53 protein-coding genes and 1 tRNA gene (2 of these 54 running past the window's edge) are annotated in these 55,931 nt (G+C 70.7%); 30 read left to right on the forward strand and 24 right to left on the reverse strand.

Annotated elements, in window-relative coordinates:
* The 4 genes from ABZS61_RS26755 to ABZS61_RS26770 form a co-directional block, all read left to right on the forward strand.
* On the forward strand, positions 1-1,176 hold the 3' portion of the coding sequence (locus ABZS61_RS26755) for an ATP-grasp domain-containing protein (protein ID WP_356426343.1). It extends 141 nt beyond the left edge of the window; only the last 1,176 of its 1,317 coding nucleotides appear in the window; its start codon lies beyond the left edge, outside the window; the stop codon is at positions 1,174-1,176.
* Between the two features lie 39 nt (positions 1,177-1,215).
* On the forward strand, positions 1,216-3,246 hold the full coding sequence (locus ABZS61_RS26760) for a CocE/NonD family hydrolase (RefSeq protein ID WP_356426346.1): 2,031 nt from the start codon (positions 1,216-1,218) through the stop codon (positions 3,244-3,246).
* Positions 3,247-3,423: 177 nt separating this feature from the next.
* Positions 3,424-3,888 (forward strand): GNAT family N-acetyltransferase, encoded by a 465-nt coding sequence (locus ABZS61_RS26765; RefSeq protein WP_356426349.1) that lies wholly within the window; start codon positions 3,424-3,426, stop codon positions 3,886-3,888.
* Positions 3,889-3,991: 103 nt separating this feature from the next.
* Entirely contained in the window at positions 3,992-4,483 is a 492-nt protein-coding gene (locus ABZS61_RS26770) for a DUF5959 family protein (RefSeq protein WP_356426352.1), read from the forward strand.
* Between the two features lie 99 nt (positions 4,484-4,582).
* Here the strand turns inward: ABZS61_RS26770 and ABZS61_RS26775 are convergent, their stop codons facing one another.
* Positions 4,583-5,344, reverse strand: a complete 762-nt coding sequence (locus tag ABZS61_RS26775) for a phosphoglyceromutase (RefSeq protein ID WP_356426355.1) — start codon at positions 5,342-5,344, stop codon at positions 4,583-4,585.
* 201 nt (positions 5,345-5,545) lie between these two features.
* Here ABZS61_RS26775 and ABZS61_RS26780 point away from each other — a divergent pair, with 201 nt between their 5' ends.
* Positions 5,546-6,808 (forward strand): MFS transporter, encoded by a 1,263-nt coding sequence (locus ABZS61_RS26780; RefSeq protein WP_356426359.1) that lies wholly within the window; start codon positions 5,546-5,548, stop codon positions 6,806-6,808.
* 144 nt (positions 6,809-6,952) lie between these two features.
* On the opposite strand, the gene ABZS61_RS26785 is transcribed toward ABZS61_RS26780, so the two are convergent.
* Both ABZS61_RS26785 and phoU read right to left on the reverse strand, forming a co-directional pair.
* On the reverse strand, positions 6,953-7,102 hold the full coding sequence (locus ABZS61_RS26785) for a hypothetical protein (RefSeq protein WP_356426363.1): 150 nt from the start codon (positions 7,100-7,102) through the stop codon (positions 6,953-6,955).
* 188 nt (positions 7,103-7,290) lie between these two features.
* Complete coding sequence (gene phoU, locus ABZS61_RS26790) at positions 7,291-7,968, reverse strand: phosphate signaling complex protein PhoU (RefSeq protein WP_329208674.1); 678 nt, start codon at positions 7,966-7,968, stop codon at positions 7,291-7,293.
* Positions 7,969-8,215: 247 nt separating this feature from the next.
* Between phoU and ABZS61_RS26795 the strand changes: the two genes are divergently transcribed.
* A complete protein-coding gene (locus tag ABZS61_RS26795; RefSeq protein WP_356426367.1) occupies positions 8,216-9,487 on the forward strand; it encodes an ATP-binding protein in 1,272 nt (423 codons plus the stop codon).
* Positions 9,484-10,164 (forward strand): response regulator transcription factor, encoded by a 681-nt coding sequence (locus ABZS61_RS26800; protein ID WP_006377546.1) that lies wholly within the window; start codon positions 9,484-9,486, stop codon positions 10,162-10,164. Before ABZS61_RS26795 ends, ABZS61_RS26800 begins: the two co-directional genes overlap by 4 nt.
* Before the next feature lie 194 nt (positions 10,165-10,358).
* Here ABZS61_RS26800 and ABZS61_RS26805 read toward each other — a convergent pair whose 3' ends face one another.
* The gene (locus tag ABZS61_RS26805) at positions 10,359-11,033 is read right to left on the reverse strand and encodes a DUF461 domain-containing protein (RefSeq protein ID WP_356426371.1); all 675 of its coding nucleotides are present in this window, start codon (positions 11,031-11,033) and stop codon (positions 10,359-10,361) included.
* 624 nt (positions 11,034-11,657) lie between these two features.
* On the opposite strand from ABZS61_RS26805, the gene ABZS61_RS26810 reads away from it, so the two are divergent.
* The 9 genes from ABZS61_RS26810 (at position 11,658) to rlmB (ending at position 21,571) form a co-directional block, all read left to right on the forward strand.
* A complete protein-coding gene (locus ABZS61_RS26810) occupies positions 11,658-12,140 on the forward strand; it encodes a CarD family transcriptional regulator (RefSeq protein ID WP_006380568.1) in 483 nt (160 codons plus the stop codon).
* Positions 12,141-12,455: 315 nt separating this feature from the next.
* Complete coding sequence (ispD, locus tag ABZS61_RS26815; RefSeq protein ID WP_356426374.1) at positions 12,456-13,202, forward strand: 2-C-methyl-D-erythritol 4-phosphate cytidylyltransferase; 747 nt, start codon at positions 12,456-12,458, stop codon at positions 13,200-13,202.
* The gene (gene ispF, locus ABZS61_RS26820) at positions 13,192-13,701 is read left to right on the forward strand and encodes a 2-C-methyl-D-erythritol 2,4-cyclodiphosphate synthase (RefSeq protein ID WP_356426377.1); all 510 of its coding nucleotides are present in this window, start codon (positions 13,192-13,194) and stop codon (positions 13,699-13,701) included. The genes ispD and ispF overlap by 11 nt, the downstream gene beginning before the upstream one ends.
* Before the next feature lie 196 nt (positions 13,702-13,897).
* A complete protein-coding gene (locus ABZS61_RS26825; RefSeq protein ID WP_356426380.1) occupies positions 13,898-14,500 on the forward strand; it encodes a GNAT family N-acetyltransferase in 603 nt (200 codons plus the stop codon).
* A gap of 50 nt (positions 14,501-14,550) precedes the next feature.
* On the forward strand, positions 14,551-16,062 hold the full coding sequence (locus ABZS61_RS26830) for an ABC transporter substrate-binding protein (RefSeq protein ID WP_356426383.1): 1,512 nt from the start codon (positions 14,551-14,553) through the stop codon (positions 16,060-16,062).
* Between the two features lie 4 nt (positions 16,063-16,066).
* A complete protein-coding gene (locus ABZS61_RS26835) occupies positions 16,067-17,779 on the forward strand; it encodes an ABC transporter permease subunit (RefSeq protein WP_356426386.1) in 1,713 nt (570 codons plus the stop codon).
* Positions 17,776-19,044: an MFS transporter gene (locus ABZS61_RS26840; RefSeq protein WP_356426390.1), complete on the forward strand. Its 1,269-nt coding sequence runs from the start codon at positions 17,776-17,778 to the stop codon at positions 19,042-19,044. The genes ABZS61_RS26835 and ABZS61_RS26840 overlap by 4 nt, the downstream gene beginning before the upstream one ends.
* Before the next feature lie 60 nt (positions 19,045-19,104).
* The gene (gene cysS / locus ABZS61_RS26845; RefSeq protein ID WP_356426393.1) at positions 19,105-20,505 is read left to right on the forward strand and encodes a cysteine--tRNA ligase; all 1,401 of its coding nucleotides are present in this window, start codon (positions 19,105-19,107) and stop codon (positions 20,503-20,505) included.
* 109 nt (positions 20,506-20,614) lie between these two features.
* Complete coding sequence (gene rlmB / locus ABZS61_RS26850) at positions 20,615-21,571, forward strand: 23S rRNA (guanosine(2251)-2'-O)-methyltransferase RlmB (RefSeq protein ID WP_356426396.1); 957 nt, start codon at positions 20,615-20,617, stop codon at positions 21,569-21,571.
* Between the two features lie 28 nt (positions 21,572-21,599).
* Here rlmB and ABZS61_RS26855 read toward each other — a convergent pair whose 3' ends face one another.
* Both ABZS61_RS26855 and ABZS61_RS26860 read right to left on the reverse strand, forming a co-directional pair.
* Positions 21,600-22,223 (reverse strand): NUDIX hydrolase, encoded by a 624-nt coding sequence (locus ABZS61_RS26855; RefSeq protein ID WP_356426399.1) that lies wholly within the window; start codon positions 22,221-22,223, stop codon positions 21,600-21,602.
* Positions 22,224-22,253: 30 nt separating this feature from the next.
* Positions 22,254-23,735 (reverse strand): hypothetical protein, encoded by a 1,482-nt coding sequence (locus tag ABZS61_RS26860; protein WP_356426401.1) that lies wholly within the window; start codon positions 23,733-23,735, stop codon positions 22,254-22,256.
* A 162-nt stretch (positions 23,736-23,897) separates the two neighbouring features.
* Between ABZS61_RS26860 and ABZS61_RS26865 the strand changes: the two genes are divergently transcribed.
* Positions 23,898-25,502 (forward strand): DoxX family protein, encoded by a 1,605-nt coding sequence (locus tag ABZS61_RS26865; protein WP_356426404.1) that lies wholly within the window; start codon positions 23,898-23,900, stop codon positions 25,500-25,502.
* A gap of 82 nt (positions 25,503-25,584) precedes the next feature.
* Here ABZS61_RS26865 and ABZS61_RS26870 read toward each other — a convergent pair whose 3' ends face one another.
* The 3 genes from ABZS61_RS26870 to ugpC all read right to left on the reverse strand — a co-directional run bounded on the left by ABZS61_RS26870 (position 25,585) and on the right by ugpC (position 28,126).
* Positions 25,585-26,304, reverse strand: a complete 720-nt coding sequence (locus ABZS61_RS26870; RefSeq protein ID WP_356426407.1) for a nucleotidyltransferase family protein — start codon at positions 26,302-26,304, stop codon at positions 25,585-25,587.
* Between the two features lie 36 nt (positions 26,305-26,340).
* On the reverse strand, positions 26,341-26,754 hold the full coding sequence (locus ABZS61_RS26875) for a hypothetical protein (RefSeq protein WP_356426410.1): 414 nt from the start codon (positions 26,752-26,754) through the stop codon (positions 26,341-26,343).
* A 235-nt stretch (positions 26,755-26,989) separates the two neighbouring features.
* A complete protein-coding gene (gene ugpC / locus ABZS61_RS26880) occupies positions 26,990-28,126 on the reverse strand; it encodes a sn-glycerol-3-phosphate ABC transporter ATP-binding protein UgpC (protein ID WP_356426413.1) in 1,137 nt (378 codons plus the stop codon).
* Positions 28,127-28,302: 176 nt separating this feature from the next.
* Here ugpC and ABZS61_RS26885 point away from each other — a divergent pair.
* Positions 28,303-28,380: transfer RNA gene (locus ABZS61_RS26885), tRNA-Thr, on the forward strand.
* A 67-nt stretch (positions 28,381-28,447) separates the two neighbouring features.
* Here the strand turns inward: ABZS61_RS26885 and ABZS61_RS26890 are convergent.
* Entirely contained in the window at positions 28,448-29,848 is a 1,401-nt protein-coding gene (locus ABZS61_RS26890; RefSeq protein ID WP_356426416.1) for an FAD-dependent oxidoreductase, read from the reverse strand.
* Positions 29,849-29,999: 151 nt separating this feature from the next.
* Between ABZS61_RS26890 and ABZS61_RS26895 the strand changes: the two genes are divergently transcribed.
* Positions 30,000-30,476 carry a GNAT family N-acetyltransferase gene (locus ABZS61_RS26895; RefSeq protein ID WP_356426418.1) on the forward strand — a complete coding sequence of 159 codons (477 nt, stop codon included), beginning with the start codon at positions 30,000-30,002 and terminating at the stop codon, positions 30,474-30,476.
* A 27-nt stretch (positions 30,477-30,503) separates the two neighbouring features.
* Here the strand turns inward: ABZS61_RS26895 and ABZS61_RS26900 are convergent, their stop codons facing one another.
* Together ABZS61_RS26900 and ABZS61_RS26905 are read right to left on the reverse strand one after the other, a co-directional pair.
* Complete coding sequence (locus ABZS61_RS26900; protein ID WP_356426421.1) at positions 30,504-31,505, reverse strand: zinc-binding dehydrogenase; 1,002 nt, start codon at positions 31,503-31,505, stop codon at positions 30,504-30,506.
* Between the two features lie 50 nt (positions 31,506-31,555).
* On the reverse strand, positions 31,556-32,749 hold the full coding sequence (locus ABZS61_RS26905) for an NAD(P)-binding protein (protein ID WP_356426424.1): 1,194 nt from the start codon (positions 32,747-32,749) through the stop codon (positions 31,556-31,558).
* Positions 32,750-32,847: 98 nt separating this feature from the next.
* Between ABZS61_RS26905 and ABZS61_RS26910 the strand changes: the two genes are divergently transcribed.
* Positions 32,848-33,555: a pentapeptide repeat-containing protein gene (locus ABZS61_RS26910; RefSeq protein WP_356426427.1), complete on the forward strand. Its 708-nt coding sequence runs from the start codon at positions 32,848-32,850 to the stop codon at positions 33,553-33,555.
* Between the two features lie 4 nt (positions 33,556-33,559).
* Here ABZS61_RS26910 and ABZS61_RS26915 read toward each other — a convergent pair whose 3' ends face one another.
* The 3 genes from ABZS61_RS26915 to ABZS61_RS26925 form a co-directional block, all read right to left on the reverse strand.
* Positions 33,560-34,057, reverse strand: a complete 498-nt coding sequence (locus ABZS61_RS26915) for a hypothetical protein (protein WP_031093423.1) — start codon at positions 34,055-34,057, stop codon at positions 33,560-33,562.
* A 94-nt stretch (positions 34,058-34,151) separates the two neighbouring features.
* Positions 34,152-34,790: a response regulator transcription factor gene (locus ABZS61_RS26920; RefSeq protein ID WP_356426431.1), complete on the reverse strand. Its 639-nt coding sequence runs from the start codon at positions 34,788-34,790 to the stop codon at positions 34,152-34,154.
* Entirely contained in the window at positions 34,787-36,169 is a 1,383-nt protein-coding gene (locus ABZS61_RS26925) for a sensor histidine kinase (protein ID WP_356426434.1), read from the reverse strand. Before ABZS61_RS26925 ends, ABZS61_RS26920 begins: the two co-directional genes overlap by 4 nt.
* A gap of 388 nt (positions 36,170-36,557) precedes the next feature.
* Here ABZS61_RS26925 and ABZS61_RS26930 point away from each other — a divergent pair, with 388 nt between their 5' ends.
* From ABZS61_RS26930 to ABZS61_RS26945, 4 genes are all read left to right on the forward strand, one after another.
* Positions 36,558-37,115, forward strand: a complete 558-nt coding sequence (locus ABZS61_RS26930) for a heme-binding protein (RefSeq protein WP_356426437.1) — start codon at positions 36,558-36,560, stop codon at positions 37,113-37,115.
* 41 nt (positions 37,116-37,156) lie between these two features.
* A complete protein-coding gene (locus ABZS61_RS26935; protein ID WP_356426440.1) occupies positions 37,157-37,771 on the forward strand; it encodes an ankyrin repeat domain-containing protein in 615 nt (204 codons plus the stop codon).
* Positions 37,768-38,913, forward strand: coding sequence for a YncE family protein (locus tag ABZS61_RS26940; protein WP_356426443.1), 1,146 nt, complete (start codon positions 37,768-37,770; stop codon positions 38,911-38,913). The genes ABZS61_RS26935 and ABZS61_RS26940 overlap by 4 nt, the downstream gene beginning before the upstream one ends.
* A gap of 91 nt (positions 38,914-39,004) precedes the next feature.
* On the forward strand, positions 39,005-40,417 hold the full coding sequence (locus tag ABZS61_RS26945) for a M1 family metallopeptidase (protein ID WP_356426446.1): 1,413 nt from the start codon (positions 39,005-39,007) through the stop codon (positions 40,415-40,417).
* Between the two features lie 25 nt (positions 40,418-40,442).
* Here the strand turns inward: ABZS61_RS26945 and ABZS61_RS26950 are convergent, their stop codons facing one another.
* Both ABZS61_RS26950 and ABZS61_RS26955 read right to left on the reverse strand, forming a co-directional pair.
* A complete protein-coding gene (locus tag ABZS61_RS26950) occupies positions 40,443-42,029 on the reverse strand; it encodes a M4 family metallopeptidase (protein WP_356426449.1) in 1,587 nt (528 codons plus the stop codon).
* A 233-nt stretch (positions 42,030-42,262) separates the two neighbouring features.
* The gene (locus tag ABZS61_RS26955; RefSeq protein WP_356426452.1) at positions 42,263-42,838 is read right to left on the reverse strand and encodes a TerD family protein; all 576 of its coding nucleotides are present in this window, start codon (positions 42,836-42,838) and stop codon (positions 42,263-42,265) included.
* Positions 42,839-43,012: 174 nt separating this feature from the next.
* Between ABZS61_RS26955 and arfB the strand changes: the two genes are divergently transcribed.
* Complete coding sequence (arfB, locus tag ABZS61_RS26960) at positions 43,013-43,447, forward strand: alternative ribosome rescue aminoacyl-tRNA hydrolase ArfB (protein WP_356426455.1); 435 nt, start codon at positions 43,013-43,015, stop codon at positions 43,445-43,447.
* A gap of 163 nt (positions 43,448-43,610) precedes the next feature.
* On the opposite strand, the gene ABZS61_RS26965 is transcribed toward arfB, so the two are convergent.
* On the reverse strand, positions 43,611-44,117 hold the full coding sequence (locus ABZS61_RS26965) for a flavin reductase family protein (RefSeq protein ID WP_356426458.1): 507 nt from the start codon (positions 44,115-44,117) through the stop codon (positions 43,611-43,613).
* A 382-nt stretch (positions 44,118-44,499) separates the two neighbouring features.
* Here ABZS61_RS26965 and cdgB point away from each other — a divergent pair, with 382 nt between their 5' ends.
* Positions 44,500-46,155 (forward strand): diguanylate cyclase CdgB, encoded by a 1,656-nt coding sequence (gene cdgB, locus ABZS61_RS26970; protein WP_356426461.1) that lies wholly within the window; start codon positions 44,500-44,502, stop codon positions 46,153-46,155.
* A gap of 133 nt (positions 46,156-46,288) precedes the next feature.
* The gene (locus ABZS61_RS26975; protein ID WP_356426464.1) at positions 46,289-47,266 is read left to right on the forward strand and encodes a CBM35 domain-containing protein; all 978 of its coding nucleotides are present in this window, start codon (positions 46,289-46,291) and stop codon (positions 47,264-47,266) included.
* Between the two features lie 82 nt (positions 47,267-47,348).
* Here ABZS61_RS26975 and ABZS61_RS26980 read toward each other — a convergent pair whose 3' ends face one another.
* From ABZS61_RS26980 to ABZS61_RS26995, 4 genes are all read right to left on the reverse strand, one after another.
* Positions 47,349-47,768 (reverse strand): hypothetical protein, encoded by a 420-nt coding sequence (locus ABZS61_RS26980; protein ID WP_356426468.1) that lies wholly within the window; start codon positions 47,766-47,768, stop codon positions 47,349-47,351.
* A 433-nt stretch (positions 47,769-48,201) separates the two neighbouring features.
* The gene (locus ABZS61_RS26985) at positions 48,202-49,143 is read right to left on the reverse strand and encodes a 1-phosphofructokinase family hexose kinase (protein WP_356426471.1); all 942 of its coding nucleotides are present in this window, start codon (positions 49,141-49,143) and stop codon (positions 48,202-48,204) included.
* A 220-nt stretch (positions 49,144-49,363) separates the two neighbouring features.
* Positions 49,364-50,518 carry an N-acetylglucosamine-6-phosphate deacetylase gene (gene nagA / locus ABZS61_RS26990; RefSeq protein WP_356426474.1) on the reverse strand — a complete coding sequence of 385 codons (1,155 nt, stop codon included), beginning with the start codon at positions 50,516-50,518 and terminating at the stop codon, positions 49,364-49,366.
* Positions 50,518-51,450 (reverse strand): ROK family protein, encoded by a 933-nt coding sequence (locus ABZS61_RS26995; protein ID WP_356426477.1) that lies wholly within the window; start codon positions 51,448-51,450, stop codon positions 50,518-50,520. The genes nagA and ABZS61_RS26995 overlap by 1 nt, the downstream gene beginning before the upstream one ends.
* 229 nt (positions 51,451-51,679) lie before the next feature.
* Here ABZS61_RS26995 and ABZS61_RS27000 point away from each other — a divergent pair, with 229 nt between their 5' ends.
* The 3 genes from ABZS61_RS27000 to otsB all read left to right on the forward strand — a co-directional run bounded on the left by ABZS61_RS27000 (position 51,680) and on the right by otsB (position 54,168).
* Positions 51,680-52,957, forward strand: coding sequence for an extracellular solute-binding protein (locus ABZS61_RS27000; RefSeq protein WP_356426480.1), 1,278 nt, complete (start codon positions 51,680-51,682; stop codon positions 52,955-52,957).
* 10 nt (positions 52,958-52,967) lie between these two features.
* The gene (locus ABZS61_RS27005) at positions 52,968-53,207 is read left to right on the forward strand and encodes a DUF3263 domain-containing protein (RefSeq protein WP_356426483.1); all 240 of its coding nucleotides are present in this window, start codon (positions 52,968-52,970) and stop codon (positions 53,205-53,207) included.
* A 91-nt stretch (positions 53,208-53,298) separates the two neighbouring features.
* A complete protein-coding gene (otsB, locus tag ABZS61_RS27010; RefSeq protein ID WP_356426487.1) occupies positions 53,299-54,168 on the forward strand; it encodes a trehalose-phosphatase in 870 nt (289 codons plus the stop codon).
* Between the two features lie 13 nt (positions 54,169-54,181).
* Here otsB and ABZS61_RS27015 read toward each other — a convergent pair whose 3' ends face one another.
* The gene (locus tag ABZS61_RS27015) at positions 54,182-55,558 is read right to left on the reverse strand and encodes a trehalose-6-phosphate synthase (protein WP_356426490.1); all 1,377 of its coding nucleotides are present in this window, start codon (positions 55,556-55,558) and stop codon (positions 54,182-54,184) included.
* Positions 55,559-55,614: 56 nt separating this feature from the next.
* Positions 55,615-55,931, reverse strand: the 3' portion of a protein-coding gene (locus tag ABZS61_RS27020) for a glucosyl-3-phosphoglycerate synthase (RefSeq protein WP_356426572.1). The gene runs 634 nt beyond the window's last position; the window shows 317 of its 951 coding nt (coding positions 635-951); its start codon lies off the right edge, out of view — the gene reads right to left on this strand; the stop codon is at positions 55,615-55,617.

Consider the following 55,931-nt stretch of genomic DNA (forward strand, 5'->3'; position numbering starts at 1 on the left):
TCCGTGCCGGATCTGATGGATCGCGCCCGGGCGGTTCTCGACGCCCACGACGGCAGCATCGACGCCATCGTCGGTTACTGGGACTTCCCGGTGAGCACGCTCGTCCCGATGCTCGGCAAGGAGTACGGGGTGCGTACGACCAGCCTCGAATCCGTGGTCAAGTGCGAGCACAAGTACTGGAGCCGGCTCGAACAGCGGAAGGTCATCGAGGAGTACCCGCGCTTCGGCCGGGTGGACCTGGACACCGACGACCCCGAGCCGCCCGCGGGCGTGAACTTCCCCATGTGGCTCAAGCCGGCGCTCGCCTACTCGTCCGAGCTGGCGTTCGGCGTCTCGGACATGACGGAGTTCCGGACCGCCGTCGACGAGATCCGGGCGGGCATCGGCCGCGTCGGCAGGCCCTTCGAATCCGTACTCGACCTCCTGGAACTCCCCCCGGAGATGGAGGGCGTGGGAGGCCAGGTCTGCCTGGCCGAGGAGGCGATGACCGGAATCCAGGTGGCCGTCGAGGGGTACGTGTACCGCGGCAAGGCGCATGTGTACGGAGTGCTGGACTCGATCAACTACCCGGCCTCCCCGTGCTTCCTGCGCCACCAGTACCCGAGCAGCCTCCCCGGCCCGATCATCCGCAAGCTGCACGAGGTCAGCGAGCGGACCATGCGGCAGATCGGCATGGAGTCGGCCACCTTCAGCATCGAGTACTTCTACGACCCGAAGACGCAGGACATCAGCCTCCTGGAGATCAACCCCCGGCACTCGCAGTCCCATGCCGAACTCTTCGACTACGTCGACGGCGCGCCCAACCACCACCGCATGATCAGCCTCGCGCTGGGCCGCGACCCGGCACTGCCCGGAGGGCTCGGGCCGTACGCCGTGGCCGCCAAGTGGTACTTCCGCTGGTTCGGCGACGGGAAGGTGCACGAGGTGCCCACCCCGGAGCGGATCGCCGCCATCGAGCGTGAGATACCCGGCGTGCGCATCGACGTCGTCCCCGAGGAGGGACAGAAGCTCTCCACGGTCTCCCAGCAGGACAGCTACAGCTACGAGGTGGCACACATCTTCACCGGAGGCGACGACGAGGAGGACCTGCGCCGCAAGTTCGACCGGTGCGTGGCCGCCCTCGGGCTCACCTTCGACGAGACGGAGCCGGGAGGCCGCGGCACGAAGACCCGGTGACCCGTCAGGCCCAGTACGACGAAAGGAGGTCGCACAGGCATGCGCTACGTCGACCGGCTGCCCTGCGCGATCCAGGAAGAGAAGCACGTCACGATCCCCATGGAGGACGGAGTCAAGCTCTCCGCGCGGATCTGGCGCCCCACGGCCTCCGACGCGGAGTCCGTGCCGGCCGTCCTCGAGTACATCCCGTACCGGAAGAACGACCTCACCTCGACCCGCGACGCCATCAACCACCCCTACATCGCCGGACACGGCTACGCGTGCGTGCGCGTCGACCTGCGGGGGACCGGCGAGTCGGAGGGCGTGCTGCTGGACGAATACCTCGAACAGGAGCAGAGCGACGCCGAGGCCGTGCTGGCCTGGATCGCCGAGCAGCCCTGGTGCGACGGGAACACCGGAATGATGGGCATCTCCTGGGGCGCCTTCGCCGCCCTCCAGACGGCCGCCCGCAGGCCGCCGAGCCTGCGCGCCATCTGCATCGCGTCGTTCACCGACGACAGGTACGCCGACGACATGCACTACCTCGGCGGCGCGATGCTGTCCGACAACCTGGCCGAGGCCGGGACCATGTTCGCCTACGCCACCTGCCCGCCCGATCCGGCCGTGGTCGGTGAACGCTGGCGCGAGATGTGGCGGGAACGGCTCGACGCCGCACGCCCCTGGGTCCTGGAGTGGCTGCGCCACCAGCAGCGGGACGGCTACTGGCGCCATGCCAGCCTGAGCGAGGACTACTCCGCCCTGCGCTGCCCGGTCCTCGCCTCCAGCGGGTGGGCGGACGGCTACTCCAACGCCGTGACCCGGCTGCTGAGCCACGTCGACGTACCCCGGAAGGGCTTGATCGGCCCCTGGTCGCACAAACTTCCGCACCTCGGCGAGCCGGGACCGGCCATCGGATACCTCCAGGAAGTGGTGCGCTGGTGGGACCACTGGCTCAAGGGCATCGACAACGACGTCATGGACGGCCCCATGCTCCGGGCCTGGATGCAGGAGAGCGTCCCGCCCTCCACCTCCTACGAGGAACGGCCCGGCCGATGGGTCGGCGAGCCGTCCTGGCCCTCGCCCAACGTCAGTGAGTCCGTCCTCCCGCTGCGCGACGGCGCCCTGGGGAATCCGGAGGACCGGGACAACCGGGAGGACCGTGTCCACACGGTCCAGTCGCCGCTCTCCGTCGGCCAGTTCGCCGGCAAATGGGCCTCGTACAACGCCCCGCCGGACCTGCCCTACGACCAGCGCGAGGAGGACGGCGGCTCACTCGTGTTCCAGACCGAGCCGCTGGCCGAACGCATGGAGATCCTCGGCGCTCCCGTCCTCGACGTGGAGGTGGCCGCGGACGCACCGGTGGCCCAGCTGAACGTCAGGCTGTCCGACGTCGCACCGGACGGGCGCTCGACGCGAGTGACCTACGGCGTACTCAATCTGACCCACCGCGACAGCAAGGAAGCCCCCGAGGAACTGGAACCGGGCAGGCGCTACCGGGTGCGCGTACCGCTCCACAGCGTCGCGCAGGCGTTCCCGCCCGGACACCGCATCCGGCTGTCGCTGTCCACCTCGTACTGGCCCCTGGTCTGGCCGGCCCCCGAACCGGCGCTGCTCAGCGTGTACGAGAGCGGCAGCACCCTGACCCTGCCGGTCCGCCCCGACGACGTACCGGAGGACAAGGCCCTGCGCCCCTTCGGCGAACCCGAGGGCTGCGCGCCGCCCCCCGTCACCCGGCTGAGCGAGCCGGAGCAGGCATGGACCGTGACGAGGAACCTGGTGGACTACCGGTCGGTGCTCGACATCGTGAAGGACCGTGGACTCCAGCGGTACGAGGACACCGGCATCGAGACCGGGCTGAGGGCCTGCGAGAAGTACAGCTGGATCGGCGAGGACTTCGGGTCGGTGCGCGGCGAGTCGGCCTGGGAGATGCGCTTCGGCCGCCCCGACTGGGACGTCCGGGTCGAGACCCGCACCGTACTGACCTCGGACAGCGACACCTTCCACGTCGACGCCACGCTCGACGGATACGAGGACGGGCGCCGGGTCTTCTCCCGCACCTGGAACGAACACATCCCGAGAGAGAACGTCTGACCCGTCGGCCGGAGAGAGCGGCCGGAGCGGACGAAGGCCCCTGATCCGCGTCCCCCTCGCGGCTCAGGGGCCTTCGCCCGCCGGTCCTGCTTCTCTCCTGGCCCAGGGTCGTCGCGGAGCTCGTCCGGTCCATCGGCCCCCAGTGGGTGTCAGTGGCTGGTGACAGACTCCGTCGGCATGAGTGATCAGGTGCGTTTGCGAGACGTCGAACCGGCCGATCTGGAGGAGTTCTTCGCACAGGAGCATGATCCTGAGGCCATGGAACGGTCGAAGTTCCGGCCCCGGGAACGGGAAGCCTTCATGACCCACTGGACGACGAAGGTTCTCGGGGATCCCACCAACTTCGTGCAGGCCATCACCGTCGACGGAGAACTGGCGGGCAACGTGGTGGCGTGGTGGGACGAGGGGCGCCGCTTCACCGGGTACTGGCTCGGCAGGCAGTACTGGGGCCGGGGGATCGGCACGCGAGCCCTGGCGCTGTTCCTCGAGCGGGAGAAGGCCCGTCCCCTGCACGCCGATCCCTTCGCCGGGAACACCGGCTCGGTGCGGCTGCTGGAGAAGCTCGGCTTCCGGCGTACCGAGACGGTCCGCTACGGCGAGCACGAGCACATCATGTTGGTGCTCGACGAGAACCCGACCTGAGCCCCGCTGTCCGACGTCTACGCGAATCCTCCAGCCCCGAGCGGTGAGAGCCGCAGGTGGTCCGGCAGGATGCTCGGACCTGGTCACTTCGGGGAGGGAATCCATGAACTCGGCGGACGGCGTCATCAATTTGATTCACCTGGCCGACAGGGCCGGCACCAGCGGACAAAGTGTCTCCGTGCGCATCCTGGGTCGCTATCAGCCGGGAATTCTGACCGGCCACGACTTCCTCGACTGCGAGATCGTCATCAAGGGGGAATCCGTCAGTGGCACCTTCGCCGTGACCCTTCTCCCCCAGGACCTTGAAGACTGGGAGGGCTCCTTGGAGACCCTGGAGTCCGGCCGGTTCGCCATGTGGCTCGTATCGGGGCGGACTCCTTCGATGAAGTTCACGCCTGACGAGGGCGGCGGGCTCTGGGTGTCCGTGCACGACGGGCCGTCGTCAGGAGTCACTGTCACAGTCCCGTTGTTCGTGTCACCGACCTGGGTCGCGGAGCAGCGGGACCTGCTCGCCCAGGCCCGCGAGGTCTACCCCTGCGAGGTCGTCGAGACATCACCCGGCGCCTACGAGTGGCGGGGTGCTCGCAAGGTCTGACGGCCCGACCAGAGCAACTGACGGCCCACACGGCCCAGCCCCACCCAAAAGCCCCCGCCCGGCGAGAAAATCGCAAGTCGAGGGCTCTTCGGTGTCGCGTTACTTCTTCTTGCCCTGGTTCTTCACGGCCTCGATCGCGGCCTTCGCCGCGTCCGGGTCGAGGTACGTGCCGCCCGGCTTCAGCGGGTTGAAGTCGGCGTCCAGCTCGTACGCGAGCGGGATGCCGGTCGGGATGTTGAGGCCCGAGATGGCGTCGTCGGAGATGCCGTCCAGGTGCTTCACCAGGCCGCGGAGGCTGTTGCCGTGGGCAGCGACCAGGACGGTCTTGCCGTCGAGGAGGTCCGGGACGATGCCGTCGTACCAGTACGGCAGCATGCGGTCGACGACGTCCTTGAGGCACTCCGTGCGCGGGCGCAGCTCCGAGGGGATGGAGGCGTAGCGCGGGTCGTCGCTCTGCGAGAACTCGGTGCCGTCCTCGAGGGCGGGCGGCGGAGTGTCGTACGAACGGCGCCACAGCATGAACTGCTCCTCGCCGAACTCGGCGAGCGTCTGGGCCTTGTCCTTGCCCTGGAGGGCGCCGTAGTGGCGCTCGTTCAGGCGCCAGGAGCGGTGGACGGGGATCCAGTGGCGGTCCGCGGCTTCCAGTCCGAGCTGGGCGGTGCGGATCGCGCGCTTCTGGAGGGAGGTGTGCACGACGTCGGGGAGCAGGCCGGCGTCCTTCAGCAGCTCACCGCCGCGGACCGCCTCCTTCTCGCCCTTGTCCGTGAGGTCTACGTCCACCCAGCCGGTGAACAGGTTCTTGGCGTTCCATTCGCTCTCGCCGTGGCGGAGGAGGATCAGCTTGTACGGTGCGTCGGCCATGACTGCGAGCGTAATCGAACCGGCGCGGCCTTCGCGCGTCCGGTCACAGGGCGGACAAAGGGGGGTGCGGGGGCGCGTCGTTTGACGATGGGCGTCAATCGAGTGGCGGTTCGGGACCCCGTCTTCGTAATGTTCGGACTGCTATAGGACCGCTTACACCTGTGGGTCCGCATCCGTTCGTACGTCCCCAGGGGGAGCCCTATGCCCGTCGCCGGTCTCAGGAAGGCGGCACACGAGACGGTTGCCGGGCTCCCCAGGGAGTTCTGGTGGCTGTGGACCAGCACGCTGGTCAACCGCCTGGGGGCGTTCGTCGCCACGTTCATGGCGCTCTATCTGACGTTGGACCGGGGCTACTCGGCTTCGTTCGCCGGCCTGGTCGCCGCCCTCCACGGGCTCGGTGGGGTCGTCTCCTCGCTGGGGGCCGGGGTGATGACGGACCGGCTGGGACGTCGGCCCACCATGCTGATCGCGCAGCTCTCGACGGCGGCGTCGGTGGCCGTGCTCGGCTTCATGGTCCATCCGGCCGCGATCGCCGCCATGGCCTTCGTGGTGGGCATGGCCAGCAACGCGTCCCGGCCGGCCGTGCAGGCGATGATGGCCGACATCGTCCCGCCCGAGGACCGGGTGCGTGCGTTCTCGCTCAACTACTGGGCCATCAACCTGGGCTTCGCCATCTCCTCGGCCGCGGCCGGTTTCATCGCCGAGTACAGCTATCTGGCCGGTTTCCTGGGCGAGGCAGCCATGACGCTGGTCTGCGCCGTCGTCGTCTTCCTCAAGGTGCCGGAGTCCCGGCCCGAGGTGGCGCCCCGGGTGGCCGGGACCCGTGCCCCGGACGACGTGCGGCTGATCACGGTCCTGCGCGACGGGCGCTACATGGGCGTCGTGGGGCTGTCGTTCCTGGTCGCGTTGATCTTCCAGCAGGGGCACCTGGGGCTGCCGGTGGCCATGGGGGCGGACGGGTTCTCCAGCTCGGACTTCGGCACGGCCATCGCCGTCAACGGCGTGCTGATCGTGGTCCTGCAGATTCCGGTCACCCGGTTCATCCAGCACCGCGACCCACGCCGCCTGCTGATCATCTCGTCCGTGCTCGCGGGGTACGGGTTCGGGCTGACCGCCTTCGCGGGGTCGGTGGGCGTGTACGCGCTGACGGTGTGCGTCTGGACCCTCGCCGAGATCGTCAACGCCCCGACGCAGACGGGCATCGTCGTCCAGCTCTCCCCGGCTCACGGCAGGGGCCGTTACCAGGGCATGTACACGCTGTCCTGGTCCGCTGCGGCGCTCGTCGCACCGCTGATGTCCGGCTTCGTGATCGACCACTTCGGCGCGGACTGGCTGTGGGTGACCTGCGCGGTGCTGGGCACCGCGGCGGCGTTCGGCTACTGGCTGCTGATGCGGAAGCTGCCGGATCCGGTGGTCGCGGCGCCCGTCGCTCCCGAACGGGCGGTCGCCGAGCCGGCGGTCTGACCGGGGGCGGCGGTCCGACCAGGCACCGGCGGCCCGACCGGGGGCGGCGGTCCGCCGTCCGACGGGAGCCCCCGGCGTGAAGCGCGCGCGGCGATGCCCCGCGGCGTCACGCGTCCGCCGCGGGGCATCGCCGCATCTGCCCGGTCAGCCGGAGCAGCCACCGCACTGGCACGGCGCGCCGGACTGGCAGCCGCACCCGCAGCCCGAGCCGCATCCGCAGGCTCCGAGCACGGTCAGCTGCACCACTTCGGTCGGGGTCTCCTGCTGGGCTTCGGTCATGGGCGAATCGGCCATGGTCCCTCCTCGGGGGGTACGACTCGGCGGCGTACGGCAGCTGCCTGGGCCCTCGTACGACAGCTGTGCACGACGGGGGCATACGGCATGGCGTGCCGCCCCCGCCCCCATTGCATGCCCACCCCGGCGGGCGCATCAACGGCGCACGTGCGCGGAGACACACGTGCGACCGCGCACGTTCCGCGCCCCTACGCCCCTTCGACCGGGGTGGACGTCTGGATTTCGTCCGCGTGCTCACCCGTCACCAGGTAGACGACGCGCTTGGCGACCGACACGGCGTGGTCGGCGAAGCGCTCGTAGTAGCGGCCGAGCAGGGTCACATCGACGGCCGTCTCGATGCCGTGCTTCCAGCGGTCGTCCATCAGGTGCTGGAACAGCGTCCGGTGCAGCAGGTCCATCTCGTCGTCGTCCTGCTCCAGCTGGAGCGCCAGGTCGACGTCCTTCGTGATGATGACCTCGGCGGCCTTCGCCATCAGGCGCTGCGCGAGCTGTCCCATCTCCAGGATGGTGGCGTGCAGGTCGTGCGGCACGGCGGAATTCGGGAAGCGCAGCCGGGCGAGCTTGGCCACGTGCTGGGCGAGGTCGCCCGAGCGTTCCAGGTCCGCGCTCATGCGCAGCGAGGTGACCACGATCCGCAGATCGGTCGCGACCGGCTGCTGGCGTGCCAGCAGCGCGATGGCCCGTGCCTCGAGGTCGTGCTGCAGGTCGTCGACCTTCTGGTCCGCGGCGATCACGGTCTCGGCGAGCTTGAGATCGGCGTCGAGCATGGACGTCGTCGCCCGGCCGATCGCCGAGCCGACGAGCCGGGCCATCTCGACCAGGCCTTCGCCGATCGAATCGAGTTCCTCGTGGTAAGCGTCGCGCATGGAAGTCCCTCTCCAGATTCTTAGGCCGCCCGGCACACGGGAGGCGGCGTCCCCCGTGTGCCGGGCGGTCTTGCTGAGCCGGGGTCTCCGGGCCGACCCCACGCTCCCACGGTGAGGGCACAACGAGTCGGGATCCGGCCCCCGAAGTGAACCGCCACTTTCTCCTCGGTGAACTCTGGGCGACGAGTGTTCGAGATGGCACCCGGATGGCTGGGAGAGACCCGACGCACCCGCATAACCTTGAAGCATGGACGTGAACGCGGCAGTCGCCGCAGCTGCCGCGATAGCCGGGTTGTGCACCGGTGTCATCGCGATGCTTGCGTTCCGCTGGAGCGAACGCGAGCAGAGACAGCCCACGCGTACGTCCCTGCGGCCCGACAGCAACGCCGCGCTGCCCCCCGGGGTGGACACGGTCCTCTCCGTGCTCAGCTCCTCGGCCGTCGTGCTCGACGAGAGCGACAGCGTCGTCAAGGCCAGCTCCGCCGCGTATGCGCTGGGCCTGGTCAGGGGCGGGCGCCTGTCGGTCGAGGCGATGCTCCACATGGCCAGGGACACCCGTCGCGACGGTGAGATACGACAGGTCGAACTGGACCTCCCACGGCGCGGCACGGGTCGGGGCGAGGCGCTCGCCGTGTCCGCCCGGGTCGCTCCGCTGGGTTCCCGGCTGGTGCTGCTGCTGGTCGAGGACCTCACCGAAGCCCGTCGCATAGAAGCAGTACGGCGCGACTTCGTCGCGAACGTCAGCCATGAGCTCAAGACCCCGGTCGGCGCGCTCTCGCTGCTCTCCGAGGCGGTCATGGACGCCTCCGACGACCCGGAGGCGGTGGAACGGTTCGCCGGACGTATGCAGATCGAGGCGACCCGGCTGACCAACCTCGTGCAGGAGCTCATCGACCTCTCGCGCGTCCAGAACGATGACCCGCTCGAGGATGCCGAACCCGTTCGGGTGGAAGAACTGGTCGCCGAAGCCATCGACCGGTGCCGCCAGCAGGCGGGCTCCAAACAGATCACCATGGCCTCGGGCGGTACGGCGGACCTCTTCGTCTGGGGAAACCGCGGACAGCTCGCTGCCGCGCTCGGCAATCTCGTGGAGAATGCCGTCAACTACAGCCCCGCCCGCACCCGCGTCGGCATCGCTGCCCGGCAGCTGGTCGCACCCGGCGGGGATCTGATCGAGATAGCCGTGACCGACCAGGGCATCGGCATCTCCGAGAAGGACCGCGAGCGGGTCTTCGAGCGGTTCTACCGCGTCGACCCCGCCCGGTCCCGGGCCACTGGTGGCACCGGTCTCGGCCTCGCCATCGTCAAGCATGTGGCCGCCTCGCACGGCGGGGAGGTCACCGTCTGGAGCTCTGAGGGCCAGGGCTCCACCTTCACCCTGCGACTGCCCGAATCGGGCGTCGTACGGGGGCGCACCACCGGCGGACCGCTCATCGTCAACGGTCGGTCCGTTGACGACGAGGGGCCGTACGAGACCGACACTTTTGAACCATTTCCTGCCCCGGAGGCTCTTCCGTGACCCGAGTGCTTGTCGTCGAGGATGAGGAATCCTTCAGCGACGCCCTGTCCTACATGCTTCGCAAGGAAGGCTTCGAGGTCGCCATCGCGGCCACCGGCCCCGACGGCCTCGACGAGTTCGAGCGCAACGGCGCCGACCTCGTCCTGCTGGACCTGATGCTGCCCGGGCTGCCCGGTACGGAGGTCTGCCGGCAGCTGCGGGTGAAGTCGAACGTCCCGGTGATCATGGTCACCGCCAAGGACAGCGAGATCGACAAGGTCGTGGGGCTGGAAATAGGAGCCGACGACTACGTGACCAAGCCCTTCTCCTCGCGGGAGCTGGTGGCCCGCATCCGCGCGGTCCTGCGCCGCCGTGGGGAGCCGGAGGAGGTCACACCGGCCGCCCTGGAGGCCGGTCCGGTGCGGATGGACGTGGACCGTCACGTCGTCACCGTCTCCGGCGGCAAGGTCGACCTCCCGCTGAAGGAGTTCGACCTCCTGGAGATGCTGCTGCGCAATGCCGGCCGCGTCCTGACGCGCATGCAGCTGATCGACCGGGTATGGGGTGCGGACTACGTGGGTGACACGAAGACCCTCGACGTCCACGTGAAGCGACTCCGCGCCAAGATCGAGCCTGACCCGGGGGCGCCGCGGTACCTGGTGACGGTGCGGGGGCTGGGCTATAAGTTCGAGCCGTAAACCGGTGACCGCGTCGGCGCCGCGTTGACGCGTTGACGCCGCGTCGAGGCCGGAAAGTCGAGGCCGGAAACGCGTCCGGCCGTGCGGGCAGCCGCGGCCGCAGCCGCAGTATCAGCCGTAAGAAACAGCCGCAGTGTCAGCCGTATGAAAAAGGGGGCGTCTCCCGGCCGGAGACGCCCCCTTTCACGCGTGGATCAGTGGTCGGCGGACGCCTCGTCCGCCGGCGTGCCGGAGCCGCTCTCCGGCTCCGAGGCCGAAGACTCCTCGGACGCGGAAGCGGACGGGGAGTCCGACACCTCGCCCGGCGTCTCGGAGGCGTCCTCCGAAGGCTTCGGGGTGGGCTTCGGCGACGGCACCGCGCTCGGGCCGAAGCCCTTGAAGAAGCCGGCTGCCGGGACGATCATGGCGCCGAGTCCGATGTCACCGGTCTTGCTGAACTGGAAGACGACCTGCTGTACGCCGCCGTCCCGCCCGGCCTGGGTGCCGTCCTCGACCACGGCGGAGGCGTTGCCCTTGCCGCCCAGGATGACCCGTCCGCCGGCCGGGATCACGACGGGACCCTTGCCCTTGGCGGGGCGCAGTTCCACGGTGGCGCTGGTGCCGGGCAGCGTGATGGCTTCCAGGACCTCGCTGCTGGTGCCGTTGTTGAACAGCGTGGCGGTGACGGCGGCGGGACCCTCCGTCTCGTGCCCGGGCTGGGTGATCACGTTCGCGTTCTGGATCTTGATGTGGTCGACAGCGGTGGCTGCGTTGTCCGGCCTGACCTTGAGCGTCTCCGCGTTGGTGCCCGCACTGCATGCGGACAACGAGGCGATCGAGAACACGAGGGCAGTGGCGGCGAGGGCGCCGTGTCGAAGGCTGCGGCTCACGGCGGCGGCAACTCCTTGAACGTTCGGACTGCGGACTTCGGACTCTGCGGACAGGAAGGCCGAGCGGTGTAAAGCCGCCCTAAGTGTGTGTCAGCGGGCTCAGGTTACCGAGCCACCGTCCCGGGCCCGCACCCGACCCGCCCCCTATGGCCGTACGGCGTGGGCGCGGCTCCCGATCGCGCAGCGATCACGCCGTTTCGCACGCCGTTCACAAAACCCGCGTGATCGCCGGGCGGGCGGCCGGTGATCAATTCTCCTGGTGACGGCGCATTCCCTGCGCATAATCCACCCGGCTGCCGGCCGTTGATCAATTTCATTGACCATCGACTCAAAGACTCGTACGGGTGATCGATGTCCGAACGGAGTACGGAAAGATCACCATCCAGAATCCGGCAAAACGGGACGTTCAGTCCCTTCCGGAGGGCTTCCGGTCCGTGTGACGCGCGCGTTTCGGCTCGCCCGCGCGCCCGCTCCGACCTGCGAATATCGCCTTCCGGAAGCCTTCCGCAGCACGTTCGTGTTGCTGTTGTCAAGCCCCGAGATATGCCCTGACCTGCGAAAACGCCATTCAGGAGAAGCGGTTCTCGTGTTACTCTGGATAGCCACGGAAGGGGTACCTGTCACATGACGTTCAAGGTTGGCGACACCGTGGTCTATCCCCATCACGGGGCCGCGCTGATCGAGGCTATCGAAACTCGCCAGATCAAAGGCGTGGACAAGACCTACTTGGTGCTCAAGGTCGCCCAGGGCGACTTGACTGTTCGTGTACCGGCGGACAATGCGGAGTTCGTCGGTGTGCGTGACGTAGTCGGGCAGGAAGGGCTGGACCGGGTCTTCGAGGTGCTGCGCGCGCCGTACGCCGAAGAGCCGACGAACTGGTCCCGACGCTACAAGGCAAATCTCGAGAAGCTCGCCTCCGGCGATGTCATCAAGGTCGCCGAAGTCGTTCGCGACCTGTGGCGTCGTGAGCGCGAGCGCGGACTCTCCGCAGGTGAGAAGCGCATGCTCGCCAAGGCCCGCCAGATTCTGGTGAGCGAGCTTGCTCTCGCGGAGAACACGAACGAGGACAAGGCCGAGGCTCTGCTCGACGAGGTCCTCGCGTCCTGAACCGGATCACACCGGTCGCAAGAATGTGCCGCGGTGCCCGCTGACGAACCGTCTTTGACGGTGAGTCGTCGGGCGCTGCGGCATGTTCGGATCCTGTCGGATCCGCTACTGGCGCCATCCCCCCTCCACCACGGACGAGCCCTCGCTGCGGCTTGCCCGACCAGGGGTCACGGAAGGGGTCCCGGTCGAGTCAAGGCGTCGCGCCCGGCTCTCCCCCAACCTACGGCTGGGGGTACCCCCAGGCCATACCCACGTCGGCCGCGGAAACAAACCTGCCGAAGCTTCGGAGTGCAACCGATGTCACCGATGTCACCGATGCCTGCTGAACCGCGCCCCGCCCGCACCGCAGCGGTGATTCCCGCAGCCGGCCGCGGCGTCCGGCTCGGGCCCGGAGCCCCCAAGGCGCTCCGCCGCCTCGGCGGGACACCCATGCTGATCCACGCCGTACGGGCCATGGCCGCGTCACGGGCGGTCACGCTCGTCGTCGTGGTCGCGCCGCCGGACGGCGCGCCCGACGTCAAGAACCTCATCGACGAGCACGCCCTGCCCGAGCGCACCGACTACCTGGTCGTCCCGGGCGGTGCGACACGCCAGGAGTCCGTGCAGATCGGACTCGACGCGCTCCCCGACGACATCTCCGTCGTGCTCGTCCACGACGCCGCCAGGCCCCTCGTGCCCGTCGACACCGTGGACGCGGTCATCGAAGCCGTACGGGAGGGGGCACCCGCCGTCGTACCGGCCCTGCCGCTCGCCGACACCGTCAAGGAAGTCGAACCCGGCACGCCGGGCGAGCCCGAGCCGGTTCTGTCGACCCCCGTACGCGCCAGGCTGCGTGCCGTCCAGACGCCCCAGGGCTTCGACCGGGACACGCTCGTGCGGGCCCACCGCACCGTGGCGGTCGACGGCGACGGCGCGACCGACGACGCGGGGATGGTGGAGCAGCTCGGCGCGCCCGTCGTCGTCGTACCCGGGCATGAAGAGGCGTTCAAGGTGACCAGGCCCCTGGACCTCGTCCTGGCCGAGGCCGTTCTCGCACGCCGGAGGGCGAACGATGGATTCTGAAACCGCGAAGCAGCCGGTGCCGCTGATCCCGCTCGTCGGCATCGGTACGGACATCCACGCGTTCGAGGAGGGCCGCGAGCTCTGGTGCGCGGGGCTTCTCTGGGAGGGCGAAGGGCCCGGCCTGGCCGGGCACTCCGACGCCGACGTCGTCGCGCACGCCGCGTGCAACGCCCTCTTCTCGGCGGCCGGGCTCGGCGATCTCGGACAGCACTTCGGCACCGGCCGCCCCGAGTGGTCGGGAGCCTCCGGAGTCACGCTCCTCACCGAGGCGGCGCGCATCGTGCGGTCCGAGGGCTTCGGAATCGGGAACGTCGCCGTGCAGGTCGTCGGCCTCCGCCCGAAGATCGGCAAGCGTCGCGACGAGGCGCAGAAGGTACTGTCCGACGCGGTCGGCGCGCCGGTATCGCTGTCCGCCGCGACCTCCGACGGTCTCGGATTCACCGGCCGCGGCGAGGGCATCGCGGGCATCGCGACGGCCCTCGTCTACCGCACCGGCTGACCCGGGGCCGCCAAGGCCTCTCGTGGACCGCCCCCTGTCCCGATGCCCCTGAGGTCTGTCGTGGGCCGGTCTCTTCCCCGGCGCCCCTGAAGCCCCTTTTGTGGGCCGGGTCCGCCCCGGTGCCTTATTGCACATCACTTGCACATACGCTGATGAGGCAGGTGATGTGCGTGGGGTGAGAGCGAGGCGAGGGTCAGTGGTGAGCGCGACCGCCGGAACGGCACGGGCGCGGGGTGCCCGGAGCGACGCGGACGGATACGTCCTGCGGACCGCGACCGCACGGGACCTCGGCGGCGCGCGGGCGGTCATGCTCGACACCGTCTACCGCGACCTGAGGTCCGGTTACGTACCGCGCTGGCACGCCGACATCATCGACCCCGAGGCCGCCTATCTGCGGCCCGAGCGCTGCACACTCCTCGTCGTCGAGCACGGCGGGGAGATCGTCGCGACCGGCGCGGTACGTGACCGCGGTCCCCAGGCGCCGCCCAATCCGCAGTGGGTCGCGGACCGCTTCCCGTCCGGCTCCACCGCCCAGCTGTGCCGGATCTACGTACGCCCCGAACACCGCCGGCACGGGCTGGCCCGCCGGCTGGTGCGGGAGCTGGGTGCGTTCGCCGCGCGGGCGGGGGGTTACACCTCGCTCTACCTGCACACCGATCCTGCCGTGCCGGGAGCCGAGCCGTTCTGGCGTGCGCTCGCCCACGAGGTCTGCGACGAGCGTGCGCTGCCGGGCGGCGGTCAGGGCATCGTCCACTTCGAGTTGCCCTTGCCGGGGCGGGCGGACGGATCCGGGGCGTGAGCACGACCCCTAAAAATAGATGATAATCGTTTTCATATAAGGTCGTCGTCATGCCTACGTTCCGAAGCCGCCGCTCCCCGCTGCCGGTGGCCCTCGCCGCCCTGCTCGTCCCTCTCGCCGCGTGCGCCTCGCCCGACGACTCCGGGGCGGCCGGCGGCGCGCAGCGACTCCGGGTCGTCATGGCCTTCCCGCCCGCCCAGGCCATGTCCCCCTACGGCGACGACGCGGTCACCCTCAGCCGGCTCGCCGTGATCGAGGGCCTCACCACCCTCGACAGGAACGGCGCCCCCCGGCCCGCGCTCGCCGCGTCCTGGAAGCGGGACAACGCCACCACCTGGACGTTCACGCTCCGCGACGCCGTCTTCCAGGACGGCACGGTCGTGGACGCCGACGCAGTGGTGCGCTCCCTCACCGCCGCCGGGAAGGCATCCCCGCTGCCCAGGGCCCTCTCCGACACAAGCCTGCGCGCGACGGCCACGGACGCGGACACCGTACGGATCGTCACCGAGAACGCCGACCCGCTGCTTCCGCAGCGGCTCGCCAACCCCTCCCTCACGATCCTGTCCGCCGACGCCTACCGGAGCGGCAAGGTGAACCCCGCCGGGCACGCCACCGGTCCCTTCACCCTGACCGACGTCAGGGGCGCGGTCGCCGCCACCCTTGAGCGCAACACCGCCTACTGGGGCGACAAGGCGAAGTCCCCGGGCGTCGACGTCACCTTCGTCGCCGACGGGACCGCCCGCGCCAACGCCCTGCGCACGGAGTCCGTGGACGTCGCCGAATACGTACCGATCTCACAGGCGTCGCTGCTCGGCGACGGGTTCGTCCACGAGTTCCCCTCGGCCCGGACAGGCGGACTCTCACTGAACACCGGGCGCGGTGTCTTCGCCGACCCGGCCATGCGCGCCGCCGCCCGCGAGGCGATCGACTCCAAGGCCCTCGCCGACGGCGTCTACGAAGGCCGGGCCGACACCGCTCAGGGCCTACTCGGCCCCGGAGTCCCCTGGGCGGCGAAGGAGCGCACCGCTCCCACGAACCGGGCCGAGGCAGCCGGACGGGGCGAGGTGGCGAAGACGAAGGAGATCGTGCTCGCCACGTACACCAACCGGCCCGAGCTCCCGGAGGTCGCCACGATCGTCCAGCAGCAGCTCCAGAAGCGCGGCTTCACCGTCAAGCAGGTCGTCCGCGACTACGCGCAGCTGGAGGCCGACGCCCTCGCCGGGAAGTACGACGCGTTCATCCAGGCCCGCAACACCCTCCTGGACACCGCCGACCCCGTCTCCTACCTCGCCTCCGACTTCACCTGCGACGGCAGTTTCAACATCTCCCAGCTCTGCGACCCGCGCGTCGACGCGGCCGTCGCCGAGGCCGCCTCCCTCGCCGGCACCGAAGAGCGCCACCGGGCCGGTATGACCGCCGAGGCCGCTGTGCTCGGCACCGACGCCCTCGTGCCGCTCGTCCATGAACGCTTCGTCCAGGGATACGACTCCGGCCGGGTCGATGGGGTCGCACTCGACCCGATGGAACGCACGCTCATCACCGCCGACACCCACATCGGGTGACCGGATGAGGTACCTGGCCGGGCGGCTCGGCACGCTCCTCGCCGCCGTCGCCGTCATCGGCCTGCTGCCCCGGCTGACCCGGACCGACCCCGCCCTGACGATCCTGCACGCCCGCTACGCGGACCGGCCGCCGACGCCCGCGGTACTCGACGCCATTCGCGCGGAGACCGGGCTCGACGGCGGCCCGCTGCACGTCCTCGGCGACTGGGCGGGCGGGCTTCTCCGCGGCGACCTGGGGGATTCCTGGGTCTCGGGGCAGCCCGTGGGCCCCGACGTGATGTCCGCGCTCGGAGTCTCGCTCACGCTGATGGGCGTCTCGCTCACCGTCGCCCTGGCCCTCGCCCTCGCCCTCGCCGCCCCGACACTCCGACGAGGCGCACGCCGCGCACTCGCCACCACCCGGGCCGGTGGCGGGGCCGCCGTCCTCGCCGCCCTGCCGGAATTCCTGCTGGCCGCCGTCCTGGCCACCGTCCTCGCCGTACAGCTGGGCTGGTTCCCAGCCCTCGGCTGGGGGCGCGCCGAGCAGCTCGTCCTGCCCGCCCTCGCCATGGCCATCCCGGCCGGCGCCCTGCTCGGACGGCTCCTGGACGACGCGCTGCCCGCCGCCTTCGCCGAACCCTGGGCCCGGGCCGCCACCGCCGGCGGCATACCACCGCGCCGCATCGCGGCCCACGCCCTGCACCGCACCCTGCCCGCCCTGCTGCCGCAGCTCGGGCTGATCGTCGTCGGCCTCACCGGCGGCGCCGTCGCCGTCGAGACGCTCTACGCCATACCCGGCCTCGGCGGCACCGCGCTCGCCGCAGCCCTCGCCCAGGACCTTCCCGTACTCCAGGCATGCGTCCTGCTGCTGCTCGTTCTGGGACTCGTGGCCGGACTCGCGGCCCGGCTCGGCTCCCGTGCTCTCCTCGGCCCCGCCCGGACCGCGCGGGCCCTGCCCGCGCTCACCGCCCCGCCCCTGCTCGTCCGCCGCCGCGTCACCGTCACCGCCGTCACGCTGGCCGCACTCCTGGCCGCGGTCACCGTCGCGGGCCTGTTGCGCGACCCGCTGTCCGTCGACGCCGCCGCCCGACTCGCCTCCCCCTCGGCCGCCCACCCGCTGGGCACCGACTCCCTGGGCCGCGACGTCCTCGCCCGGCTCGGCCACGGCACGGCCCGGACCGTGCTCACCGCCCTCGCGGTCGGCGCCGTCACCCTGCTGCTGGGACTTGTCGCCGGAGCCCTCCGCGCCGGAGCCCTGACCGAGACGGCCAACGCCCTGCCCGCAGTCCTGGCCGGTCTCGTCGCCGCCGGTATCGCAGGCCCCGGCCTTTGGGGCGCGGCCATCGCCGTCGCCGCCGTCGCGTGGGCGCCGCTCGCCGCCCACACCGCCGCGCTGTACGCACAGGAGAAGGCCGCACCGCACCTCGCCGCCTCCGTCGCCCTCGGCGCCGGACGCGGCCACCTGCTGCGCCGCCACCTCCTGCCGGGCGTCGTACCGCCCGTCGTCCGCCACGCCGTCCTGCGCGTCCCGGCCATCGCCCTGGCGCTCGCCTCCCTCGGCTTCGTCGGCCTCGGGACACAGGCCCCGGCGCCGGAGTGGGGCCGGATCCTCTCGGAGAACATGCCGTACGCCGAACGGGCCCCCTGGGCCGTCCTCGCCCCCGCCGCGGCCCTCGCCGTCCTCGGCGCGCTCGCGGTGCTCACCTCGGCAGCCGTACGCGGCAGCCGTCACCGGTGACCGTGCACCCGGAACGCGTCCGGACCCGCCCGGGCCACCCCGGCACCAAGCCCTACCTCCGGCTCCTCACCGCCACCCAGTTCGCTTTCAACATCGGCTTCTACGCCGTTCTCCCCTACCTCGCCACCCACCTCGGTGACGGACTCGGCATGGCGGGCTGGCTCATCGGGCTCGTCCTCGGGCTGCGTACGTTCAGCCAGCAGGGCCTTTTCGTCATCGGCGGCGCCCTCACCGACCGCTACGGCCCCCGCCCGGTCGTCCTCGCCGGCTGCGCCCTGCGCATCGCCGGACTCTGCTGGCTCGCCCTGGCCGGCTCCACCGCCACCGTCATCGCCGCCGTCGTCCTCATCGGCTTCGCCGCCGCGCTCTACTCGCCCGCCGTCGAGTCCGAGACCGCCCGCGCCGCCGTCGCACACGAGTCGGAAACCGGGACCCCGCGCGCCCAGGTCCTCGCCGTGTTCTCGGCCGCAGGCCAGGCCGGGGCCTTCCTCGGCCCCCTGCTCGGCACCCTGCCCCTGCTCCTGGGCGGCGGATTCCGGGCCGCCTGCCTCGCCGGAGCCCTCGTCTTCGGCTGCGTACTGGCCGGGCACGCCCGCCTCATGCCGCACCGGCCGCGCGCCGCCGCCGGGAGGCCCGGCCGCGGCGGCTTCCCGCGCACCCCCCGCGACGTCTTCGCCAACCGCCCCTTCCTCGTCCTGTGCCTCGCCCACAGCACCTACCTCGTCTCCTACAACCAGCTGTACCTCGCCCTGCCCGTCGAGGTGGAACACGCCACCGGGTCGCAGAGCGCGCTCGGCGGACTCTTCGCGCTCTCCTCCCTCCTCGTCGTCGGCGTCCAGCTGCCCCTCACCCGCTGGTCCGCCCACCGCATCGCACCCCGCACCGCACTCGTCGCCGGTCTCGCGGTCGTGGCCGCCGGGTTCGCCGCAGTACCCCTCGCGCCCGGCGGGCCCGCCGGACTGCTCCCCGGAGCGACGCTCGTGGTCCTGCTCACGCTCGGCCAGATGCTGCTGGTCCCGGCCGCCCGGGGCCTCGTACCGGACCTGGTCGACGACCACCGGCTCGGCCTCGCCACCGGGGCCCTGTCCTCGGTCTCCGGCCTCGCCGTCCTCGTGGGCAGCGCAGCCACCGGCATGCTCCTCGGTACCCCGGGGCCCGTCCTGTGGACCGCGCTCGCCGCCGTGCCCCTCGCGGGTGCCGCACTCGCTCTGACACTGCCCCGGGGCGGGCGTACGCCGGTGCCTCCGGACACCGTCGCGGATTAGTTGGGACACGTTTTCCACAGGGGGCGCTGGGCACTGGTGCGGGCCCACTACCCTTGAGAGGTGACTATTCGCCTGCATGACACCAACGCCCGGCAGATCCGTGACTTCGTCCCGCTCACAGCGGGCTGTGTCTCGATCTACCTCTGTGGCGCGACTGTCCAGGCCGCCCCGCACATCGGGCACATCAGGTCCGGTCTGAACTTCGACATCATGCGCCGCTGGTTCGAATACCGCGGCTACGACGTGACGTTCATCCGGAATGTCACCGACATCGACGACAAGATCATCAAGAAGTCGGCCGAGCAGGGCCGCCCCTGGTGGTCCATCGGCTACGAGAACGAGCGCGCGTTCAACGACGGCTACGACGCCCTGGGCTGCCTCCCGCCCACGTACGAACCGCGCGCCACCGGCCACATCACCGAGATGGTCGAGATGATGCGCGGCCTCATCGAGCGCGGCCACGCCTACGAGGCCGACGGCAACGTCTACTTCGACGTGCGCTCGTACGAGGGATATCTCGAGCTCTCCAACCAGGACCTGGACGACCTGCGCCAGCCCTCGGGCGACAACGAGACCGGCAAGCGGGACAAGCGCGACTTCGCCATGTGGAAGTCGGCCAAGCCCGGCGAGCCCAGCTGGGAGACCCCCTGGGGCCGCGGCCGCCCCGGGTGGCACCTGGAGTGCTCCGCGATGGCGCACAAGTACCTCGGCAGCGCCTTCGACATCCACGGCGGCGGCATCGACCTGATCTTCCCGCACCACGAGAACGAGATCGCCCAGGCCAAGGCATTCGGCGACGACTTCGCGAAGTACTGGGTGCACAACGGCTGGGTCACCCTCGCCGGCGAGAAGATGTCGAAGTCCCTCGGCAACTCCGTGCTGGTCAGCGAGATGGTCAAGCAGTGGCGCCCCATCGTCCTGCGCTACTACCTCGGCACCCCGCACTACCGCTCCATGATCGAGTACAGCGAGGAAGCACTGCGCGAGGCGGAGTCCGCGTTCGCGCGGATCGAGGGCTTCGTACAGCGTGTCGTCGAGAAGGCCGGCGGCGAGGTCGCCCCGGCCGCCGAGGTGCCGCCCGCGTTCGCCGAGGCGATGGACGACGATCTGGGCGTCCCGCAGGCACTCGCGATCGTCCACACCACCGTCCGCCAGGGCAACTCCGCCCTCGCCGCCGACGACAAGGAAGCAGCGGTCGCCCGCCTCGCCGAGGTGCGCGCCATGCTCGGAGTCCTCGGCCTGGACCCCCTCGACCCGCACTGGGCGGGCGAGAGCGACCACGGCGAGGACCTCCACGGAGTCGTCGACACCCTCGTCCGCCTCGTCCTGGACCAGCGCCAGTCGGCACGCGAGCGCAAGGACTGGCCCGCCGCCGACGCCATCCGCGATCAGCTCAACCAGTCCGGCCTCGTCATCGAGGACAGCCCGAGCGGCCCCAGGTGGACCCTCGGCCCGCGCTGAGCGGCACCCTTCGCACCATGCGTGAGCAGCGCAAATGTGCCGCCCGGCCATCCGGGCGGCACACTTTCACTTGAGACACGTTTTTCTGAAGCAACGAAACAGGTAGGTCATGGCCGGGAACAGCCAGCGCAGGAACCGCCGCACGTCCAACAAGAAGGGCATGCAGGTCGGCAGCGGCGGTAACCGACGCCGCGGTCTCGAAGGCAAGGGACCCACGCCGCCTGCCGCCGACCGCAAGGGGCACAAGAAGAACCGGGTGGCGAACGCCCAGGCCAAGCAGGCCGCGTCCCGCCGCCCCGCGCCGCGCCGCGGTGGCGTCAAGGGCACGTCGGAGATGGTCGTCGGCCGCAACCCGGTCTTCGAGGCCCTGCGCGACGGCGTCCCCGCGACCACCCTCTACGTCCAGCAGTACATCGACAACGACGAGCGGGTCCGCGAGGCCATCCAGCTCGCCGGTGAGCGCGGCGGCATCCACCTCATGGAGGCCCCGCGCCCCGAGCTCGACCGGATGACGAACGGCCTGAACCACCAGGGCCTCGTCCTCCAGGTCCCGCCGTACGAGTACGCGCACCCCGAGGACCTCACCGCCGCCGCGTACGACAACAACGAGGAGCCGCTGATCGTCGCCCTCGACGGCGTCACCGACCCGCGCAACCTCGGCGCGATCATCCGCTCGGTCAACGCGTTCGGTGGCCACGGCGTCGTCGTCCCCGAGCGCCGCGCGGCCGGTATGACCGCCGGTGCCTGGAAGTCCTCCGCGGGCACGGCCGCCCGTACCCCGGTCTCCCGGGTCACCAACCTGACCCGTGCCCTCGAGGGCTACCAGAAGGCCGGCATCACCGTCGTCGGCCTCGCCGCGGACGGCGAGCACACGGTCGAGGACCTCGAGGCCCTCGCCGGCCCCGTCGTCGTCGTCATCGGCAGCGAGGGCAAGGGCCTCGGCCGTCTCGTCGGCGAGACCTGCGACTACCGGGTCCGGATCTCGATGCCGGGCGGCGCCGAGTCCCTGAACGCCGGAGTCGCCGCAGGCATCGTCCTGTACGAGGTCGCACGCCGCCGCGCGTGACCCGGGCGGGCCAGGGGTCTGACGGCTCTCACGCCGTCAGGCCCGCCAGCCGCGCCCTCATCAGCACCGCGATCGTGAAGGCGTCCGTGATCCGCCCGTCGGCCACCATGGCCTCCGCCTCGGCGAAGGGCACCGTGACGGAGCTGCGGATCCCCTCGGCCGTCTCCAGCGGCCCCAGCGCCTCGATCCGTGCCGCGAAGAGCGACACCCGGTCGGCCGTCACCCCCGTGTCCGGGTGAAGTTCACCCAGAGGGACGATCTCCTGGGCCACTGCGCCGATCTCCTCCCGCAGTTCCTTCGCCGCGTTCGCCCCCGGTCCCAGGCCCACCGTGCCGAAACCGCGCGGCACCTCCCACTGCCAGGAACGCGTCGCGTGCCGGAAGTGCTCGACCAGGACCACCTGGCCGTCGAGCAGCGGAAGCACCACACACCCCTGCTCCGGTGTGGGGCTGATCGAGCGGATGTACGTACCCGTGGAGCCGTCGGGGAAGCGCACCGGATCGCGCAGCAGCACCACGTACCGGTCCTCGTACAGCACCCCGCCCGCGGCCGAGACCGCGTCCGGCTCAGTGAGGATCTCGATTCCACCGGGCTGGTTCGCGAACAGCTCCGGACGCTCCGCACGCAGCCGTTCGTACTGCTCGACACCCATCTGCCGTGCTCCCTCCGAGCCCGTTACGCCTCACACGTGCGGTGACTGCTGATCCGCCTGGCCGCTCCGGGGCGCCGACCCGGTCTCCACGACCCGGCCCCCGTACGACTTGAGGATCTTCTCCCAGTCCCTTCTGACATTGCCCAGCTGAAGCGACGGCAATGTCAGCGAATGCCCGAGGCCCTTGCGCGCGCCCCGGCCTCCCTGGTCGAAGAACTCCAGCCGGACACTCAGTGCGCCCGCGACGGCCGTCGCCATCTGGAGGGAACCCGCGAGCAGCGACACCTCCTCGCCGGACGTCACCTGCAGGGCGATGCCGGCGGACTCGAGGACCAGGGCCACCTTCATCTCGCGCTGGAAACCCTGACGGGTACCGCTCACCTTGCGCGCGGTCCGCAGCATCCCGCGGTGCAGCTTGGCGACATCACCCGTACCGGCACGGAACTCCTCGGGGCTGGGTACCCGTCCGTCCTTGAAGCTGCCCAGGACGAACGAGTCCAGGGCGTTCACATAGCCGTTCCACTCCTCCGTGGTACGCAGCCGCGTGATGTCGGACAGCGACAGCGAACCGTAGGAGTTGGGGCCGTCCACGGCCCGGTGCAGGGCGTCGGCGAACAGATCGCGCAGCAGGAGACCGATCTGCTCCGGGTCGTCGTGCCGGCTGCGGACGTCGTCACGCAGCTCCTGCAGCGCCGAACGCGGCGGCGAACCCGGAGGCGTGAGGGCGGTGATCCTGCTCGCCTTCGGAACCCCCAGTGTGTACAGGAGGTCGATCAGCTGCTTGGCGGGAACGATGTGGTCGCCCTCCCGCAGCAGACCCTCGTGCACCTGTGTGCCCGGCCGGGTCAGGAACTCCCGGTACACGGCCTCACGCGTGATCGTCGAGTAGAGGTCCTGCCGCGCGGCCCAGAGGAGGATGTCGGTGAGGATGCCCTCCTTCATGGCCCGCGCCTGGGCGAGGGAGATGCCCAGGTTCTTCCTCAGCGGCTCCTCGCGGAGCCGCTGGAGCGTCAGCAGTTGGCTGGAGAAGAAGTGGTTGACCTTGTCCGTCGCCTCCCGGTTCGCCGCATCGTCCCAGTCGAAGCGGACCAGGTCCGGCTCCGCCTCGTCGGCGAGCAGCCGCCCCCAGGACCGGTGCACCTGCGGATCGTGCGTCCAGGCGAACTCGGCAGCGGGGTCGCGTTCGGAGTACAGGAAGGGCACGAGCGCCCTCCCGTTCAGCAGGCGGACGAAAGCCTGCCGTTCGGCCGGATCGGCATCCGGTGCGAAATTGGCCGAGACCGCCTCGTTGTTGATGAAGTACGCCCGATTGACCACCAGGGTGCCGCTGTTCACCAACGCGCGTCGCAACTCGGCGGCGGAGGCCTCCACATCGTCCGGGGAGCGGCCGGGCGCGGCGTTCGCCCGCTGCCTCGCCGCCGCCAGATCGCCGGGCAGCCACTGGTTGTCCAGGGCCTGGGCCATCACCGGATACCGCGTCAGGTCTTTGAAAGTAAGCTGCTGCCCGCCCATGACTCCCCAGTTCACTACGGATAACGCACATGATGGCCGGGCTGGTTGACGTACGGAAGGTGAACAAAAGTTCCTGGGTGGCAAGGAATGGCTGGATCTTGACGGGTCTCGGACACTTCGGCCACGTCAAGGCAGTGTCCTAATCACACATCACTCGGTTAGATGAGTGTGGACACCAGAACGCCGCGGTTCGACGAACAGCCCGCCGCCCTGAGCATGACCAAGGTGGACAGCGACCCCGCGCAGGTCATCGTCAACCACGCCAGCTTCCGGGTGCAGCTCGCCCCGGGCCAGCGCACGCGCCTGCGCCCCTTGGCCACCGCACAGCCCCGGATCCCCGCCATGAGCGGCGCGGGCGGGCGCAGGCGGGCCCCCGTCGTCTGGAGCGGCAGGTCGGAACCGGGCGATCCAGGAGCGACCGGACTCCTGCAGGCCGTACGGAACTCCACCGCGGGCCACCTCGACACCAGGCCCGGCGGCGGCACCGGAACCGGTGGGGACGCGGGCTTTGGCACCCAGGTCATCCCGCGCCTCGACGAGACCCAGCCCAACCCCGTACTCATCGCGCCCCAGCCCGGACCGGGCCGCACCGGACCGCTGCTGCCCCCCATGCGGCAGGCCGTCGGCGCCTACGACCCGGTCGAAACCGGCCCCCCCGACCACCGCGACCCCTTCGACGACGAACCCGACGACTCCGCCCAGGAACGGCGTCACGCCGCCGACAACGTCCGGCACGCGTACTACCCCGGCCGCCGCATGAACCTCGGCGTCGTCCTGCTCCCCCTGCGCGTCTTCCTCGGCTTCATCTCGATCTACGCCGGCATGGGCAAGCTCTGCGACCCCGTCTACTTCGAGGGCGGCGACCGGGGCTCCATGGTCAAGTGGCTGACCTCGCTGCAGCCCTGGGCCCTTGCCGAGCCGCTGCGCGATTTCGCGCTCTCCCACCCCGTCGGCGCCGGACTCTCCGTCGCCTTCCTCCAGGTCGTCGTCGGCGTCCTCACCGTCCTCGGCCTCTGGCAGCGCGTCGCCGCCGCCTTCGGAGCCCTGCTCTCCGCAGCCCTCCTCGTGACGGTCAGCTGGCGCAGCGTCGCCGCCTACGACGCGCCCGACATCATCTTCCTGGCGGCCTGGAGCCCCCTTGTCATCGCCGGCGCCCCCGTCTACTCCCTCGACGGACGCCTCGCCGGTGAAGCCTGGCGCAAGCTCGGCCCCCGCTCCGACCTCTGGGACCTCCGCCGCCGTGTCCTGCGCCGCGGCACCGTCGTCGCCACCGTCGTGGTCGGTATGACACTGCTCGTCGGCTCCATGCTCGGCGGAGCGGTCCGCTCCTCCGAGGTCGTCACCGTTCCGGGTCCCGGCAACCCGTACAACCAGCTCCCCGGATCCCCGCTCCCCGAGGAGTCCACGGGCAAGCGCAAGCCCTCCAGCACCCCTGAGGGGCGTCGCCCCGAACCCTCCCCGACCAGCGGGTCAAGCAGCCCGACGGCCGAGGAGTCCACCCCGGGAGCGGACTCCGTCCGTGAGTCCGGCCAGGCCACCGGAGCGAACACCGGACAGCCCAGCCAGACCCAGGGCACCGGTCAGGAGCCGCCCCGGGAGACGACCCCGGAGCAGCCCCCGGCGAGCAGCGCCGGTCCCACCTCCTCCGGCGGCTCCGGCTCCGGCGGCTCCACGGGCGGCGGCGGCTCCGGCGGCGGTTCGGACGGCGGCGGTTCCACCGGAGGCGGAGGCGCCGGCCAGAACCCCATCGGCGGCCTGCTCGGCTGACACCCCACCGCACACCGCGAGGGCGGCCACCGGAAACCCGGTGGCCGCCCTCGCGCACGTCCGCGGTAACGGAGCACCACTCCTAGCCGCCCGTGTGGGCGCCCAGCTCCTTCGCCGCCTCCGTCAGATCCTTCGCGGTGTCGATGGCCCGCCAGTACGCCCCGTGCGGCAGCGGGAAGCCGGCCAGCAGCCGTTCACGGGCCAGCCGCGGGAACGTCGTCCGCTCGTGATCGCCCCGGTCCGGCAGCAGCGACGTGAACGAGGGCGCGAACACGTACACGCCCGCATTGATCAGGTACGGCGACGGCGGCGACTCGATGAAGTCCGTGATGTGCCCGAACGCGTCCGTCTCCACCGCACCCCACGGAATCCGCGGACGGGCCAGCGCGAGTGTGGCGGTGGCATCCCGTTCGGCGTGGAACGCCGCCATCTCCCGCAACGAGAAACGCGTCCAGATGTCGCCGTTCGTCGCGTACCACGGCTCCGAGGGGTCGGGCAGCCGTGTCGCGGCATGCTTGAGACCGCCGCCCCGGCCCAGAGGCTCGGTCTCGACGACGGTCGTGACACGCAACGGAAGATCGGCCGAGTCCAGCCACTCCTGCAGCACATCGGCAAGATGGCCGCACGAGATCACGGCGTCGGTGACACCCTCGGCGGCCAGCCAGGAAAGCTGATGGCCGATGATCGGGGTCCCGGTCCCCGGGATCTCGACCATCGGCTTGGGACGGTCATCGGTGTACGGGCGCAGCCGCGAGCCCTGGCCACCCGCCAGGATCACGGCCTGCGTCGGAAACGTTTGCATGCCAGGCACGATATGCCGTGCCCGCGCACACCCGGCTCAGCTGAACTGCGCGACGCCCGAAGCGAACGACGTGTCGCAGACCGGACGGGAGAAGCGGTGCGCACGCGTCGGGCCGTACTGGTCGACGGCAGCCCTGCCCAGCGCCTTCGCGATCGACATGCAGTGCTTGGCCAGCGACGGCCGCGCCTCGACCGTGCGCTGGAGCTCGGTCAGCGCGACGCCCGGGTCCTTCTCCCGCAGTTCCAGGAGCAGCTTGTCCTGCAGGACATCCTGCGGCTCACGCGCCTTGGCGCGCTTGGACACGGTCTCGGAGGCGGCCGTCAGCAGCTGCGACTCGGTGTTGTGCGCCGACCACTGCACGCGGGTGACCGCGAGGGTCCCGGAGAGGACCATGACGACGGGCAGTACGAGAGCGAGGGTTCGGCCGATTCGGCGCGCGGTGTGGGTCACGCAGGCGAGCGTAGCGGTCAGTGATGACTTGGCGACATTTCGTCACCCCTGCGGGGGATGGTTCGAGGTGGCCTTTCGAATCGCAGGTTGACGAACCGGGGTGAAATGACCGTCGTGCCAGGATATTTGGGACTGCCCACGCCCGAAACCCGCAGGCGCGCAACGCCACGCAGACGGCCCCGCGACCCCCGAGCCGGAACTCGGGAATGCGGGGCCGTCGTACAGCGTGGAGACGTCAGTCGGTGAGGCGCTCACCGGTCGAGGTCGCGAAGACGTGCAGCTCGTCCGGGCGCGGCACGACGTGCAGCTCCGTGCCCTTCTCCGGAACGGCACGGCCGCCGACACGGACGACCAGGTCCTTGTGCTGGCCACCGACCTGCGCGGCACCGTAGACGAAGCCGTCGGCGCCGAGCTCCTCGACCACGTTGACCGACACGGCCAGACCGGCCGGCGCGTCGCCCGAAGCCTTGGTGAGGGTCTGCGCGGCGGCGCCGCCGTGCTCGAGGATGTCGAAGTGCTCGGGGCGGATGCCGACCGTGACGGTCGTGTCACCGCGGTCCGCGGCGGCGGAGAGCGCCGCACGGGAGACCGGGACGACGCTGTTGCCGAACTTGACGCCGCCGTCCGTGATCGGGACCTCGACGAGGTTCATCGCCGGGGAGCCGATGAAGCCGGCCACGAAGAGGTTCGCCGGGCGGTCGTACATGTTGCGCGGCGAGTCGACCTGCTGGAGCAGACCGTCCTTGAGGACCGCGACGCGGTCGCCCATGGTGAGGGCCTCGACCTGGTCGTGGGTCACGTACACCGTGGTGATGCCGAGGCGGCGCTGCAGCGAGGCGATCTGCGTACGGGTCGACACGCGGAGCTTGGCGTCGAGGTTCGACAGCGGCTCGTCCATGAGGAAGACCTGCGGCTCACGCACGATCGCGCGGCCCATGGCCACACGCTGACGCTGACCACCGGAGAGCGCCTTCGGCTTGCGGTCGAGGTACTCGGTGAGGTCCAGCATCTTGGCGGCCTCTTCGACCTTCGCCCGGATCTCCGTCTTGTTGATCCCGGCGATCTTCAGCGCGAAGCCCATGTTGTCCGCGACGGACATGTGCGGGTAGAGCGCGTAGTTCTGGAACACCATGGCGATGTCCCGGTCCTTCGGGGGCAGGTGCGTGACATCGCGGTCACCGATGCGGATCGCGCCGCCGTTGACGTCCTCGAGACCCGCGAGCATGCGCAGGGAGGTCGACTTGCCACAACCGGAAGGACCGACGAGGACGAGGAACTCACCGTCTTCGATGTCGATCTCGAGCTGGTCCACGGCCGGCTTCGTGGAGCCGGGGTAGACGCGGGACGCCTTGTCGAACGTGACACTGGCCATGCTGAATCTTCTCCTCCACCGGCAGGAACGTGCCGGACGATCCGAGTAAGGGAGTGGTCTGGTCCACTCGAGTGAACCTGGTGTGACGCTACCTGGCGTTCCCGGATCTGTCAGCAGTCCCAGGTCCCGAATATTGAGCTGGTTCCGGTCCCGGCGTTGGTTACACTGCTTCCGCTGCCTCCTTAGCTCAGTCCGGCCAGAGCAACGCACTTGTAATGCGTAGGTCATCGGTTCGAATCCGATAGGGGGCTCCAGGAAAAGCCCAGCTCAGATGCGCTCTGGGCTGGGCTCTCCCGCGTCGGCGGACAGTTCTGTCTCAGGTCAGTGCCGTCCCGAGATGCGGTCCGCCAGTTTGGCGATGCGGTCCGTGCCCGGGTGCGGGGACGTGGTTTCGCGGCGGTCGGCAGCGCGGTAGGCGGCGTACAGGGCGTGGACGCCGAGCCAGCGGAAGGGTTCGGGTTCCCAGCGGCGGACTTTGTGGTTGACCCAGGGGAGGGTCGTCAGGTCGGTGGGGCCCGCCTGGCCGGAGTCCTGCTGGATGAGGTCGCGCAGGGTGCGGGCGGCGAGGTTGGCGGTGGCGACGCCGGAGCCCACGTAGCCGCCGGCCCAGCCGAGGCCCGTGGAGCGGTCCAGGGTGACGGTGGCGCACCAGTCGCGGGGGACGCCGAGTACGCCGGACCAGGCGTGGTCGATGCGGGTGCCTGCCGTGGTGGGGAAGAAGCGGACGAGCAGGTCGCGCAGGGCGTCGATGGTGGCGGGCCGGGTGCGGCCGTCGTTGTCCGTGGCGGAGCCGTAGCGGTAGGGGACGCCCCGGCCGCCGAGCGCAATGCGGTCGTCCGCGGTGCGCTGGGCGTACATGTAGGCGTGGGCCGTGTCGCCGAGGTTCTCGCGGCCTTCCCAGCCGATGGTGTCCCAGACGGACTTGGAGAGGGGTTCGGTGACGATCATGGACGAGTTCATGGGGAGCCAGGTGCGCTTCTGGCCCTTGAGCGCCGAGGTGAAGCCCTCGGTGCAGCGCAGGATGTACGGGGCGCGGACCGTGCCGTAGGGGGTTACCGCGTGCTTGGGCCTGATCTCGGTGACGGGGGTGGATTCGTGGATCGTGACGCCGAGGGCTTCCACGGTGTCGGCGAGGCCCTTGACGAGTTTGGCGGGGTGCAGGCGTGCGCCGTGCGGGGTCCAGCTGGAGCCGACGGCTCCGGTGACACGGATGCGTTCGGCGGTCTCGCGGGCGCCGCGCAGGACGCGGTCGGTCTCGCCGAAGGCGATCTCGACGGAGTGGGAGTTCTTGAGGCGGGCGAGCTGGGCCGGGGTGTGGGCGATCTCGAGGACGCCGCCGTGGTGGATGTCGGCTTCGATGTTTTCGTCGGCGGCGGTGCGGATGACCTCGTCGACGGTCTCGTTCATGGCCTTCTGGAGGCGCACGGCGGCGTCGTGGCCGTGGAGCCGGGCGTAGCGGTCGCGGCCCGCGATGCCGTTGTAGAGCCAGCCGCCGTTCCGGCCGGAGGCGCCGTAGCCGCAGAACTTGGCTTCCAGCACGGTGATGTTGAGGAAGGGGACGGCCTTCTTGAGGTAGTAGGCCGTCCAGAGGCCGGTGTAGCCGCCGCCGACGATGCAGATGTCGGCGGTGGTGTCGCCGGGCAGGGGTTCGCGGGGGGCGGGGGTGCCCTCGTGCGCGTACCAGAATGAAATGCCGCCGTTGACGGTACTGACGGTGCTCATGATTCCCCTGCTTGTCCGTGTGCAGCCGAGTCGCTGAAGGGACGTTACTGCGCGGCCGGGGGTTTCGTCGTGCGGGGTCCTCGGGCCGGGGGAGCCCTCGGGGAGGCGGCCTGCGGGGCGGGCCGGGTGTGCGGGTCCTTAGGCTGCGTCCATGATTCGTATTGCTACCGCCGCCGACGTTCCTGTCATCCACGCGATGGTCCGTGAGCTCGCCGAGTACGAGAAGGCGCTGCACGAGGCGCAGGCCACCGAGGAGCAGCTGCGTGAGGCGCTGTTCGGGGAGCGGCCCGCCGCGTACGCGCACGTCGCGGTGTCGGACGAGGACGGTGAGGTCGTCGGGTTCGCGCTGTGGTTCCTCAACTTCTCGACGTGGCGGGGAGTTCATGGCGTGTACCTGGAGGACTTGTACGTGCGCCCGGAGCGGCGCGGGGGCGGCCACGGGAAGGCGCTGCTCACCCAGCTGGCGCGCATCTGCGTGGAGCGGGGCTACGGGCGCCTGGAGTGGTCGGTGCTGGACTGGAACGCCCCGTCCATCGCGTTCTACGAGTCGTTGGGTGCGCGTCCGCAGGACGAGTGGACGGTGTACCGGCTGACGGACGGGGCGCTGGCCGAACTGGGCGCGTCCTGAGCTGATCCGCGTACTGTCGGGCTCCGGTCAGGGGATGAGGACGACCTTGCCCATCGTGCCGCGGGTCTCGAGGGCGCGGTGGGCGGCGGCCGCTTCGGCGAGCGGGTAGCGCTGGACGGTGGGGCGGAGGCGGCCGGCCGCGGCTTCGGCGAGGGACAGGGACTCCAGGGCGCGCAGTCCCCCGGCCTTGCGGATCATTGCGGGGCCGAGCACGTTCTGGGACGTGATGCCGCGTGCGGCGAGGTCCTCGTCGGTGAAGGTGAGGGGCCGGCCGTCGTGGGGCCCCTCGCCGGACCAGCCGAAGACGATGTGCTGTCCGCCGCTGCCGAGCAGGTCGACGGCGGCGCGGGCGGTGACTCCGCCGACGGAGTCGTACACGACGGTGGCGCGGCGGCCCAGGGCGTCGAGGTGCGTGCGGACCTGGCGGGGCCAGTCGGGGAGGGTGTAGTCGACGGCGAGGTCCGCGCCGTTCTCCTTGACGCGGGCGACTTTGGCGGGTCCGCCGGCCAGGCCGATCACGGTGGCGCCGGCGTTCCTGGCGTGCTGGACGAGAAGGGTGCCGATGCCGCCGGCCGCAGCGGTGACGACGGCGACGGAGCCGGGGCCGAGTTCGGTGAACTGCACGATGCCCAGGGTGGTGCGGCCGGTGCCGATCATGGCGACGGCTTCGGCCGCGCCGAGTCCTTCGGGGATCGGGTGGAGCTTGTCGGCGTCCACGACGGTGAGTTCGGCGTAGCCCCCGGGGGCCATGCCGATGTGGGCGACGACGTGGCGGCCGAGCCAGGCGGGGTCGGTGCCCTCGCCGAGTGACTCGACGGTGCCCGCGACTTCGCGGCCGGGGATCGTGGGCAGTTCGGCGGGGGCCGGGTAGGGGCCGGTCATGCCTTCGCGCAGGGCGGTGTCGATGAGGTGCACGCCGGCTGCGGCGACGGCGATCCGGACCTGGCCGGGGGCGGGTATGGGGTCGTCGGTCAGTTCGTGGCGGAGGTTCTCGGCGGGGCCGAAGGCGTGGAGGCGGATGGCGTACATGTGGGTTCTCCGGGGTGGTGGACGGCGGCTGACCGGTCCACCTTCCGACCTCAAGCGTCCTTGAGGTCAAGTGCTGCCGGGGTTTCCTGTGCCGGCTTTCCGAGGAGTTCCAGGGCCCGTACCGCCGCTGCGATGCCGCTGTTGAACGCGACTTCGCTGAGGAGTCCGGGGGCCGCGACCTGGTCGCCCGCGAGGAGGATCCCGTTGCCGCGGTCGACGGCGGGGCGGTCGCGCCAGGTGGTGCCGGGTCGGTCGACGGCGCCGGTCCGGCCGGCCGCGAGGGCCTCGCGCCGCCAGGTGGTGCGGTCGCGCCAGCCGGGGAAGCCGAGGTCGAGGAGTTCTTCGGCGCGGTCGACGGCGTCGGCGCGCGGGGCGCCGGGGGCGAGGGGGATCTGGCTCTGGATGAGCTGTTCGCCGGCGGGGGCGAGCGTGGGGTCCTGGGCGGTGAACCGTTCGATCCAGCCGGGGGCGTCGAGGTCGGAGATGATGAACGGGTCGCCGCGCCGGGTTCGCAGGGCCAGGTCGATCAGGGCGGTCCTGCCGCTGTCCCAGGCAAGGGTGGGGTCGTCGAGCAGGGTGCGGGCGGCGTCCAAATGGGTGGCGACGATCACCGGACCGCTGCGTGCGAGGCCGGCGAGGGCGCCGGAGTCGATGCGCTGGGCTGTTTCGATCCGTACGCCGAGGTCCCAGGCGCGTGAGGCCATCCGCTCGACGAGCTGCGCCCAGCCGCCGATGGGGTAGTGGGCCTCGGGCGGCAGGGCGGTGGCGCGCTTGAGCCGCTCCTGCACGAAGGCGGCCGAGAGCGATCCGGGGTCGTGGTGGAAGAGCGCCACGCCCATGTAGTGCGCGGCTGCGCGGGCGCCCTCCTCGCCTGCCTGCCGGGTGGCCCAGGTGAGGAAGTCGGCGTCGACGGGGGCGCTGCGGCGGGCGAGGCGGAGCAGGGCGAGGGGCGGGGTCCTGCGCAGGGCGCCGTTGCGGCGGAAGAGGAAGCGGGTGCCTTCGAGGGGCGGTACGGAGGCGAGCGGGCCGAGGAGCTTTCGCTCCTTGAGCCAGGTCCGGTGCGGTCCGCGGCGGTAGAGGGCGTGGGGGCCCTCGTTGGTGAGGTAGGGGCCTTCGGCGGTCCTGGCCCGTCCGCCGAGGGTGCGGTGGGCCTCGTGGAGGGTGACCGGGACGCGCGATTCGGCGGCGGTGATGGCCGCGGTGAGTCCTGCGAGGCCGCCGCCGACGATGTGGATGCGCTGCATGCTGGGTCTCCTTGCGGTGGGCGCTGCTGTGCAGGGGACGGTTCGGCGGGGTGGGTCTGTGACATCGGTCCGGGGCGATGTCAGTGGTGTGCGTCACGATGGGGTGCATGGCAGGCAGAGGCAACAGGAGCGGCAGGGGTGCGGGCGCGAAGGACACCGTGGTGGCAGCGCGGCGGCCGGAGGTCAGGCTGCCGCCGCTCGTGGCGTACGAGGGGGAGGGGCTGGAGCCGGACGGGGACTACGACGGCGTGCGGTTCGAGCGGTTGGACCTGACGGACGCCTCGGGTCCCGGTGCGCGCTTCATGGACTGTGAGCTGCAGGAATGCGCCCTGGACCGTACGGAGCTGGTCCGAGCCAGGTTCATCGACTCGGTGCTCACGGGCGTACGGGGTGTGGGCACCGATCTTGCGGGGGCGTCGCTGCGGGACGTCGAGATCGTGGACGCGCGGCTGGGTGGGGTGCAGCTGCACGGCGCGGTGCTGGAGCGGGTGCTGGTGCGCGGCGGGAAGATCGACTACCTGAATCTGCGCACGGCACGGCTGAAGGACGTGGTGTTCGAGGGCTGCGTGCTGTCGGAGCCGGACTTCGGGGAGGCACAGCTGGTGCGGGTGGAGTTCCGGGACTGCGTGCTGAAGCGGGCCGACTTCAGCGCCGTGCGGATGGACTCGGTGGACCTGCGGACGGTTGCCGAGCTCGACATCGCACGGGGGGTGGAGCGGCTGGCGGGGGCGGTGATCAGCCCGTCCCAGCTGATGGAGCTCGCTCCGGCGTTCGCGGCGCAGATCGGGGTGCGGGTGGAGGCGTAGGGCCTCAGAGGCGGGGGAAGCGGGCCTGCAGGTCCCAGACGACGGGGTTGTCGGCGAGTCCTTCGTGCATGTCGGCCAGGTCGGCGATCAGGTCGTGCAGGAAGTCGCGGGCCTCGCGGCGCAGGAGGGAGTGGCTGAAGGTGAGCGGGGGCTCGTCTCCGGGCATCCAGTCGGCTTCGACGTCGACCCAGCCGAAGCGGCGCTCGAAGAGCATGCGGTCGGACGACTCGGTGAAGTCGAGCTCGGCGTACTGCTGGCGGTGGGAGCGGTTGCCGCGGGGGTCCCGGTCGATCTGTTCGACGATGTCGCAGAGGGCCCAGGCGAAGTCGAGTACGGGCACCCATCCCCAGGCTGTGGATACTTCGCGGTCCGCCTTGGTGTCCGCGAGGTAGACGTCGCCGGAGAAGAGGTCGTGCCGCAGGGCGCGGACGTCCGCACGCCGGTAGTCGGTCTGCGGGGGGTCCGGGAAGCGCCGGGAGAGGGAGTAGCCGATGTCGAGCACGGTTCGATGGTGTCATGCCCGGTGACGTGTCCGTTCCGGCCCGTCCGCGGGCTTGCGGGGGCCCTCGGGCGCGGCAGGATCCGGACGAAGGGCCCTACGGCAGGAGCCGCTGCTCCTTGGCGACGGAGACCGCGCCCGCCCGGGTGTCGACGCCGAGCTTGTCGTAGATCCGGCCCAGGTGGGTCTTGACGGTGGCCTCGCTGATGAACAGGGCACGTGCGATGTCCCGGTTGCCGAGGCCCTGGGAGAGCTGGCCCAGGATGTCGAGTTCGCGTTCGGTCAGGGTGGGGCGGGGTTTGCGCATGTGGGCCATCACACGGCTGGCGACGGGCGGGGACAGGGTGGTGCGGCCCTGTGCCGCGGAGCGGATCGCGGCGAACAGTTCCTCCGGGCGTTCGGCCTTGAGCAGATAGCCGGTGGCGCCCGCCTCGATGGCGCGGGTGATGTCGGCGTCCGTGTCGTACGTGGTGAGGACGAGGACGTGGGTGTCTGCCGTGCCGGCGATCCGGCGGGTGGCTTCGACGCCGTCGATGCCCGGGCCGAGCTGGAGGTCCATCAGGACGACGTCCGGGGTGAGCCGGGCTGCCAGGGCGACGGCTTCCTCGCCGCTGCCCGCCTCGCCGACGACCTCGATGTCCGGTTCGCTGCCGAGGAGGGCGAGCAGCCCGGCGCGTACGACGGCGTGGTCGTCGCAGAGGAGGATCCGTACGGCTCGGGTGTCGGGCGGCGTCATCGGGGGGCCTCCGGTGGGGGTGCGGTCGCGGTGGGCAGGGGGACGACGGCGGACAGGACCGTTCCCTCGCCCGGCGCCGATTCGATCGTGAGTGTGCCGCCGAGCTGCTGGACCCGGGCGCGCATGGCCGGCAGCCCATGGCCGCGGACGCCACCCGGTGGGCGGGGAGCCGGTTCGGCCGGGCCGAAGCCGCGGCCGTTGTCGGCGATGTCGAGGACGACACGGTCGTCCAGGTGGGTCAGGGTCAGCCCCGCGGCGGTCGCGCCGGCGTGTTCGGTCACGTTGGCCAGTGCCCCCTGTGCGATCCGCAGCAGCGCCGACTGCACCCGGTCGGGCAGCGGGGCGAGCGGGGTGCCCTCCACATGGCAGCGGACGGCGATCCGGCCGTGCGACTGTGCCGTCTCGCGTGCGGCGAGGGCGTGCAGTGCCGCTTCGAGGCCGCCGCCCTCCGCGAGATCGGCGGGGGCCAGGTCGTGCACGAAGCGGCGGGCCTCGGCCAGGTTGCGTTCCGCGATGCCGGTCGCCGTCCGGACATGGCGGCGGGCGGCCGTCGGATCGGTGTCCCAGGAGCGGTCCGCCGCCTGGAGCAGCATCTGCTGGCTCGACAGTCCCTGGGCGAGGGTGTCGTGGATCTCCATGGAGAGCCGCTGGCGTTCGGCGAGGGTTCCCTCGCGGCGCTCGGTGGCGGCCAGTTCGCGCCGTGTTCGCAGCAGGTCGTCGATCAGCTCGCGCTGGCGGGAGGCCAGTTCCTGCTGGAGTACGGTCTGGCGCTGCATATGGACGAAGACGGCGGTGGCGACGGCCGCGACGGCGGGCGGGGCCAGCACCAGATTCGGGTCGAAGCCGTCCGCCAGCCGCAGTTGGGCGCCGACGACGAACACGGTGAGCAGGGCGACCAGGGCCAGTGCGGCGCGGGGCGGCAGGATCCGCAGCCCGGTGTAGAAGAGCGGTACCGCGCACCACGCGAAGCTCGGCGCGAGAAGGACCAGCACCATCCAGACGACGACGAGGACGCCGAGCCGGATCCGGCTTCGGGACGTGGGCCGGGAGCCGAGCACCGGGCCCAGGAGGTAGAGCACGGCGAGGGTCACCGACAGCGCGATGATCCACGGGGTGCGGGTCTCGCCGGGGTGGCGCATCAGGAAGCGGGCGAGCGAGGCGCCGAGCAGCAGGAAGAAGGCGGCGTGCGTGAGGAGGGCCAACCATCGGGCATCGGGGTCGGCGGCCCGTTCGGCGGACCGTTCGGCGGCCCGGTCCGCGGCCGGATTCGCAGCCGGGTCCGCAGCCGGGTGGGGGCCCGGGGCGGTGTCAGGGCCGGTGCCTCGGCCGGGCCCGGGGGACCGGTCCGCGGCGGGTACCGGCTTGCTTCGGTCCTGCACCTCGTACCTCGCGCTCCCTACCGATGACGCGGACGACCGGTGCCCCGGACGACCGGCGATCATGACGACCTGCCGATGACTCCGGACGCCGGTGACCCGGACGACCTGCCGGTGACTCCGGACGCCGACCCGTTGCCGGCCCCGTCGACCCGCGACGGCCGACCCGCGACGACCGCCGTGCACCCGGCGCCGACCCGTGCCGGCCTGCGCGGATATCCCCATGGTGACCCCGGCGGGCCACACCCGCATCAACCGATCGGCTGATGGGGCCGTCGGCCGACCTGCGTGCGGCCTCGAGCCGGTACGCCGACCGTACGGGCCCGGATCCGGCCGGAGGATCGATACCGGAGCAGGCACAAGGCCGAGCCGAATCACCGAGGAGCCCACGATGAAGAAGATGTCTCTGCGTACCCGCGTCCTGACCGGTGCCGTTGCCGCAGCCGCCCTGAGCGCCGGAACCTTCGGCGCGATGTCCGCGAACGCGTCCGCCCCGGCCGCCGCGCCCGCCGCCGCCGTCAAGGCCGACACCGCCGACCGGAACCTCCAGCAGTCCACCCACCTGACCGTGGCCGCCGCGACGAAGGCCGCACAGGCCACCCTCGACGCGGCGAAGAAGGAGAACCAGCGTGTCTCGGTCGCCGTGGTCGACCGCAACGGCAACACCCTCGTGACGCTGCGCGGCGACGGCGCGGGCCCGCAGTCCCCCGAGTCCGCGGTGAAGAAGGCGTACACCGCCGTCTCCTGGAACGCCCCCACCTCCGAGCTGGTCGAGCGCCTGGAGCAGGCCCCGAACCTGAAGGACATCCCCGGCACACTGTTCCTGGCGGGCGGCGCACCCGTCCAGGTCAAGGGTGCCCCGGTGGCGGGCATCGGAGTGGCCGGGGCCCCGAGCGGCGACCTCGACGAGAAGTTCGCCGCGGCGGGCGTCGCGGCTCTGGCGAAGTAGTCGCCGCCGCCCTCGTTCCCGTACGTCGCAAGGAGAAGCAGATGAACGCCGTCGACCACCGGCTGCTCGACGCCGCCCGTACCGGCGACACCGCAGGGGTGCGGGCCGCGATCGAGGGCGGGGCCCGTGTCGAGGCCCGCGACGGGGAGTTGCGTACCCCGTTGCTCCTGGCGGCTCTCGGCGACCATGTCGAGGTGGCGCGGCTGCTGGTCGGTGCGGGCGCCTCTCCCGACGCACAGGACAGCCGCGAGGACAGCGCCTGGCTGGTCACCGGGGTCACCGGCAGCGTGGCGATGCTGCACGTCCTGCTGCCGGCGGGCCCCGACCTGACGCTCCGCAACCGGTTCGGCGGCATCTCGCTGATCCCGGCGAGCGAGCGCGGACACGTCGCCTACGTACGGGAGGTGCTGCGCGTCACCGACATCGACGTCGACCACGTCAACCGGCTGGGCTGGACGGCCCTGCTGGAGGCGGTGATCCTCGGCGACGGCGGACGGGCGCACCAGGCGATCGTCGAGGTGCTGCTGGAGGCGGGCGCGACGCGCGGGCTTCCGGACGGCGACGGGGTCACGGCGCTGCAGCACGCGGAGCGTCGCGGGTTCACGGAGATGGTGGCGCTGCTCCGGGACGCGCACGGCACCGGGGACTCCCGGTGAGCGTCCGCAGGGCGGTGCCTGTGCTGGCTGCCGCCCTGTTGCTCGCCGGCTGTGCGACGGGCACGCAGTCCGCCGCGGACGCGTCCCGGCCCGCCCCCGAAGCGGGTTCGGGTACGCCGCGGAGCGCCTCGCCCGGGGCGCAGGGGCGTACACCGCCCGGGACCCTCCTCGTCGCCGACTTCGGCGGTGACACCGTGACGTTCGTCGATCCGGGTCCGGGCCGGGACGCGGGCCCTCTCGGGTCGGTGGAGGCCGGCACCGCTCCGTACGGCCTGGCCGTCGGCGAGGACGGCCGGGCCTGGGTGGCGACCGCCGAGGGGGTCGCGGTCATCGACACGGAGACGCGGACCCGTCTCGACGTCATCCCGTACGCAACGGAATCGGGCCCGGTCACGACAGGTGAGTACCGGGGCGGCGGCATGGGCATCGTCCTCGCGCCCGACGGCGCGCACGTCTACGTCGGCGTCAACGTCCCGGGCGGGAACGGGGTGCTGGAGGTCATCGACACGGCGACCCGCGAGGTCACCGCCACCGTCCCGGTCGGCCGCCGGCCCTTCGACGTGGACGTCTCCGCCGACGGCGGCGAGGTGTACGCCACCGGTCACGACTCGTTCGACGTCACGGCCGTCGATACGCGCACCCTGGAGCCGCGGCGCATGGAGGTCGCCCCCTACGGCACCGAGGGCGGGCTCGGTTCGTGGCTGAAGCCGCACTACGCCGTGGTGCGCCCGTCGGACGGAAAGCTGCTGCTGCCGTTCGAGGGCGAGCGGCTCGCCGTTCTCGATCCGCGCACCGGCACGGTCCGGATCGAGCGGATGACCGCCGACACGCACCAGCACGGCGCGGCTCTCACCGCCGACGGAACCCTCCTCGTCGTCGGTACCGGCCCGATCGCCGCGGACGACGAGGAACCGTCCCTCACCGTCCGGGCCCCCGACGGCAGCGAACGCACCGTCGCCCTGGACGGTCCGCACGAGGACGTGGCCGTGTCGCGGGACGGCCGCACGGCGTACGTCACCGGCGGCTTCACCCGTGACGGCTACTGGAACGGCATCACGGTCGTCGACCTGGCCGGGGAACGGCCCGGGAAGCCGTTCAGGATCGGCGCGGGCGAACGCCCCCTGGGCATCGCCGTCCTCTGAGCCGCTCGCCGGGACGCTCTCCGTGCCGTCCTGCCCGCGCCCCCGCCGTTGCCTGAGATCAACCCGACATTCCACACATAGGATCACCGGTGTGGATCAGCGAACCCCCGTACGGAGAGCGGCGCCCGCCACCCTGCTGCTCGCCCTCCTGACCCTCGCCACCGCCTGCACGCCGGACACCGGCGGGGTGCGGGGCACACCGGGCGCGGCCGGGCTGCGCGATCCGTACTTCCCCAGGCTCGGCAACGGCGGCTACGACGTCACGCACTACGACCTGGCCCTGGCGGTCGACGCGGGTTCCGGCCGGCTGCGCGGTACGGCGGAGATCACCGCCCGTGCGACCCAGGACCTCAGCGCGTTCAACCTGGACCTGGCGGGTCTCGACGTCGGGTCGGTGACCGTCGAGGGCAGGCCCGCGGCCGTGAACCGGGCGGGCAGCGAACTGACGCTGCGTCCGGACGACGACGTCGAGGACCGGCTGCGCAGGGGCAGGACGTTCCGTACGGTCGTCCGCTACTCCGGCGCCCCGCGGACGTTCACCGACTCCGACGGGTCGGAGGAGGGCTGGGTGCGGACCGGGCGCGGGTCGGTGGCGCTCGGTGAGCCGACCGGTTCCATGGCCTGGTTCCCCGGGAACCACCACCCGAGCGACAAGGCCTCGTACGACATCAGGGTCACCGTGCCCGAGGGGCGGAGCGCTGTCTCCAACGGTGAACTGGTGTCCCGGCGCACTGTAGGAGGGCGTACCACGTTCCACTGGCGTACCCGTGAACCCATGGCGAGCTATCTCGCGACCGTCGCGGTCGGCCGCTACACGGTCGAGGAGTCGGCCACCGGGGACGGTATGCCGGTGGTCACCGCCGTCGATCCGGCGGCGGCCGGTGCGAGCGCCACCGTGCTCGCCCGGATCCCGGAGGTCCTCCGGTGGGCGGAGCGGACGTTCGGCCCGTATCCGTTCGCCTCGGCCGGGGCCATCGTCGGGCTGAGCAGGGACTCCGACTATGCGCTGGAGACCCAGAACCGGCCGTTCTTTCCCGGCCCGCCCGACATCGGGCTGCTCGTCCACGAGCTGGCCCACCAGTGGTTCGGCAACTCCGTCACTCCGGAGAGCTGGCAGGACATGTGGCTCAACGAGGGCTTCGCGACGTATGCGGAGTGGCTCTGGTACGAGGAGCACGAGGGCGTTCCCGTCCGGGACAGCTTCGACGCGGCGTACGAGGACGACGCGAACTGGGCCTTCCCGCCGGGCGATCCGCCGTCGGCCGCGGATCTGTCGGGGCCTCCGGTGTACGGGCGCGGCGCGATGGTCGTCCACCGGATCCGGCAGCGGATGGGCGACGACGAAGCCTTCTTCGCCCTCGTCAGGAGCTGGTTGAAGACCCATCGGCACGGGAACGCGTCGACGGAGGACTTCACCGCGTACGTGGAGGAAGAGTCCGGCATGGATCTGACGGGCTTGTGGGACACCTGGCTCAACGGCAGGAGCCGGCCCGCCCGAGGCTGACCGGCTCCCGTGTCGTCGGGCCGGGCTACTTCACGTTGACTCCGGTCCAGGCGGCGTCGACGGCCGCGAGTTCGGTGCTGCCCGCCCCGAACAGGTCGGTCGCGGCCTTCTGTGTGGCGACGCGGGCGCCCGCGTAGTCGGTGGTCGAGGTCATGTAGACGGAGAGGGCCTTGTACCAGATCTGGTAGGCCTTCTGGCGGCCGATGCCGGTGACCGTGGAGCCGTCGGAGGTCGGCGAGTCGTAGTCGACGCCGTTGATGGTCTTCGCGCCGCTGCCCTCGGCCAGCAGGTAGAAGAAGTGGTTGGCGACGCCGGAGGAGTAGTGGACGTCCAGGTCGCCCACGCCGGAGTCCCAGGAGTCGGCCGAGCCGCCGTCCTTGCTGGGCTTGTCCATGTAGCGCAGGGGGGTGCCGTCGCCGTTGATGTCGATCTTCTCGCCGATGAGGTAGTCCCCGGCGTCGGTGCTGTTGTCCGCGAAGAACTCGACGGAGGTGCCGAGGATGTCGCTGGTCGCCTCGTTGAGTCCGCCGGACTCGCCGGAGTAGTCGAGGTTGGCGGTGGCGGCGGTGAGTCCGTGGCTCATCTCGTGGCCGGCGACGTCGATCGCGGTGAGGGCGCTCTTGTTGTCGGCCCCGTCGCCGTACGTCATGCAGAAGCAGCTGTCGTCCCAGAACGCGTTGACGTACGCGTTGCCGTAGTGGACCTGGGAGTACGCGGCCTTGCCGTCGCCGGCTATGCCGGAGCGGCCCAGCTCGGACTTGTAGAAGTCCCAGGTCGCCGCGGCGCCGTAGTGGGCGTCGACCGCTGCGGTCTGCCGGTCGTTGCCGGTGCCGTCGCCCCAGGTGTCGTCCGCGTCGGTGACGAGGTCTCCGGTGCCGCTGCTGCCCTGGTTGAGGTCGTACGTCTTGTGGCCGCCGCGGTCGCCGTCGGTGAGTTCGAAGCCCGAGCCGCCCGGTGTGGTCGTCAGGGTGACCTGGCCGCTGTACTGGCTGTTGCCGGTGCCGGTCTCGACGCCCTCGTAGCTGTGCAGCTTCTTGCCGGTGGCGGCGTCCGTGATGGTGTGGACCTTGCTGGGTGTGCCGTCCTTCTGCACACCGGACCTGACCGTCTCGAAGGCGAGCACGGGCTTGCCGCTGCCCGCCCAGACGACCTTGCGCGCGCTTGCCGCCGACTTCACCTTCGGTGTCGTCGACGGCACGGCTATGCGGGCCTCGGTGGCCTTGTCGACGCCCTTGGGGCTGCCGTCGGACGCGGTGTGCGTGACGAGGTCGCCGCCGAGGACCGGGAGTCCGGCGTAGGTGCGCTCGTAGCGGGTGTGCACGGTGCCGTGGGCGTCCTTGATCACGTCACGGACTATCAGCTTCTCCTGGCTGCCGAGGCCGAGGGACTCGGCGGCCGCGGTGGCTCCGGTCTGTGCGGCGCGGATGGCCGAGCCGCGCTGCGAGGCGGTGTTCACGCCGAGGGCCGCGGCGGGAGCCGTGCGGGTGGAAGAGACGGTGTCGTCGGGGGTGTTGGGGCCGGCCGTGGCCGAACCGGTCTGCACTCCGACGACGACCATCGCAGCAACTGCGGTCAGGGCAGCGGCGCGACGGGTGTTCATGTGGGGGGTCATGCCTTCTCCGTTGCTCGTTCCTGTGGGGGTTACGAGCGGAGAGCGTGCCATCGAATGGACGGCTTTGACCGTGTGCCGACAATTGCCTCACAAGTTTTTGACCAGTTCTTGTCCGACTGGAGCGGGCTTGTGTCCGCTATGCGGCGGGTGGTGGAGACTCATGACGTCATGACGCACGGGAGCCCCCGGCCGACAGATGCGGCCGGGGGCTCCCGGTGGACGGGCGTGTGACGTCAGAGGTTGACGCCGAAGTCCTGGGCGATGCCGCGCAGGCCCGATGCGTAGCCCTGGCCCACCGCGCGGAACTTCCACTCCGCGCCGTTGCGGTAGAGCTCGCCGAAGACCATGGCGGTCTCGGTGGCGGCGTCCTCGCTCAGGTCGTAGCGGGCGAGCTCGGTGCCGCCGGCCTGGTTGATGATGCGGATGAAGGCGTTCCGCACCTGGCCGAAGTTCTGGTTGCGGGTCTCGGCGTCGTAGATGGAGACCGGGAAGACGATCTTGTCGATGTCCGCCGGGAGGCCGGCCAGGTTGACGTTGATCTGCTCGTCGTCACCCTCGCCCTGGCCCGTGACGTTGTCACCGGTGTGGACGATGGTCTGGTCCGGCGTCGCCTTGTTGTTGAAGAAGACGAAGTGGCCGTCGGAGAAGACCTTGCCGGCGGTGTTGACCGCGATCGCCGAGGCGTCGAGGTCGAAGTCGGTGCCGGTGGTGGTGCGGACGTCCCAGCCGAGGCCGACCGTGACGGCGGTCAGGCCCGGTGCCTCCTTGGTGAGGGAGACGTTGCCGCCCTTGGACAGGCTTACTGCCATGGGAAGTCCCTTTCCTTCGTCGTGTGCGGGCTTCGTGCCATCACGAAAGCTACCCGTCACATGTCATAACGCAGGCGATAGACCACGAGGTTCCTGCTCGCTTTACTTTCTTTGCCGAACTTCTGGCCGAACGCCCGCAAAAGAAGGTGACGAACAGGCTGTGGGCCAGGGAACATGGGTGTCATGTCCGGGCCCTATGTCATCCGCGGTGCGGTCTCCCTGCCGGAGGCCGAGCTCATGTGGCGTTTCTCGCGGTCCTCGGGGCCCGGCGGGCAGCACGTCAACACCAGCGACACGCAGGTGGAGCTCCGCTTCGACCTCGCGGCGACCGAGGCGCTTCCCGAGGTGTGGAAGGCGCGGGCGCTGGAACGGCTGGCCGACAAGCTGGTGGGCGGGGTCGTCGCGGTACGCGCCTCCGAGCACCGTTCCCAGTGGCGCAACCGCGAGACGGCGGCCGTGCGGCTCGCCGCGCTCCTGGCGGAGGCCACGGCGCCGCCGCCGAGGCCGCGCCTCAAGAAGAAGATCCCGCGGGGCATCAACGAGCGCCGGCTGCGCGAGAAGAAGCAGCGGGGCGACACGAAACGGGGCCGCTCCGGCCGCGACTGGTGACGGCCGCGGGTCCGTTGCGCGGTCTGCGGCGGGCATCCGCTACCCGGGCAGAGCCTCGGGCATGAGAGCGGTGTGAGGACGGCGCATCCGCGGCGAGGCGAACGCCGCGTCCCTCCGCGCCGGTCATCCGCGGCGAGGCGAACGCCGCGTCCCTCCACGCCGGTCAGCCCAGTCGGCGGTAGCGGCCCTTGAAGTACGCGAGCGGTTCACCGTCCGTGTTCGGCAGTCCGGCCGTCAGTACCCGGCCGATCACGAGCGTGTGGTCGCCTGCCGGAACCCGCTGTTCGGTACGGCACTCCAGCGTCGCGAGCGCTCCTTCGACCAGCGGCGCACCCGTCACCTCTCCCCGTACGGACGGGATGTCCGCGAACAGCAGCCGGTCGCTGATACGGCCCTTCATGGCGAACCGCCCGGCGATCTGGCGCTGGCTCTCCGCGAGCACCGACACCGCCCACAGCGGCTGCTCGGCCAACAGGTCGTCCATCCGCGAGTCGTTGCGCAGGCTCACCATCACCAGCGGCGGATCCAGCGAGACCGAGACGAAGGCGGTCGCCGTCATCCCTACGTCCTCGCCGCGGCCGTGTTCGTCGAGCGGCGGTTCCTGGGCGGTGATCAGCACCACACCGGCGGCCAGTCGGGCCAGGGCGGCGCGGAATTCGTCGTTGCTCACCCCCTCAGGATGGGGGACGGCTTCGGAGCGCGGGGCGGGGGGAGTCTTCTGCAGCACATCCGGCACGCTAGTGCCGTACGGTGCGCGGTCGCATCGGTCCAGGGGACCAGCCGGGTCCTAGGACTCCTGGACCACCGGTCCGGTCCGGGCCTGCGCGCCGCCGGTGACGCGGCGGATTTGCGTTCAGGAAGGGACAGGAGCCCTCCGGGAGTAGGATCGTGGTTCTTTTATCATCCTGTTGTGACTTGAGTCACAGAGAGCAATATTTGTTGACCCTGTGTACCGGGGGCACAGCTCACTGTGATTCAGTGGCCGTGACACTGCAACAAGTGCGTCGATATGAAACCTGGAGTTGCTGTCGAGGTCTCGGGGAGTGCGAGCAATGGAGGCCGAGTCGGAGCCGTACGTCCGCCTTGCGACCATGCGGCAGCTGCACCAGGCCGTCGCTGATCTCAATACGGCGCGGAGTCTGGCGGACACGCTTCAGACCGTGGCCGACGGCATCGTCGCCGGCCTCGGCTACGAACTGGGCTGTGTGAACCTCGTCCGGCCCGACGGTGATCTCGTCGTGGCCGCCTTCGCCGGCAATTCCGCCGCGGAAGCCCTGATCACCGGCCGTGTCGGCTCCCGGGATTCCTGGGAGCGCAGGCTGTCCATGGGTGAGGCCTGGGACGGGCTCCGGTTCATACCGCACACCGAGGGCTGGGTCCTCCTCGACGACGACGTACCGCAGTGGCACACCGAGGGCCCCGAGCCCCGCTTCGAGGACGAGTGGCATCCCCTGGACCGCCTCTACGCCCCCATGTACGCCTCCGGCGGTGGACTGGACCTCCTGGGCGTCATCTCCGTCGACCGGCCCCGCAACGGCCGCCGGCCCGGAGCCTGGGGCCGTGAGGCCCTCCAGATGTACGCGTCCCAGGCCGCCATTGCGATCAGCAACGCCCGGCTGCGAGCAAACATGCAGCGTGCCCTGGTGAGGCTCGAACGGGAACAGCAGGCGCTGCGGGCCAGCGAGGAATCCTTCCGCCAGGCGTTCGAGTACGCTCCGAGCGGCATGGCCATCGCCGAGATGGGCGGTGACCAGCACGGCAGGCTGCTGCGCACCAACGACGCGCTCTGCCGTCTCCTGGGCCGCCCCGCCTCCGTACTGCGCCGCTACTCCTTCGCCGACCTCGTCCACCCCGAGGACATCGGCACCCTGCTGCGCACCTCCGCCGAGGGCGGGCGCGCCGAGCTGCGGCTCAGCCGCAGGGACGGCACCTACCTCTGGGTCTCGCTGCGCAACTCGGTCGTCGCCGACACCGCCGACGGCCCGCGCTTCCTGCTCACGCACGTCGAGGACATCGAGGAGCGCAAGCGCAACGAGCTGAATCTCGCGCACCGCGCCTCGCACGACGCCCTCACCGGCCTGCCCAACAGCGCCGAGCTGCGCTCCCGGCTGAGTGCCCGGCTCTGTGAGAGGCCGTACTCGGTCGCGTCGACCGCGATCGAGGCACTGGACGCGGCGTACGGGGATGTCGAGGCCTCCCGTACGCACGGCTACCGATCCGACGGCTACGAGCGTGACGGGGCGGTCGGCGGCGGCCCGTACGACCACCACGTGCACACGGTGGCGCCCGACATGGAGCGCGACGACGGGGCGAAGGGCCTCGCGGTGCTCTTCTGCGACCTCGACGGCTTCAAGTCGATCAACGACCGTTTCGGACATCACACGGGTGACGCGGTTCTCATCGAGGTGGCACGGCGGCTCACCACCTGCGTACGGGACGGTGACACGGTCGCCCGGCTCGGGGGTGACGAATTCGTCGTCCTCGCAGACGGCCTGGGGGCCGCAGATGCCGCAGATCTGGCCGTACGCTTGCGTAACGCCATCATTCCGCCCATCCGGGTGGACGGCCGGGCAGTCAGGGTCGGGGCGAGTTTCGGTATCGGCTGGGCGGAGTGCGGCATGACCGTGGAAGAGGTCCTGCGCTCCGCCGACCAGCGGATGTATGTGGAAAAGCGGTCCCGATCGAAGGTTCACCGCCGAGCCGGCTGACGTTCACGCCCCGGCAGTCCCCTTACCCCGCCCCGGTTTCCCGGTCGGTCGAGGGCAATTCGGCGCGTGCTCCGTTCGGGGTAGGCTCGGCCGGTCGGCGACGGCTGGCGACATGGTGAGGAGTGACCCAGGGATGACGGCCGGGAACAACGGCGCGAGCAAGCCCGAGGACGACGATCCGTTCGGCTATCTGTACGAGGACGGACGAGCGGCAGGAGCCCAGCCGCCCGGACAGGGTGGTCAGGGTGGTTACGGCTACCCCGGACCGGCCGCACAGCCCGGCGTGCCCAGAACCTCGTACAACCAGGTGCGGACCGTCGGCGAGCGCCAGTACGGGCAGGTTCCGCCGCAGCAGGCGTACGGCCAGCAGGCCCCGCCGCAGTACGGGCAGCCGAACGCGCAGTATGCGGCCCCCGAGACGTATCCGGGGGGTGCGGGCTCCTCGCAGGTCCCGCCGCACGGCGGTGGCCGCGGTGCGGGTCCGGGCCGTGGCGGCCCCAACACCAAGGCGCTGCTGATCGCGGCGGTCGCCGTGGTCGCCGTGGTTCTCATCGGCATCGGCGCCGCCCTGATGACGGGCGACGACGACAAGAAGGACGAGGCCGGCACGTCGGCGGGTCCGGCCGGTGAGGTCAAGGAGTCCCCGAAGACCGAGGACTCGGCGAAGCCCTCGAAGGAGCCCGTCGAGCTGCCCAAGCAGGACGCGGCGACGCTGTCCCTCGGCGGCGCAGCTGGTCTGGACAACTCGGTCAAGGGCTCCAAAGGAGCGAATGGCATGTATGTCACCGGGTTCAACCAGGTCGGTTCGTCGGTGACATGGCAGGCAGATATTAAGAATGCGGGCTCTTACCGTTTGGAAGTTCGTTACGCGATTCCTGCAAAGGATGCGAACGCCACTTTGACGGTCAACGGCGAGAAAAACGGGCAGCCCATCGGGCTTAAGAACTTCATTAAATCTTCGGATGCAGATTTGGCGAAGAACTGGCAAACCACCTGGGCTCCAGTTGACCTGAGAAAGGGTTCGAACGAAATCAGGCTCTCATGTGAGGTCGGCAATCAGTGCGATGTCATCCTTGATTGGGTCGAGGTGACGTCGGCCTCCGGATCTTGAGGGACCGAAAGGCGCCCCTTGATCCGGAGTATGGTCCGGATCAAGGGGCGTCTCTGCATTATTCAAACGGGATGGGGGTAGGTTACGCGCCAAACTTGGTGCAGGCGTTCAGCAATGTGTCACCCTCGAATCGGGCGGCGTCGATTCCCACGGAGAATATCCCGGAGCTGTTGATGGCATACGAGGCGTAGCGTACGTTTCCGTTGTTCGACCCGTCTGTGTCCTTGTGCCATTGCCACCTTTTGATTATCCCGTTGACGTCCTTCGTGACGAGACGTGCCCTGGCATGGTGGCCATCTGCGAGAGTGTCGCTGAAGTTTATGACAAAGTCGACTCTGTCGTCGGCGCCGTCTCGATCGGTGCTGACCTTGGCCCAGGCGCCCGTGGTGCTGCATTCGGCCGAATAGGGGATGGCCTGTGCCGAATTTGACATAGTCAGTGTCAGGGCGACTGTTGTTGTGGCAATTCCGATTGCTCGAATGACGTGCTTCTTTGTGGTCACGAATTGGATATTACCACGCGGTTGGTTCGGATGAGGGATTTAGTCGAGTTTCATTTATCGGATAAAGACATATTGTCCAGATTCGAGCTTACCGTTCTTGATGCGCTTCTTGGTGCATATCAACCTGATTCTGCTCAAGTGCCGGGAGAGGTTTTACTGGCCAGATGCGCCCCGTATCCGCTGATGGTAGAGGGGTAAGCACTGGGTGCTACCAGTCGGTCTGGCGGACTATTGCACTCGTTGATCCACGGGTGGCGGCGTCAGTGAGCCACCCTGGGTGTGCGGTCCGGTTCGAAAGCGGCTACGAGAATTGCCCGACAGCGCGGGACGGCCGCTTCGATGTGCGGACGTTCAGGACCGTCTTCGGTGGCCAAGGTGGGTGCCTTTATCACCGCCCGGCGTCATTGGATGAGTGTGAGGCGGAGCCGTACATTTACAGTCCTGTGCCCGTGCCCTGCTGTTCGACGACCGTGACGCGGGGCAGCAGATCCTCGTACGTCGCGCGGTCGAACTCGCCGGCCGCCGGGGCCAGTACGGTCGCCGTCGACAGGGCGACCGCCCGTGCCAGCCGGTCCGGCCAGCTCAGGCCCTCCGCGAGGCCGGACAGCAGTCCGGCCACGGCGGAGTCGCCGGCGCCCGTCGGATTGCCGCGGACGGCGGACGGCGGTGCGGCCTGCCAGATGCCCTCGGGGGTGACGGCGAGCAGGCCGTCCGCCCCCAGTGAAGCGACGACGCCGGCCGCGCCGCGGCGGCGGGCGTCACGTGTCGCGCGCAGAGGTTCGCGTGCGCCGGTGAGCTGGGCGAGCTCGTCGGCGTTCGGCTTGATGAGGTCGGGCCGGGCCGCGATGCCACGGCGCAGGGGTTCACCGCCGGTGTCCAGGAGGACGGGAACGCCGGCGCCGCGGGCGAGGCGGACCAGTTCGGCGTACGCCCCGACGTGTATGCCGGGCGGCAGGCTGCCGCAGAGGGCGACCGCCTCGGCTCCGGGCAGCAGTTCCCCGTACGTGCGCAGGAAGGCGGCCCACTCGTGGGCGCCTATCTGCGGTCCGGGTTCGTTGAGCTGGGTGGTGTCTCCGGTGGAGAGGTCGACCAGGGCGAGGGTGCGGCGGGTGTTCCCGGAGATGGTGACGAGCGCATCCGTGGGGCGGTGGGGGAGCGTCGCGAGCAGGTCGCGCAGGACGGCGCCGGTGGCGCCTCCGGCGAAGCCCGTGACCACCGTGTCGTGCCCCAGCGCGGAGAGCACCCGGGCCACGTTCAGGCCCTTGCCGCCCGGGCGTTCGGTCATCTCGCCGATGCGGTGGCTGGTGTGCGGGACGAGGGCGGGGACGGTGGACGTGAGGTCGAGTGCCGTGTTCAGCGTGACGGTCAGTATCACCTGTACCGGCCCCCGGTTCCTTGGTCGTTCGTCCCTGCGCGCCGTCTCCTCCGCGGCGCCGTCCCGGTGATCATGTCAAAGAGACGGCGGCCGTCCCAGACCTCCGGGCCAACCGCCGTCTCTTCGTTACGTGTTCAACAGGGCGTCAACTGGGCGTCAACAGGGCGTCAACAGAGGGGCGTCCTCGCGGACATCCTTGTGGGCGCCTTCCCGGCCGCCGTCATCCGAGTGGGGGTTCGACGATCCACTCGCCCCGGCGCATGACGCCCTTGAGCACGAAGTCCGCGTCCAGGACCACGAGGTCGGCGTCCTTGCCCGGGTCGAGCGAGCCGACCCTGTCGTACAGGCCGAGCAGCCGTGCCGGGTTGGCGGAGATGGACCGTACGACGTCCTCCACGGGGATCCTGTCGATGGTGACGGCCCTGCGGAACGCCGTGTCCAGGGTCAGCGTGGAGCCCGCGATCGAGCCGCCCTCCACCAGGCGTGCCACGCCGTCCTTGACCTCGACGGCGAGCGGGCCGAGCACGTAGCGGCCGTCGCCGACCCCGGCCGCGTCCATGGCGTCCGTGATCAGGGCGACCCGGTCGGAGCCCGCGCGGTGGTAGGCGAGCTCCAGGGCGGCGGGGTGCAGGTGCGTACCGTCGTTGATCAGCTCGACGGTGATCCGCTCGTCCTCCAGGAGGGCGGCGATCGGACCCGGTGCGCGGTGGCCGAGTGCCGGCATCGCGTTGAAGAGGTGCGTGGCGACGGTGGCGCCCGCGTCGATCGCCTCGACGGTCTGCTCGTACGTCGCGTCCGTGTGCCCGATGGCGGCGATGACCCCGTGCTCGGCGAGCAGCCGTACGGATTCGATGCCGCCCGGCAGTTCGGTGGCGAGGGTGACCATCTTGGCCGTGCCGCGTGCCGCGTCGAGCAGCTTGCGGACCTCGGCCGGGTCGGGGTCGCGGAGCAGTTCCTCGCTGTGGGCACCCTTGCGGCAGGGCGCGATGAAGGGCCCCTCGAAGTGGATACCGGCGAGCTCGCCCTGCTCCACCAGCTCGGAGAGCATGCCGGCCTGCCGGGCCAGGAAGTCCATGTCGCCGGTGACCGTGGAGGCGACGACGGTCGTGGTGCCGTGTTCGCGGTGGGTGCGTGCTCCGGTCAGGGCGTCCTCGGCGGTGCCGGTGGCGAAGGACGCGCCACCGCCGCCGTGGTTGTGCATGTCCACGAAACCGGGGACCACCCAGTGGCCCGAAAGGTCGACGGTCCGGGCGCCCTCCGGCGTGCTGCCGGCGATCCGGGTGCCGTCGACGATCACCCGGCCGTCCTCGACCGTGCCGGTGGGAAGCACCACCCGGGCACCTGCGAGAACTGTGCTGTCTGCGCGTCCGGCCATCAGGCGGATACCTCCGTGGAGAGAAGATCCCAGGCGAGCAGCCCTGCGCCCAGGCATCCGGCGGTGTCCCCGAGGGCCGCCGGGACGATGTGAGGCAGCTTCTGGAACGTGACGCGTTCCTCGACAGCCGCACGCAGTGGTGTGAACAAGGTTTCCCCCGCCTCGGCCAGACCGCCACCGATGATGAGCGTGCGGGGGTCCAGCAGGGTCAGCGCGGTGACCAGTCCGGCGGCGAGTGCGTCGACGGCGTTCTGCCATACGCGCCGGGCTGCGGGGTCGCCCGACTCCACCGCCTTCGCACAGTCCGCGGCGTCGGCGTCCGGGTCCCCGGACGCGGCGGCCCAGGCCCGGGTCACCGCGGACGCGGAGGCCAGGGTCTCCAGGCAGCCGCGCTGGCCGCAGTTGCAGTCCGGGCCGTCCGGCCGGACCACGATGTGGCCGATCTCGCCCGCGTAACCATGGGCACCCGCCTCGATGGTGCCCGCGATGCCGATGGCCCCGGCGATGCCGGTGCCCAGCGGCACGAACAGGAAGCGGTCCGCGCCCCTGCCCGCGCCGATCCGGCCTTCGGCGAGGCCGCCGGCCCTGACGTCGTGACCGAGCGCGACGGGCAGGCCGCCGAGCCGTTCGCCGAGCAGTTTCCGCAGCGGCATGTCCCGCCAGCCCAGGTTGGCGGAGTAGACCGCGATCCCGCGCTCGGCGTCGACGATCCCGGGCACGGCGACCCCGACGGCGACGGCGGGCGTACCGAACCGCTCCTCGCCGTGCGCGCGCAGTTCCGCCGCGAACCCGAGAATGGTCTCGACCACTGCCTCGGTCCCGCGCTCGCGGCCGGTGGCCCGGCGCGCCTCGTGGAGCAGGGTGCCGTCGGCCCCGACCAGTGCGGCCTTCATTCCTGTGCCGCCCACATCGAGGGCGATGACGTGTCTCACGGAAGACAGTTTCGCCCGGCGACCCCTAAAAGGTCTAGTCCACTATCGCGGTTTGTTGACCATCCATACAAAATGACTCGTGTGTGCGCCCGCCCGTCCCCCCTCCGACCGGCCCCGAGGGGTCGGATAGATTGCCGAATCGATACTCCGGTGGTGTAGACCTCCGCAGTGGACGTGAGGCAGGATCGCGGCTCATCGCCGGATCGGTCATCGGTGCGAACCCAGAGGGATGGACAGGTCTGTGCAGCGGCGCTTGGTGGGTCTGACCGCGGCGGTGGCCGCACTCGGCATGACGGCAACGTTGTCCGGCTGTGGCACGGAGAGCGGTTCGGGGGAGGTCACCCTGAAGTTCGTCGCCGCCGACTACGGCACGGGCGCGGAGAACAGCTCCGAGAAGTACTGGGACGACGTCGCCCGGAAGTTCGAGAAGGCCACCCCCGGCATCAAGGTCGACGTCAACGTCCTGTCGTGGAAGGACGTCGACCGCGAGGTCGCCGCCATGGTGAAGGCCGGCGACGCCCCCGACATCGCGCAGATCGGCGCGTACGCCGACTACGCCAGTGCGGGCAAGCTGTACGACGCCGACGAGATGCTCGCCATCCGCACCTCGTCCAACTTCCTTCCCTCGCTCAGCGACGCGGGCAAGGTCGACGGGGAGCTGTACGGTCTGCCGTTCGTGGCCAGCACCCGGCTGCTCTTCTACAACAAGGGGCTGTTCGCGAAGGCGGGCATCGACGCCCCGCAGACCTGGGACGACATCCAGAGCGATGCCGCCGCACTCAAGCAGCGCGACGTCACCTACCCCTTCGCCCTGCCGCTCGGCCCCGAGGAGTCCCAGGCCGAGACCATGATGTGGATGCTCAGCGGCGGCGGCGGCTACACCGACGACGTCGGCTCGTACAGCATCGACTCCCCTCAGAACATCGCCACCTTCCAGTGGCTGAGGAACAACCTCGTCGGCAAGGGCCTCACCGGCCCCGTCGCCCCCGGCAAGCTCGACCGGGCGACGGCCTTCGACGCCTTCACCAAGGGCCAGGTCGGGATGCTCAACGGCCACCCGACGCTGATGCAGGAGGCCGAGAAGAAGGGCGTCGACGTCGGCATGGTCCCGCTGCCCGGCATCGACGGGCCCTCCAAGGGCTCCATGGGTGTCGCCGACTGGATGATGGGCTTCAAGGAGAACGGCCACCGCGAAGAGATAGGCAAGTTCCTCGACTTCGCGTACACGGACGACAACGTGCTGGCCTTCGCCGACCAGTACGACCTGCTGCCCGTGACCGGCAGCGCGTCCGAGGCGATGGAGGCGGACGCCAAGTACAAGGCGCTGTACGACTTCCTGGAGGCGCTGCCGAACTCCCAGCTGTACCCGTTCGGCAAGACGTCCTGGGCGACGGCCAGCGAGGCGATCAAGGAGAAGATCGGCTCGGCCGTGGAGCCGGACGGCAACCCGGAGGGCATCCTCGGGCAGATCTCGGAGGAGGCGCGTCGGGCGGAGGCCGCGGAGTAGGTTGGTTGATATGACCGCAGCCGACGACCCGCTCCCCGACCAGGGGCGTGCGGTGCTGGCCCTGGAGCGGCGCTCCTGGGCCGGACCCGGTGCGAAGGAACGGGCCATCCGGGAACAGCTCGGCATCTCGCCGGTCCGCTACTACCAGCTCCTCAACGCCTTGATCGACGACCGCCGGGCGCTCGAGGAGGATCCGGTGACGGTGAACCGGCTGCGGAGGGTCCGGGACGCGAGACGCGGACGGCGCTGAGCCCCGGGCCCCGCCGCACGGAGGTCCTCGCCGCCGGAGCGGGTTGATCGTGGCCCCACCACGAGCGCCCCGTCACCGATACGCTCGGAGCATGGGCAGCAATCCGGACCACCCCCTGCCGACCCCGTCCACCCAGGCCGGCCGCGAAGGCCTCGCCGCGCTCCTCGCGCGCCCCGGCCGCGCCGTGATCGCGCTCGATTTCGACGGCACCCTCGCCGACATCGTGCCCGACCCGGAGCAGTCGCGGGCCCATCCCGGTGCCGTACCCGCCCTCGCCGCGCTCGCGCCGCAGGTCGCCAGTGTCGCCGTGATCACCGGCCGCCCCGCGGGCGTCGCGGTCCGGTACGGCGGTTTCGCCGGGGTGCCCGGCCTCGATCACCTCGTCGTCCTCGGTCACTACGGCGCGGAACGCTGGGACGCCGTCACCGGCACCGTGCACGCGCCCGCCCCGCACCCCGGCGTCGCCGCCGTCCGCGCCGAACTCCCCGGCGTCCTGCACGAGGTCGGTGCCTGGCACGGCACCTGGATCGAGGAGAAGGGGCAGGCCGTCGCCGTGCACACGAGGCGGGCCGACGACCCGCAGGTGGCCTTCGAATCCCTGCGCGAACCCCTCGGGCACCTGGCCGCCCGGCACGGGCTGATCGTCGAACCCGGCCGCCTCGTCCTGGAGTTGCGCCCGCCGGGCATGGACAAGGGAGTGGCACTCGCGGAGTACGTACGTGAGGTCGGCGCCGGATCCGTCCTGTACGCCGGGGACGACCTGGGCGACCTCGCCGCGTACGCGGCCGTCGAGAAGCTCCGCGCCGAGGGCCCGGACGGCACCCCGGGCCTCCTGGTCTGCAGCGGCACCGAGGTTCCCGAACTCGCCGAGCGTGCCGACCTGCTGCTGCCGGGCCCGGCGGCCGTGGTGGGCCTGCTGGACGCCCTGGCAGGGCACCTGGGGAAGCCTCAGGCGCCCTGAGGGCCGCCCGCCCTCAGCCCCGCAGCGCGTCCAGCTGGTCCAGGAACCACTGCTGCGGCGGCAGGGCGGTCGCCACGGCGGCCAGCCGCTTCGTGCGCGCGCTCCGCTCGTCGTCCTCCATCGTCAGAGCCTCGTGCAGCGCCGCCGCCGTGGCCGACACGTCGTACGGGTTGACCACGACGGCGTCCTCGCCGAGCTCCTCGTACGCCCCCGCCTCCCGCGACAGCACCAGCGCGCAGCCGCTGTCGGAGACGACCGGGACCTCCTTCGCGACGAGGTTCATGCCGTCGCGGATCGGGTTCACCAGAGCCACGTCCGCCAGCCGGTACGCCGCGAGCGAGCGGGCGAAGTCGTCGTCGACGTGGAGGATGACAGGGGTCCAGCCCTCCGTGGCGTACTCCGCGTTGATCCCGTCGGCCACCCGCTGCACCTCGGCGGTGTAGTCGCGGTACACCGCGAGGTCCTGCCGGGAGGGGTAGGCGAACGCCACGTGCACCACCCGCTCACGCCATTCGGGGCGTTCCTCCAGCAGGGCGCGGTAGGCGTGCAGCCCGCGGACGATGTTCTTGGAGAGCTCGGTGCGGTCCACCCGCACGATCGTCCGCCTGCCGGGGCCGACCTGCTCCCGGAGCGTCTCCATCCGCTCGTCCACGTCCGCCTCGTGGGAGCGACGGCGCAGGAAGTCCGCGTCGGCGCCCAGCCCGTGCACCCCGATCCGGGTGCGGCCGGTGCCGCCCAGGATCTCCGTGCAGCAGCTGATGAACGCGTCCGCCCAGCGGCGGGTCAGGAACGCGGCCCGGTCGGCGCCCAGGATGCCGCGCAGCAGCTGCTCGCCGATGTCGTCGGGCAGCAGCCGGAAGTAGTCGACGGGGGCCCACGGGGTGTGCGAGAAGTGGCCGATCCGCAGGTCGGGGCGGAGCTCGCGGAGCATGCCGGGCACCAGCGACAGGTGGTAGTCCTGGACCAGGACCGCCGCCCCCACGCCCGCCTCCTCGGCGAGGGCTTCGGCGAAGGCGCGGTTGTACGCCTCGAAGGACGCCCACCGCCGCCGGAACTCGGCGTCGAACACCGGCTCCAGCGGTGTCTGGTAGATCATGTGGTGGACGAACCAGAGCACCGAGTTCGCGATGCCGTTGTAGGCGTCGTCGTGGACTCCGGCGTCGATGTCGAGCATGCGGACGCCGGGTTCCGACTGGCCCCGCCTGACCGCCTCGCGGTCGCCGTCGCCCAGAGCCGCGCACACCCACAGCTTGTCCTCGACGGCGCTCAGACCGGAGACGAGGCCGCCCCCGCCGCGCTTCGAGTCGAGCGTGCCGTCCTCGCGCAGCGCATAGGACACGGGGCCGCGGTTGGACGCGACGAGGACCTGGGCAGAGTGCTCGGAGACCATGTACCCGAACCTAGCCCGTTCGGGAAGCCGCCAAACGCGAAGCCCTCCGTGAAACGTCACGCCGCGTGGCGGGACGCGTACTCCGTGATCTCCCGCATCGGCGGCCGCTCCTCGGTGTCCACCGCATGGGTGCGCGGTACGAAGCCGCTCTCGCTCCGTTCGAACTGGGTGAGCACGGGCCGCACCAGATGCCCCCGGGAGAGCCGCAGCTGGGCGGTGCGGTAGATCGCCGCGGCCATGCGGCCGAGTGCCTGGCCGTCCTGGTGGCGGTGCTTGCGTACCCCGACGTCCACCTGCGCCAGCGCGTCCAGGCCCACCGTGTGCAGGGCGTCGACGAGAAGGCCCAGCTCCACCCCGTAACCGACGGGGAAGG

Source organism: Streptomyces sp. NPDC005566, assembly GCF_040605575.1.
Classification (GTDB): Bacteria; Actinomycetota; Actinomycetes; order Streptomycetales; family Streptomycetaceae; genus Streptomyces.

Coding starts and splice junctions, on each gene's coding strand:
- ABZS61_RS26905 (WP_356426424.1), bottom strand. CDS start 32,749: ATGCAGCGCATCCACATCGTCGGCGGCGGCCTCGCAGGACTCACCGCG.
- ispD (WP_356426374.1), top strand. CDS start 12,456: ATGCCTGCTGAACCGCGCCCCGCCCGCACCGCAGCGGTGATTCCCGCA.
- ABZS61_RS26900 (WP_356426421.1), bottom strand. CDS start 31,505: ATGTACGCCATCCGCCTCCACGCCTTCGGCCCCGCCGAGAACCTCCGC.
- ABZS61_RS26855 (WP_356426399.1), bottom strand. CDS start 22,223: ATGGGTGTCGAGCAGTACGAACGGCTGCGTGCGGAGCGTCCGGAGCTG.
- ABZS61_RS26765 (WP_356426349.1), top strand. CDS start 3,424: ATGAGTGATCAGGTGCGTTTGCGAGACGTCGAACCGGCCGATCTGGAG.
- phoU (WP_329208674.1), bottom strand. CDS start 7,968: ATGCGCGACGCTTACCACGAGGAACTCGATTCGATCGGCGAAGGCCTG.
- ABZS61_RS26780 (WP_356426359.1), top strand. CDS start 5,546: ATGCCCGTCGCCGGTCTCAGGAAGGCGGCACACGAGACGGTTGCCGGG.
- ABZS61_RS26835 (WP_356426386.1), top strand. CDS start 16,067: ATGAGGTACCTGGCCGGGCGGCTCGGCACGCTCCTCGCCGCCGTCGCC.
- ABZS61_RS26830 (WP_356426383.1), top strand. CDS start 14,551: ATGCCTACGTTCCGAAGCCGCCGCTCCCCGCTGCCGGTGGCCCTCGCC.
- ispF (WP_356426377.1), top strand. CDS start 13,192: ATGGATTCTGAAACCGCGAAGCAGCCGGTGCCGCTGATCCCGCTCGTC.
- cdgB (WP_356426461.1), top strand. CDS start 44,500: ATGGAGGCCGAGTCGGAGCCGTACGTCCGCCTTGCGACCATGCGGCAG.
- ABZS61_RS26935 (WP_356426440.1), top strand. CDS start 37,157: ATGAACGCCGTCGACCACCGGCTGCTCGACGCCGCCCGTACCGGCGAC.
- ABZS61_RS26955 (WP_356426452.1), bottom strand. CDS start 42,838: ATGGCAGTAAGCCTGTCCAAGGGCGGCAACGTCTCCCTCACCAAGGAG.
- ABZS61_RS26795 (WP_356426367.1), top strand. CDS start 8,216: ATGGACGTGAACGCGGCAGTCGCCGCAGCTGCCGCGATAGCCGGGTTG.
- rlmB (WP_356426396.1), top strand. CDS start 20,615: ATGGCCGGGAACAGCCAGCGCAGGAACCGCCGCACGTCCAACAAGAAG.
- ABZS61_RS26950 (WP_356426449.1), bottom strand. CDS start 42,029: ATGACCCCCCACATGAACACCCGTCGCGCCGCTGCCCTGACCGCAGTT.
- ABZS61_RS26930 (WP_356426437.1), top strand. CDS start 36,558: ATGAAGAAGATGTCTCTGCGTACCCGCGTCCTGACCGGTGCCGTTGCC.
- ugpC (WP_356426413.1), bottom strand. CDS start 28,126: ATGGCCAGTGTCACGTTCGACAAGGCGTCCCGCGTCTACCCCGGCTCC.
- ABZS61_RS26870 (WP_356426407.1), bottom strand. CDS start 26,304: ATGCAAACGTTTCCGACGCAGGCCGTGATCCTGGCGGGTGGCCAGGGC.
- ABZS61_RS26890 (WP_356426416.1), bottom strand. CDS start 29,848: ATGAGCACCGTCAGTACCGTCAACGGCGGCATTTCATTCTGGTACGCG.
- ABZS61_RS26760 (WP_356426346.1), top strand. CDS start 1,216: ATGCGCTACGTCGACCGGCTGCCCTGCGCGATCCAGGAAGAGAAGCAC.
- ABZS61_RS26910 (WP_356426427.1), top strand. CDS start 32,848: ATGGGGTGCATGGCAGGCAGAGGCAACAGGAGCGGCAGGGGTGCGGGC.
- ABZS61_RS26895 (WP_356426418.1), top strand. CDS start 30,000: ATGATTCGTATTGCTACCGCCGCCGACGTTCCTGTCATCCACGCGATG.
- ABZS61_RS26860 (WP_356426401.1), bottom strand. CDS start 23,735: ATGGGCGGGCAGCAGCTTACTTTCAAAGACCTGACGCGGTATCCGGTG.
- ABZS61_RS26810 (WP_006380568.1), top strand. CDS start 11,658: ATGACGTTCAAGGTTGGCGACACCGTGGTCTATCCCCATCACGGGGCC.
- ABZS61_RS26785 (WP_356426363.1), bottom strand. CDS start 7,102: ATGGCCGATTCGCCCATGACCGAAGCCCAGCAGGAGACCCCGACCGAA.
- ABZS61_RS26770 (WP_356426352.1), top strand. CDS start 3,992: ATGAACTCGGCGGACGGCGTCATCAATTTGATTCACCTGGCCGACAGG.
- ABZS61_RS26920 (WP_356426431.1), bottom strand. CDS start 34,790: ATGACGCCGCCCGACACCCGAGCCGTACGGATCCTCCTCTGCGACGAC.
- ABZS61_RS26975 (WP_356426464.1), top strand. CDS start 46,289: ATGACGGCCGGGAACAACGGCGCGAGCAAGCCCGAGGACGACGATCCG.
- otsB (WP_356426487.1), top strand. CDS start 53,299: ATGGGCAGCAATCCGGACCACCCCCTGCCGACCCCGTCCACCCAGGCC.
- nagA (WP_356426474.1), bottom strand. CDS start 50,518: ATGGCCGGACGCGCAGACAGCACAGTTCTCGCAGGTGCCCGGGTGGTG.
- ABZS61_RS27005 (WP_356426483.1), top strand. CDS start 52,968: ATGACCGCAGCCGACGACCCGCTCCCCGACCAGGGGCGTGCGGTGCTG.
- ABZS61_RS27000 (WP_356426480.1), top strand. CDS start 51,680: ATGGACAGGTCTGTGCAGCGGCGCTTGGTGGGTCTGACCGCGGCGGTG.
- arfB (WP_356426455.1), top strand. CDS start 43,013: ATGGGTGTCATGTCCGGGCCCTATGTCATCCGCGGTGCGGTCTCCCTG.
- ABZS61_RS26865 (WP_356426404.1), top strand. CDS start 23,898: ATGAGTGTGGACACCAGAACGCCGCGGTTCGACGAACAGCCCGCCGCC.
- ABZS61_RS26775 (WP_356426355.1), bottom strand. CDS start 5,344: ATGGCCGACGCACCGTACAAGCTGATCCTCCTCCGCCACGGCGAGAGC.
- ABZS61_RS27015 (WP_356426490.1), bottom strand. CDS start 55,558: ATGGTCTCCGAGCACTCTGCCCAGGTCCTCGTCGCGTCCAACCGCGGC.